General features: G+C 68.2%; 46 protein-coding genes and 2 pseudogenes (1 of these 48 only partly in view). 34 read left to right on the top strand and 14 right to left on the bottom strand.

The genetic code is table 11. The features are described 5' to 3' along the window. Window positions 1-2,068: pseudogene (locus ACG01O_RS06385) on the top strand (heme utilization protein); the annotation flags it as partial. 182 nt (window positions 2,069-2,250) lie between these two features. Here the strand turns inward: ACG01O_RS06385 and ACG01O_RS06380 are convergent. From ACG01O_RS06380 to ACG01O_RS06370, 3 genes are all read right to left on the bottom strand, one after another. Then, window positions 2,251-2,991, bottom strand: coding sequence for a class I SAM-dependent methyltransferase (locus tag ACG01O_RS06380; protein WP_394382444.1), 741 nt, complete (start codon window positions 2,989-2,991; stop codon window positions 2,251-2,253). A 32-nt stretch (window positions 2,992-3,023) separates the two neighbouring features. Then, a complete protein-coding gene (locus tag ACG01O_RS06375; protein WP_394382441.1) occupies window positions 3,024-3,788 on the bottom strand; it encodes an FkbM family methyltransferase in 765 nt (254 codons plus the stop codon). Between the two features lie 71 nt (window positions 3,789-3,859). Next, window positions 3,860-4,582: a hypothetical protein gene (locus tag ACG01O_RS06370; RefSeq protein ID WP_394382440.1), complete on the bottom strand. Its 723-nt coding sequence runs from the start codon at window positions 4,580-4,582 to the stop codon at window positions 3,860-3,862. A 106-nt stretch (window positions 4,583-4,688) separates the two neighbouring features. On the opposite strand from ACG01O_RS06370, the gene ACG01O_RS06365 reads away from it, so the two are divergent. Beyond that, the gene (locus ACG01O_RS06365; RefSeq protein ID WP_394382437.1) at window positions 4,689-5,492 is read left to right on the top strand and encodes a glycosyltransferase family 2 protein; all 804 of its coding nucleotides are present in this window, start codon (window positions 4,689-4,691) and stop codon (window positions 5,490-5,492) included. 53 nt (window positions 5,493-5,545) lie between these two features. Next, window positions 5,546-6,445, top strand: a complete 900-nt coding sequence (locus ACG01O_RS06360) for a LysR family transcriptional regulator (RefSeq protein ID WP_394382435.1) — start codon at window positions 5,546-5,548, stop codon at window positions 6,443-6,445. 34 nt (window positions 6,446-6,479) lie between these two features. Here the strand turns inward: ACG01O_RS06360 and ACG01O_RS06355 are convergent, their stop codons facing one another. Beyond that, window positions 6,480-7,463 carry a pyridoxamine 5'-phosphate oxidase family protein gene (locus ACG01O_RS06355; RefSeq protein ID WP_394382432.1) on the bottom strand — a complete coding sequence of 328 codons (984 nt, stop codon included), beginning with the start codon at window positions 7,461-7,463 and terminating at the stop codon, window positions 6,480-6,482. Continuing rightward, the gene (locus ACG01O_RS06350) at window positions 7,460-8,077 is read right to left on the bottom strand and encodes a glutathione S-transferase family protein (protein WP_394382543.1); all 618 of its coding nucleotides are present in this window, start codon (window positions 8,075-8,077) and stop codon (window positions 7,460-7,462) included. The genes ACG01O_RS06355 and ACG01O_RS06350 overlap by 4 nt, the downstream gene beginning before the upstream one ends. 360 nt (window positions 8,078-8,437) lie before the next feature. Between ACG01O_RS06350 and ACG01O_RS06345 the strand changes: the two genes are divergently transcribed. Further along, window positions 8,438-8,986 (top strand): hypothetical protein, encoded by a 549-nt coding sequence (locus ACG01O_RS06345; protein WP_394382429.1) that lies wholly within the window; start codon window positions 8,438-8,440, stop codon window positions 8,984-8,986. Between the two features lie 579 nt (window positions 8,987-9,565). On the opposite strand, the gene ACG01O_RS06340 is transcribed toward ACG01O_RS06345, so the two are convergent. The 3 genes from ACG01O_RS06340 to ACG01O_RS06330 are packed head-to-tail and all read right to left on the bottom strand — an operon-like array spanning window position 9,566 to window position 10,819. Then, window positions 9,566-10,102, bottom strand: coding sequence for a ferritin-like domain-containing protein (locus ACG01O_RS06340; protein WP_394382427.1), 537 nt, complete (start codon window positions 10,100-10,102; stop codon window positions 9,566-9,568). Continuing rightward, window positions 10,095-10,550, bottom strand: coding sequence for a BON domain-containing protein (locus ACG01O_RS06335; protein WP_394382425.1), 456 nt, complete (start codon window positions 10,548-10,550; stop codon window positions 10,095-10,097). The genes ACG01O_RS06340 and ACG01O_RS06335 overlap by 8 nt, the downstream gene beginning before the upstream one ends. A gap of 14 nt (window positions 10,551-10,564) precedes the next feature. After that, entirely contained in the window at window positions 10,565-10,819 is a 255-nt protein-coding gene (locus ACG01O_RS06330; protein WP_394382422.1) for a hypothetical protein, read from the bottom strand. Window positions 10,820-11,013: 194 nt separating this feature from the next. Between ACG01O_RS06330 and ACG01O_RS06325 the strand changes: the two genes are divergently transcribed. Continuing rightward, entirely contained in the window at window positions 11,014-11,649 is a 636-nt protein-coding gene (locus ACG01O_RS06325; protein WP_394382419.1) for a response regulator, read from the top strand. Between the two features lie 97 nt (window positions 11,650-11,746). On the opposite strand, the gene ACG01O_RS06320 is transcribed toward ACG01O_RS06325, so the two are convergent. Then, window positions 11,747-11,923 carry a hypothetical protein gene (locus ACG01O_RS06320; protein ID WP_394382416.1) on the bottom strand — a complete coding sequence of 59 codons (177 nt, stop codon included), beginning with the start codon at window positions 11,921-11,923 and terminating at the stop codon, window positions 11,747-11,749. Between the two features lie 167 nt (window positions 11,924-12,090). Here ACG01O_RS06320 and modB point away from each other — a divergent pair, with 167 nt between their 5' ends. From modB to ACG01O_RS06270, 10 genes are all read left to right on the top strand, one after another. Next, window positions 12,091-12,774, top strand: coding sequence for a molybdate ABC transporter permease subunit (gene modB / locus ACG01O_RS06315; RefSeq protein ID WP_394382413.1), 684 nt, complete (start codon window positions 12,091-12,093; stop codon window positions 12,772-12,774). Then, window positions 12,771-13,505, top strand: a complete 735-nt coding sequence (modA, locus tag ACG01O_RS06310; protein ID WP_394382411.1) for a molybdate ABC transporter substrate-binding protein — start codon at window positions 12,771-12,773, stop codon at window positions 13,503-13,505. The genes modB and modA overlap by 4 nt, the downstream gene beginning before the upstream one ends. A 235-nt stretch (window positions 13,506-13,740) precedes the next feature. Further along, window positions 13,741-14,451, top strand: coding sequence for an ABC transporter ATP-binding protein (locus ACG01O_RS06305; RefSeq protein WP_394382409.1), 711 nt, complete (start codon window positions 13,741-13,743; stop codon window positions 14,449-14,451). Further along, a complete protein-coding gene (locus tag ACG01O_RS06300; RefSeq protein WP_394382407.1) occupies window positions 14,448-15,248 on the top strand; it encodes a TOBE domain-containing protein in 801 nt (266 codons plus the stop codon). Before ACG01O_RS06305 ends, ACG01O_RS06300 begins: the two co-directional genes overlap by 4 nt. A gap of 95 nt (window positions 15,249-15,343) precedes the next feature. Further along, on the top strand, window positions 15,344-16,354 hold the full coding sequence (locus tag ACG01O_RS06295) for a sulfate ABC transporter substrate-binding protein (RefSeq protein ID WP_394382406.1): 1,011 nt from the start codon (window positions 15,344-15,346) through the stop codon (window positions 16,352-16,354). A gap of 179 nt (window positions 16,355-16,533) precedes the next feature. Continuing rightward, entirely contained in the window at window positions 16,534-17,403 is an 870-nt protein-coding gene (cysT, locus tag ACG01O_RS06290) for a sulfate ABC transporter permease subunit CysT (protein WP_394382404.1), read from the top strand. Next, entirely contained in the window at window positions 17,400-18,281 is an 882-nt protein-coding gene (cysW, locus tag ACG01O_RS06285; protein WP_394382401.1) for a sulfate ABC transporter permease subunit CysW, read from the top strand. Before cysT ends, cysW begins: the two co-directional genes overlap by 4 nt. Continuing rightward, on the top strand, window positions 18,281-19,339 hold the full coding sequence (locus tag ACG01O_RS06280; protein ID WP_394382398.1) for a sulfate/molybdate ABC transporter ATP-binding protein: 1,059 nt from the start codon (window positions 18,281-18,283) through the stop codon (window positions 19,337-19,339). Before cysW ends, ACG01O_RS06280 begins: the two co-directional genes overlap by 1 nt. Before the next feature lie 203 nt (window positions 19,340-19,542). Next, window positions 19,543-19,761 (top strand): TOBE domain-containing protein, encoded by a 219-nt coding sequence (locus ACG01O_RS06275; RefSeq protein ID WP_394382396.1) that lies wholly within the window; start codon window positions 19,543-19,545, stop codon window positions 19,759-19,761. 10 nt (window positions 19,762-19,771) lie between these two features. Next, entirely contained in the window at window positions 19,772-20,359 is a 588-nt protein-coding gene (locus ACG01O_RS06270; protein ID WP_394382394.1) for an RBBP9/YdeN family alpha/beta hydrolase, read from the top strand. A gap of 6 nt (window positions 20,360-20,365) precedes the next feature. Here the strand turns inward: ACG01O_RS06270 and ACG01O_RS06265 are convergent, their stop codons facing one another. Further along, window positions 20,366-21,250 (bottom strand): dienelactone hydrolase family protein, encoded by an 885-nt coding sequence (locus ACG01O_RS06265; protein WP_394382391.1) that lies wholly within the window; start codon window positions 21,248-21,250, stop codon window positions 20,366-20,368. A 117-nt stretch (window positions 21,251-21,367) separates the two neighbouring features. Here ACG01O_RS06265 and ACG01O_RS06260 point away from each other — a divergent pair, with 117 nt between their 5' ends. The 4 genes from ACG01O_RS06260 to ACG01O_RS06245 all read left to right on the top strand — a co-directional run bounded on the left by ACG01O_RS06260 (window position 21,368) and on the right by ACG01O_RS06245 (window position 26,308). Further along, complete coding sequence (locus tag ACG01O_RS06260; RefSeq protein WP_394382389.1) at window positions 21,368-22,357, top strand: CysB family HTH-type transcriptional regulator; 990 nt, start codon at window positions 21,368-21,370, stop codon at window positions 22,355-22,357. A gap of 10 nt (window positions 22,358-22,367) precedes the next feature. Next, entirely contained in the window at window positions 22,368-23,351 is a 984-nt protein-coding gene (locus ACG01O_RS06255; protein ID WP_394382386.1) for a sulfate ABC transporter substrate-binding protein, read from the top strand. Window positions 23,352-23,429: 78 nt separating this feature from the next. Next, on the top strand, window positions 23,430-24,971 hold the full coding sequence (locus ACG01O_RS06250) for a DUF1800 domain-containing protein (RefSeq protein WP_394382385.1): 1,542 nt from the start codon (window positions 23,430-23,432) through the stop codon (window positions 24,969-24,971). Between the two features lie 155 nt (window positions 24,972-25,126). After that, a complete protein-coding gene (locus ACG01O_RS06245) occupies window positions 25,127-26,308 on the top strand; it encodes a DUF1501 domain-containing protein (protein ID WP_394382383.1) in 1,182 nt (393 codons plus the stop codon). 24 nt (window positions 26,309-26,332) lie between these two features. On the opposite strand, the gene ACG01O_RS06240 is transcribed toward ACG01O_RS06245, so the two are convergent. Together ACG01O_RS06240 and ACG01O_RS06235 are read right to left on the bottom strand one after the other, a co-directional pair. Continuing rightward, window positions 26,333-26,887: a flavodoxin family protein gene (locus ACG01O_RS06240; RefSeq protein ID WP_394382381.1), complete on the bottom strand. Its 555-nt coding sequence runs from the start codon at window positions 26,885-26,887 to the stop codon at window positions 26,333-26,335. 32 nt (window positions 26,888-26,919) lie between these two features. Next, window positions 26,920-27,648 (bottom strand): pirin family protein, encoded by a 729-nt coding sequence (locus ACG01O_RS06235; RefSeq protein ID WP_394382379.1) that lies wholly within the window; start codon window positions 27,646-27,648, stop codon window positions 26,920-26,922. A gap of 97 nt (window positions 27,649-27,745) precedes the next feature. Here ACG01O_RS06235 and ACG01O_RS06230 point away from each other — a divergent pair, with 97 nt between their 5' ends. After that, on the top strand, window positions 27,746-28,726 hold the full coding sequence (locus ACG01O_RS06230) for a LysR family transcriptional regulator (RefSeq protein ID WP_394382377.1): 981 nt from the start codon (window positions 27,746-27,748) through the stop codon (window positions 28,724-28,726). Then, window positions 28,726-29,652 carry a tRNA glutamyl-Q(34) synthetase GluQRS gene (gluQRS, locus tag ACG01O_RS06225; protein ID WP_394382374.1) on the top strand — a complete coding sequence of 309 codons (927 nt, stop codon included), beginning with the start codon at window positions 28,726-28,728 and terminating at the stop codon, window positions 29,650-29,652. Before ACG01O_RS06230 ends, gluQRS begins: the two co-directional genes overlap by 1 nt. A 28-nt stretch (window positions 29,653-29,680) precedes the next feature. Here gluQRS and ACG01O_RS06220 read toward each other — a convergent pair whose 3' ends face one another. Continuing rightward, on the bottom strand, window positions 29,681-31,474 hold the full coding sequence (locus tag ACG01O_RS06220; RefSeq protein ID WP_394382372.1) for a carbohydrate-binding protein: 1,794 nt from the start codon (window positions 31,472-31,474) through the stop codon (window positions 29,681-29,683). A gap of 317 nt (window positions 31,475-31,791) precedes the next feature. Between ACG01O_RS06220 and ACG01O_RS06215 the strand changes: the two are divergent. Both ACG01O_RS06215 and ACG01O_RS06210 read left to right on the top strand, forming a co-directional pair. Then, a pseudogene (locus ACG01O_RS06215) lies at window positions 31,792-32,136 on the top strand (FKBP-type peptidyl-prolyl cis-trans isomerase); the annotation flags it as partial. Window positions 32,137-32,160: 24 nt separating this feature from the next. Further along, window positions 32,161-32,514, top strand: a complete 354-nt coding sequence (locus tag ACG01O_RS06210) for an FKBP-type peptidyl-prolyl cis-trans isomerase (RefSeq protein WP_394382540.1) — start codon at window positions 32,161-32,163, stop codon at window positions 32,512-32,514. A 41-nt stretch (window positions 32,515-32,555) separates the two neighbouring features. On the opposite strand, the gene ACG01O_RS06205 is transcribed toward ACG01O_RS06210, so the two are convergent. After that, the gene (locus ACG01O_RS06205; protein ID WP_394382370.1) at window positions 32,556-34,910 is read right to left on the bottom strand and encodes a putative bifunctional diguanylate cyclase/phosphodiesterase; all 2,355 of its coding nucleotides are present in this window, start codon (window positions 34,908-34,910) and stop codon (window positions 32,556-32,558) included. 161 nt (window positions 34,911-35,071) lie between these two features. On the opposite strand from ACG01O_RS06205, the gene ACG01O_RS06200 reads away from it, so the two are divergent. From ACG01O_RS06200 to ACG01O_RS06145, 11 genes are all read left to right on the top strand, one after another. Then, the gene (locus ACG01O_RS06200) at window positions 35,072-35,491 is read left to right on the top strand and encodes a PilZ domain-containing protein (RefSeq protein ID WP_394382367.1); all 420 of its coding nucleotides are present in this window, start codon (window positions 35,072-35,074) and stop codon (window positions 35,489-35,491) included. 322 nt (window positions 35,492-35,813) lie between these two features. Continuing rightward, on the top strand, window positions 35,814-36,947 hold the full coding sequence (locus tag ACG01O_RS06195; protein WP_394382366.1) for a methyl-accepting chemotaxis protein: 1,134 nt from the start codon (window positions 35,814-35,816) through the stop codon (window positions 36,945-36,947). Between the two features lie 9 nt (window positions 36,948-36,956). Further along, window positions 36,957-37,328, top strand: coding sequence for a response regulator (locus ACG01O_RS06190; protein ID WP_394382364.1), 372 nt, complete (start codon window positions 36,957-36,959; stop codon window positions 37,326-37,328). A 14-nt stretch (window positions 37,329-37,342) separates the two neighbouring features. Then, entirely contained in the window at window positions 37,343-37,645 is a 303-nt protein-coding gene (locus ACG01O_RS06185; RefSeq protein ID WP_394382361.1) for an STAS domain-containing protein, read from the top strand. Next, window positions 37,642-39,864 carry a chemotaxis protein CheA gene (locus tag ACG01O_RS06180; protein ID WP_394382358.1) on the top strand — a complete coding sequence of 741 codons (2,223 nt, stop codon included), beginning with the start codon at window positions 37,642-37,644 and terminating at the stop codon, window positions 39,862-39,864. The genes ACG01O_RS06185 and ACG01O_RS06180 overlap by 4 nt, the downstream gene beginning before the upstream one ends. A 33-nt stretch (window positions 39,865-39,897) precedes the next feature. Further along, window positions 39,898-41,901 (top strand): methyl-accepting chemotaxis protein, encoded by a 2,004-nt coding sequence (locus tag ACG01O_RS06175; RefSeq protein WP_394382355.1) that lies wholly within the window; start codon window positions 39,898-39,900, stop codon window positions 41,899-41,901. Between the two features lie 23 nt (window positions 41,902-41,924). Continuing rightward, entirely contained in the window at window positions 41,925-44,123 is a 2,199-nt protein-coding gene (locus tag ACG01O_RS22295) for a methyl-accepting chemotaxis protein (protein WP_419964627.1), read from the top strand. A gap of 15 nt (window positions 44,124-44,138) precedes the next feature. Further along, window positions 44,139-44,645 carry a chemotaxis protein CheW gene (locus ACG01O_RS06160; RefSeq protein ID WP_394382352.1) on the top strand — a complete coding sequence of 169 codons (507 nt, stop codon included), beginning with the start codon at window positions 44,139-44,141 and terminating at the stop codon, window positions 44,643-44,645. Between the two features lie 10 nt (window positions 44,646-44,655). Beyond that, on the top strand, window positions 44,656-45,468 hold the full coding sequence (locus ACG01O_RS06155; RefSeq protein WP_394382350.1) for a CheR family methyltransferase: 813 nt from the start codon (window positions 44,656-44,658) through the stop codon (window positions 45,466-45,468). A 5-nt stretch (window positions 45,469-45,473) separates the two neighbouring features. Further along, window positions 45,474-45,980 (top strand): chemotaxis protein CheD, encoded by a 507-nt coding sequence (locus ACG01O_RS06150; protein WP_394382348.1) that lies wholly within the window; start codon window positions 45,474-45,476, stop codon window positions 45,978-45,980. Next, window positions 45,977-46,965, top strand: partial view of a protein-glutamate methylesterase/protein-glutamine glutaminase gene (locus ACG01O_RS06145; protein ID WP_394382346.1) — the 5' portion only. It continues 115 nt past the right edge of the window; the window shows 989 of its 1,104 coding nt (coding positions 1-989); it begins with the start codon at window positions 45,977-45,979; its stop codon lies off the right edge, out of view. The genes ACG01O_RS06150 and ACG01O_RS06145 overlap by 4 nt, the downstream gene beginning before the upstream one ends.

Genomic DNA, 46,965 nt, shown 5'->3' with positions numbered 1-46,965 from the left:
GGCGGACGTGCGCTCGATCACCACCGCCGCGCTGGCCGGTCTGACCTCCACGCAAGTGGGCGCCCTCACCACCGACGGCGTGCAGGCCCTGACCACCGGCCAGATCGGTGCGCTCAACACCGACCAGTTCAAGGGCATGAGCACCGCCGACATGGTGGCCCTGACCTCCACCCAGGTCGCCGCGCTCACCTCGGTGCAGGCCGCTTCGCTCAACACCGACCAGCTGCGTGCCATCGAGGTGGCTGACATCAAGTCGTTCACCACCGGTGCTATTCGCGCACTGGACACAGCCCAGGTTAATGCACTGACCAACGGTCAGCTCCAAGCCCTGTCGTCGTCGCAGGTCACCGCACTCACGACGGACCAGGTGCAGAACCTGACCACCGCCAACCTGAACGCGCTGACCACCGAGGAACTGGCTCGTTTCACCACAGCACAAGTTCGCGTACTGACCACTGAGCAGATCAACAACCTTTCCACGGCCAATCTGGTAGCCATGGGTACGGCACAGTACGCCGCCCTGACGTCGGATCAAGTCCATGCCTTCACCACCGGGCAGATGCGCAGCCTGGAGACAGCAGACGTTCGGACCATCTCGACCGCCGCGATTGCCGGGCTGACCTCGGCGCAAATCAACGCGCTGACCACCGACGGCGTACAGGCCATGACCACCGGCCAAATCAGTGTGTTGAACACCGATCAAGTGGCCGGCCTGTCGACGGCAGACATGGTGGCCATGACGTCCTCACAAGTGGCGGCGCTGGCCACTGCAGACATCCTCGTTCTCTCGACGGCGCAGGTCCAGGCCATCGAGTCGGACGACCTGCGGGCCATGAGCGCCAGCCAGTTGCAGTCGCTGACCGACTCGCACCTGGCGTCGCTGACCACAGGGCAACTGACCGGTCTGTTGGCCAAGGTGTCTGTGCTGACGACGGACCAGATTCACAACTTGTCCACGAGCCAGCTGAACGCCTTCACCACGTCGCAGTTCTCGCTGATGACCACGGCGCAGGTCGCCGCACTCACATCGGCGCAGACCAGCAAGCTGGAGACGGACGACCTGCGGGCCCTTGGAACGGGTCAGATCGCATCGCTGGGCACAGACCAGTGGCAAGCGCTGACCACCGCGCAGATCACCGCACTGAAAGACACCCAGATCGGCGCCATGACGACTGCGCAAGCGGCGGCCATGACCACCGACCAGATCCACGCGATCACGAGCACGCAGATCCACAACCTGTCCACCCAGGACATCAGTGCGATGTCGATGGCTCAGCTCGATGCCCTGTCAACGGCGGCCGTCAACGAGATGAGCAACGCCCAGTACAACGCGTACTTCGCGGTGACGCCGATCGTTCTGGACCTGGATGGCCACGGCGTGAACACCTTGGCCGCAGCACAAGGGGTCATCTTCGACCTGATGGGCACCGGCCAGGTGAACAAGGTCGGGTGGGTGGCTGGAGGCGATGGCCTGCTGGTGATGGACCGCAACCACGACGGGGTTATCAACAACGGCAGTGAACTGTTCGGTGCTGGCACGATCTTGGCCAACGGCAAACATGCGAAGGACGGCTACGTCGCAATGACGGAGCAGGACACCAACCACGACGGCAAGCTGGATGCACACGACGCCAACTGGAAGGAACTCAAGGTCTGGGTGGATGCCAACCACGACGGCAAGACGGACGCCGGCGAGTTGAAGTCCCTGGACGAGTTGGGCGTCGCATCGCTCGACCTCAATGCCACCAAGGGCAGCGGGGCCGACAATGGCAACCTGATGGGATTGGTGTCGAGCTACACCACCACGGACGGCACCAAGCACGACATGGCCGACGTCTGGTTCACCAAGGATGTGCAACCGCAGAAGCCAGAAGACGGGAAGGACGCCACCGTGGGCTTGCATGATGTGCTGGCACCGCCCACCACACCGCTGCTCGGATCTGAGCACGTGGAGTTGGCCAAGGCAGCAGAAGCTGGCTCACAAGCCGACATTCACCTCGCGGCGCTGGATCGCAAACTGGCCGAGGAAGAGGAACAGCGACGCAACAACGGCGGCGGCTGGTTCTGAGTTCCCTGACCGGACGGGCTGCGGTTCTCACAACCGCAACCCGCTCCGCACAAGGCCCGCGCAGCTTCGGCTCGCGGGCCTTGTTCTTCATGACTTGCCCCGAAAGCTGACGAGCGCCTTGAAATCAGCAAGAAAAAACGGCCCCGAAGGGCCGTTGCGTGCTGCGGCGAAGCTGCGCTGGTTCAGCCGCCCGGCGGCTTTCGAGCGAACGACGGGAACACCACCGTCTTGCCCGCAATGACGAGGGCGTTGTGCGTGTACGTGTAGCCCTGCGGGTAGTCGGCGAGTTCCACCGTAAACGCCGAGTGGAACAGCACATTGGCCACCAGCAGTTGTGCAGCGGCTGAATTGCGATCGCGCACCAGCACATAGGTGGGGTAGTTCTCCTGCGTGAGCAGCAGGAAGTGCCAGCCTTCCCGCTCACAGAACGCGTTCACCGCCTCCACCACCCCGAAGCCCGAGGTGCGGGCCGGCGAGTGGTTGGTGTAGTCGTGCCCAAGCAGGAAGCCGTCGCCCGCCACCTTGGGCGCGTAATCGGCCAGATCGGCCGCAACGCCAGCCTCGCTGTGCAGGCCGTCCAGGTACACCCAGTCCAGCTGCCCGGGGTGGAACCGGGGGGCGGCCTGGCCGGAGTAGTCGCGAACCAATTCCACTTGGCCCTGGGCGACCTCGGCCGCGAAAGCGGCGGACACCTGCTGAAAGCGCGTTTCCTGCACATCGGCGGCCACGTTGCCGTAGACGTCGGTCTGGTAATCCTCGCGGGCCTGGTGCTCCCACGGGTCGATAAGGTGCAGTCGCCGGGGCTGCGCTTCCCGGAGGATGTGGCGCGAGAACACGCCTTCGGCCACCCCGATCTCAGCCACTTCGCCGCCCTTGGGCAGCAGCTTGATCAGGTCGTTGCGCGGGAGTTGAGTCAGAAACACGGTGTCCCCTCAGGAGGTTGTGCGTTCAGGCGTCAGCGCGCCTGCAGCATGGGTCCGAAGGCCGGGTGCTGGGCCACGAAGTTCTCGCTGCCGTCGAAGTTCATCAGCACATAGCCCAGGCTTTGCAGAAATTGCTCCAGCGCCGCCTTGCGCTCGGCATACCAGTCGAACGCCCAGGCTTCGTAAAGGATGGGCGGGAAGCCGCTGCGCACGAGCGTGCCGGCGGCGCCGCGCAGCACATCCAGCTCCAGGCCTTCCACATCGATCTTCACCAGCCGCACGCGCTCCAGGAACAGACTGTCCAGGTTGACAACCTTCACCCGGACGGATTCGCCCCGAAACTCACCGCCGCGCACACCTTGGCGCATGGCCGGGTCCAGGCTGAAGGAGCCGATGTTGATTTCATCCGCGTAGTTCGGCAACGCCACGTCCACCTCGCAGGCGGATGCGCCCAACCCGTAGGGATGGGCCGTCACATGGCCCAAGCCGTTGAGCAACAAGTTCGCGCACAGCTGGTAGTACACCGGCGGCTGCACCTCCCAGCAATGGAAGCGCAGATGCCCGAAGGCCTTGGCCATGGGCACGGTGAAGCTGCCCAGGTTGGCGCCAATGTCCAGCACCAAGCCCTCTGCCGGGTTTGCGTTGAGCAGCGCAGTGGCCAGCACCTGCAAGTTCGGCTCGTACACACCCCGCGACCGCAGGCTTTGTGACACCCCATGCGTATCCGGCCCCTGCAGCAACAGGTAGCGCAGGCCCTGCGGGGTTTGCAGCAGTTCGACGTCAGGCAGGGTGGCCATGAGGACTCCAGGAAAAAGCAAGCGGCACCAAACGGAACGCCGAAGGCTTACCGCGCATTGCCAACCAGCCCTCAGCGGTAATGCGTGAAGCTCGGCGCAATCTCATCGTGCAGCACGCGGTCGCGCAGGGCGAGCACCAGCGGATGGAACACGTTCCCCAGCAACTCGGTCCAGGCCAGCGGGTAGGTGCTGATGCGACCGTCCGGCAGTTGCACCCCGGTCTGGTCTTGCGGATGTTGGGCAGGGCTGGCCTGCAAGGCGGCCAACTTGGCGTCCAGCAGCGCATGCGTCTGCGCCATCCAGGCCGTGGTGAATGGCGAATACCGCCGCCCAACGAACGCGCACAAACCGACCAGATGCTGGTAGTTCGCGCGAAGCAAATCGCCGATGGGCGGAGGTACCGGCGCCACCCCCTGCGGGCCAATCTCGGTGTAGCCCAGCAGGTCATGACCAGGGTTTGCGCGCAGCCGCGCGAAGAACGGCGCCCAGGCGCGGGAGGTGTGCTTGATGTCGGTGTAGCCGCCGCCGTAGTGGTGCATCAGGTACACGCGCAAGTAGTCCGCCTGGTGGACGGAACTCAGGAACGGAAACGCGGGGTGGAAGGGGTGCTCGGGGTGTTGCCAGTCGGCAATCGTGGCGGGTGTCAGCAACATCACCGGGCAGCCGATCTGCACCTGGATGGACAGCAACGCCTGCACCCGCTGGCCTGACATCGGGTTCATGCCCGTCCAGGCGCAAAAGACCACGCCCTGGCGCAGCCCGTCAAAAGCCCTCAAGTCATCCACCGCATGCATGGGGGGCATCCTAAGGTGGCACGGCCGCGCGCCATGGGCAGGAAATCAGCGGTGAAACAGCGGCTAATCAGCGGCTTGCGCACGCGCCGCCCTCTAGCATCACACCATGCCGCCAAACACCCTTCCGTTCTTCTCCATCGTGATGGCCACCCACGCTCGGGCGCAAACGCTGCGCCGCGCGTTGCTGAGCCTGCGTCAGCAAACCTGCACCGACTATGAGGTGCTGCTGGTGGCCGACGTGCTGGATGCCGACACGGCCCAGGTCACCGCGGATTTGCTTGGGGCGAATGACATCTTCATCAAGCGCAACGGAGCGCCCGGCCCAGCCGAGAGCCGCAACCTCGGCTTGCAGCACGCGCGGGGTGAGTGGGTGATTTTTCTGGACGACGACGACACCCTGCTGCCCCACCACCTGCAAACGCTGCAGGCCCACTGCGAAGCCCCGGGCGCCCAGGCGCTGTTCACCGACGTGACCATCGTCACCGAAGATCGGCGCCAACCGGGCATGCCCGAACTCAGCCGGCAGGTGGTGCCGCTAGGCGGCGTGGATGTGAACACGTTGTGGGTCAAGAACTTCATTCCCCTGCACTGCCTGGCCTACCGGCGCACCCTGCTACAGGGCTTGCGGTTCGACACCCACCTCGCCTCGCAGGAGGACTGGGACTGGCTGCTGGCCGTGTGCAGCCGCGCCATGCCGGTGTATGTGCCCGGTGGCGGTGCCGTGATGCACAAGGATTTTGTGAACCCCGGCATGCGGCGCGGCCAGCAGGAAAGCTCGAACAACACGACCGTGGTGCAAGACTTCCTGCACGTGTACCGCCGCTGGCCCGCGCCGACGCCCGAACTGAAGGCCGCGCGGGGCGGTTTGATCCAGAGCGTGGGCCTGGCGCTGCCGGTGGACTGGTTCTGAACTCACGCCCGCGGCCCCACCGAGAATGGGCGCAGAGGCTCTGAGGAACGAGGGTGGATCGACTGCACGCAATGGCCGTGTTCGTGGCGGTGGTGGACGGGGGCAGCTTCGCCAGCGCGGCACGCAAGCTGGAACTCTCCCCGCCCGTGGTGACCCGCGCGGTGGCGGAGTTGGAATCCCGGCTGGGCCTGCGGCTGCTCACGCGCACCACGCGCCATGTACGCGTCACCGAAGCCGGCGCACGGTATGCCGACGATTGCCGTCGCATCCTGGCCGATGTGCAAACCGCCGAAGAAGCCGCAGCCGGCCAACACACCGCCGCCCGCGGCACCTTGGCGGTGACGGCACCGGTGCTGTTCGGCCAGAAGTACGTGATGCCCGTGCTGGTGGAGTACCTCCAGCGCTGCCCGGATGTGGACGCCCAGTGCTTGTTCCTCGACCGCGTGGTGAACCTGGATGAAGAAGGCATGGATGTGGCCGTGCGCATCGGCCCGTTGCCGGATTCCTCGCTGCAAGCCATCCCAGTCGGCCGCGTTCGCCAGGTGCTGATTGCCGCACCGGGCTATTTGGCGGAGCACGGTGTGCCCCAGTCGCCGGCGGACCTGCGACACCACACCTTGGTGTCGCGCGGCGGCGTGGCGCCCGAGGTGGAATGGCGGTTCCACGACCAAAGCGCTGAGCATGTGGAGCGCCTGCAGCCACGCATCCGCACCAGCAGCAACGACGCGGCGTTGTCCGCCGCCGTGGCCGGGTTCGGCATCACGCGGTTGTTGAGCTACCAAGTGGCGGAGGCGGTGCAGCGTGGCGACGTGCAGGTGCTGCTGGACGGCTACGAGCGCCCGGCGCTGCCCATCCACGTGGTGCACCGCGAGGGACGGCACGCCACGCAAAAGGTGCGGGGCTTCATCGACCTGGCTGTGGAGCGCCTGCGCGCCCACCCGGCCCTGCGCTGAAGCGCGAACCGGGGGCTGCGCCCCCCCACCGACATCAAGCGCCTGCCGCCGCGGGCCAGACGCCCGTGGCCAGGGCATGCGGGGAGGCCGCGCCGCCTTGCCACTGCCCGGCCAACTCGCTGCGCGCCCAACGCCAGCCGGCTTCGGGGTGAAAGCGCCACGCCCGCTCCGCGCCCGCTACTTCGGCCAACGCCGGCCAGTCTTGCGGCCCCCACAGCAACTCCACGCGCCCCGTCAGGCTGAGCAGCCCGCCGTGCTCGAAGTCCGGGAACAGCAAGCCTGCCCGCGGGTGCAGCAGCAAGTTGCCCCAGGTCATGAACATCGCGTTGCCGTTGAAGTCCGGCATCAAGAGGCTGCCGTCGTCCAGCAACTGCACAAAGCCGGGCCGCCCGCCGCGGTGCGACACATCGCTGCCCACGCCCGGCGCGTGCGTCGCGACGAAGCAGGTTTCGGCACCAGCAATCCACCGGCGGTCCGCCGCGGTCCAACCCTCCATGGGTTCCGGCATGGCGTGCTGGAGCCCCAGCCCGTCAGCGGCCGTACCGCCCGGCACCCAGTCCCGGCTGCGGATGTAGCGCGGGCAGTTGCCCACGCTTTGCGTGACGGTCACGTGCAGCCCTTGTGCATCGCGCCGCCCCAGCACGCCGTTCACGCGGTTGCGGCGACGTGTGTGCAGCTCGATGCCCAGAAACCCCAGCGCCGCCCCTGGCTGCAATGCGTCCGCCAACGGGTCACCCCCGCGCGGCTGTGCCTGCAGCCACAGCTGGCGCTCGTCCGGCGTGCGGATGAAACCCGGCGGCCCGCTCAGCACCGACGCCCAGGGGCGCAACTGCGCGTCCACCGAGCCCACCAGCAGCCAGGGCAGTTGCTCGAAGAACAGGCGGTGCTGCTCGGGCATGTGGTCGCGCACCACGCGCGCGCCCACCTCCTGCATGCGCTCGGCCACACCCAGCCGCTGCTGCACGGCCACCTCGCCCGCATGGAACGGCCCGCCCTGGCCCAGCGCCGGCGCCATCATGCGGCCGCCAAACCCACCGGCGAACGGGGGAAGGCCACGAAGCCCGGCAGAGCTTCCATGCGCGCCAGCCAGGCCCGAACCTGCGGGTAGGCCGACAGGTCCACATTGCCCTCCGGTGCAGCGGCCACATAGCTGTACACCGCCACATCGGCCAAGGTTGGCGTGGCGGCAGCCAGGAAGGCGCGCTGCGACAACACACCTTCCATCACCTGCAACAGGTGGTGTGCGCGCTGAATAGCCTCGCCCGCATTCAGGGTGGCACCGAACAGCGTCACCAGTCGTGCGGCAGCGGGACCGTAAGCCACCAGGCCAGCGGCGACCGAAAACCAGGCCTGCACCGCCGCTTGCGCCGCGGGCGCCTCAGGCCACCACCGGCGCTCGGTATCGAACCGCTGCGCGAGGTACAGCAGGATGGCGTTCGAGTCGTGCACCACCGTGTCGCCCTCCACCAGCACGGGCACTTGCCCGAAGGGATTCATGCGCAAGAACTCGGGCGTCTTGTGCTCGCCGCGCCGCAGGTCCACCGGCACGCATTCGTACGGCTGGTTCAACAGAGACAGCATCAGCCGCACGCGGTGGGCATGGCCCGACAAGGCCACGTCGTACAACTTCAAAGAGGCAGCTTCACGCATCGATCAACTCCGGTTGCTTGAGAGAAAGGTCCGCCCCCCCGGGCGCGAACTCGTCAACCCGGCGGCGGTGCCGCGGGCATCGCGGCATGGGCGCTCAATGTCGCCAAACGCCGCCCGGCACAGAAGCCTCACGCCGCCCAATTCACTCTTGCAGGATCCGAAACGCCGACCGGGACGCAGCGCGGTTCCCCACCGCGCCGAACGGCACGGGGTGTTGTCTGACGCGCGCCGCCTCTGAACACCGACACGGCCGGCCTAACGGACTTTCTAAGCTGACTTCCGTGGCCTCTTCTTCACCGCCCTTCGGTGCAGGAACCACCCATCAACCCCACAGGAGATCCCATGAAACTGCAGCTTCGCTCCACCCACCTGCTTTGCGCCCTGACCCTGTTCGGCCTGGCCGGCGTTGCGTCCGCCAACCTGGCCCAGCCGGCCTACGGCATGGCCAAGGATGAGGTCAAGGCCATGTACAAGATCGAGCGCGACAAGTGCGACAGCCTCTCCGGCAACGCCAAGGACGTGTGCGTGGAACGCGCCAAGGGTCAAGAGAAGGTGGCGCTGGCCAACCTGGAATACCAGCACACCGGCCGCACCAAGGATCGCAACGACTACCTCGAAGCGCGTTACGAAGCTCGCTACCAAGTCGCCAAGGAAATGTGCGACGACAAGGCCGGCAACGCCAAGGACGTGTGCGTGACCGAAGCCAAGGCGGCGCACGACAAGGCCAAGGCCGACCTGAAGGCCAACAAGAAGATCGCCGAGGCCGAGAACGACGCGATGGAAGCCAAGCTGAAGGCCGACTACAAGGTGGCCAACGAGCGCTGCGACAGCCTGGGCGGCTATGCCAAGGACAGCTGCCAAGCCAGCGCCAAGGCCCGCTACTTCCAGTAAGCACCGAACGGTCGGCCCGCGCTGCCAGCGCGGGGCCGCCCCCACCTGAAACGCCGACCCCACGGGTCGGCGTTCTGCATGGGGCGCCGCGCGCGGACCTCACTGCACATTGCTGGCAAGCCGCTCGCCCACAGGCGCTGCGGCGTGAGGTCACTGCGCGTGCTGCAGGCCACGCATGGGCCCCGTGGCACCTCGGGTCACGTCTTGGCGATCTCTGGGGCAGACCGGCTCCGCATTTCGTCAGCATGGACCGTCCAGTCCCTGCCGGCTCAACGCCTCTGCACACCTGAGCTTCAAGCACCGACCGCTGGATTCGCTTCCAGCGGTCTCGAGCAGCCACGCACGCGACGCGTCCCTTGCCCTGGCCCGCAGCCTCCCGCGCGGCCCATCCCCTGGGGTGACGTGGAATGAACAGCGCAGCACAAGGCTCAGCCGCGCGTTCAGCCGCCGCTTCTCCCACTCGCCCCAACGCCACGTTGCTGCGCAGGGCTCCGAGGCCTGGCGCGCCTTCACCAAAGAAAACGCCGCACCGGGTCACCGGTGCGGCGTTCAGTGGGCGACAAGCGTATGCGCCCGGCGTCAGGCGCGCTCCATCCAGTCGCTCAGTTCGTCCGCATGCTCTTCTTCATCCGCCAGGATGTCTTCCAGCAAACGGCGCGTGGTGGAGTCCTTGTCGCCGATCAGCGCAATCATCTGGCGGTAGCTCTCCACCGCCACACGCTCGGCCACCAGGTTGGCCTTGATCATGGCCTTCAGGTCCGTCACCTCGTCATAGTCCGCATGGCTGCGGTCTTGCAGGCTGGCCGGGTTGAAGTCGGGGTCGCCCCCCAACTGCACGATGCGCTGCGCCAGCCGGTCGGCATGGGCCAATTCCGCATTGGCGTGCACGAGGAACTCCTCGGCAATGCGCGGCGACTCCAGCCCGTCAGCCATGAAGTGGTGGCGCCGGTAGCGCAGGGTGCACACCAGCTCGGTGGCCAGCGCGTCGTTCAGCAACTGCACGATGTCGTCGCGCCACGGGCCGTAGGCCGGCGTCACGGCGCCTTCGCTCAGGTGCTTGCGCGCCGCATCCAGGGCGGCGGTGTCCAGCTTCAGGTGCAGTTGCCGCTCAGCCATGGCGCGCCACCACGAGTTGGTTGTCCACCGAGCGCACGCCCTGCACGGCTTGCGCCAGCGTGGTGGCCCGCGCTTGCGAGCCCGCGTCGGGCGCAGTGCCCGTCAGCGTGACGCGGCCGTCTTCCGCACGCACCTCGATGCGCGTGGCCTTCAGGCGGTCGTCGGCCACCAGCGCGGCGTTGATCTTGGTCACGATGGCGGCGTCGCTCATGGCCTCGGAGGCCGTTTCACGGGCGTTTTTCAGGCCGGTCTCCGCGCGGTCCACCGCGCGGGCGGCTTCCACCTTGGCGTCGGCACCGGCTTGCTTGGCGTCGGCAATCGCGCCGTCGAGCTTTTGGCCGGCGGTGCGCTCGTTGTCATGGCGGCCGCAGGCGGTCAGTGCGGCGGCCAGAGCCACGGCGCCGACCAGGGCGAACCGGGCCTGCAGGGACGAAGTGATGCGGTTCATGGGATGTCCTTTCTTCAGCGAACGAAGTTCGGGGACATCGATGTCCCCATGGTTGGGGTTGAGCCGGTCGCAACCGCTTGGCGCAGGGCCGCGGCCTGAACCGACTGGGCACGCTGGCCTTGGCGAAAGGCTTCGCCGTGGCGAACGTTCTCGTGCAGCGTGTCGATGAAGGCCCACATCAAGGCCGCCCCCAGCACGGCACCGGTCAGCACGCACAGCCACAAGGGCGGGGGTGAAAACAGGTCGGTCGTGTCGTCCAGGGGCTTCATCGCTCACTCCACCGCGGCAACTTGCCGCTTGCCCTGCACTGTGCAAAGCGCGGCCTCCACGCCGTGCCGGCCGGCCGCTGACACCGGCGTAGGACAAGCCGCCAACACGCTCCGCGTGTAGGACACCGCTGATCGCGCCCGCTCGAACGTTTGGCTAGGCTTCCTGCATTCCTACCCCAGCATTGGAGATTCCCATGATCCGCATCGGCATCGTCGACGACCACGTCATCGTTCGCTCCGGGTTGCGCCAGTTCCTCAGTGAGAACGTGGACCTGCGCGTCACCGGCGAGGCGGCCAACGGCCGCGATGCGCTGGAACTGGCCCGCGGCGGCGATGTGGACGTGCTGCTGATGGACATCTCCATGCCCGCCCAGAGCGGCGTGGACGCGCTCGCCGCCATCAAATCGCGCTTTCCGGAACTGCCGGTGCTCATCCTGAGCGGCTTCCCGGAGACGCACTACGCCACCACACTGCTGCGCCAAGGCGCCAGCGGCTACCTCAACAAGGAGTGCGACCCGGAGGAGATTGCCAACGCCATCCGCACGGTGGCGCGAGGCCGGCGCTACATCAGCCCGACGGTGGCCGAGTTGCTGGCCGACGGCGTGGCGGGCGGCGGCGTGGACCGGCCGCTGCACGAGTCGCTGTCAGAGCGGGAACTGCAGGTGTTCCTGCGCCTGGCCAAGGGCGAGACGGTGGGCGACATGGCCAAGTCCATGTTCCTCAGCGTCAAGACGGTCAGCACCTACCGCACCCGCGTGCTGGAAAAGATCAAGCTAGAAACTAACAGCGACCTGACCTACTACGCGCTCAAGAACGGCTTGATTCAATGAGCGCAACTCCTTCGCCGCACCGCGTGAGCAAACCGCTGCAGCGCCCATGAAAAAACGGCCCCGAGTGGGGCCGTTTTTGTGTCCGCGTGTCGAGCGATCAGCGGCCGATGTTCAGCGGCACCATGCTGCCGGCGGCGCGCGACTGGCTGGCAATGCGACGCTCCAGATCCGCGTGATCGATGGCGTTGGACAGGTAACGCTCCTCAACTTCCACCTGGGTGTCGACGCTCAGGGCGTTGCGCAGGGAATGGATCAGGTTCTGGATCAGGCTCATGGTGCGATTCGGCTCGTGGCCATTGGTGTTTTCAGGGTAAACCCGATTATAGGGTTAACACGCACTCTTCGCCAAGGCCGAAGACACGGTTCGCCGATCAGCCTGCGCAGTCCGTCACACAACTCCATGCCGAGGCAATTCTTGATGTACCTAGCTACATTACGTGAATGCCCATGACCCTGTGGACCGAGTTCGACGCCGCGCCGCTCACGCTCACCTTGCGTGTCGCCGGCTTGGCCACGCTGCTGGCCCTGGTACTGGGCGTGGCGCTGGGCTGGGTGTTTGCCCGCACGCGCCTGCCCGGCCGGGGCGTGCTGGAGGCCATTTGCATGCTGCCCCTGGTGCTGCCGCCCACGGTGCTGGGCTACGGCATCCTGGTGGTGATGGGCCGGCACGGGGCCCTGGGCGCCTGGCTGCGCGCGCACTTCGACTACACCGTCATCTTTCACTGGCACGGCGCAGTCCTTGCGTCCACGCTGGTGGCGCTGCCCCTGGTGCTCAAGGGCGCCAGCAGCGCCTTCGCCCAGGTGGACCGCAACCTTGAAGCTGCCGCCCGCACGCTGCGCCAATCGCCCTGGCGCACCTTCCTGCGCGTGACCTTGCCGCTGGCATGGCCGGGCATCTTGTCCGGCACGCTGTTGGCGTTCGCACGCGCCATGGGCGAATTCGGCGCCTCGCTCATGGTGGCCGGCTCCATTCCGGGCCAGACCCAAACCGCCTCCATGGCCATATACGACGCCGTTCAGGCCGGGCGCGATGACCTGGCGCTGATGCTCGCCGCCGTCGTGTCGGTCATCTCGGTGACGGTGCTGGTGCTGTCCAACCGCTTTCTGCAACGCCCCACGCCATGAAACGACTGCTGCTGGCCCTGGCCACTGCCCTGCCGCTGCTGGCATCCGCCCAGCAACTCACCATCTCGGCCGCCGCCAGCTTGAGTGACGCCTTCAAGGAGATGGCGCCGCGCTTCGAGGCCGCGCACCCCGGCGTCACGCTGCGCTTGAACTTCGCCGCGTCCGGCGTGTTGTTGCAGCAGATCGCCCAAGGGGCGCCGGTGGACGTGTTCGCGAGCGCCGACCAAGACACCATGAACCGTGCGGCCGAGCAAAAGCTCATCGCGCCCGACACGCGCCGTGACTTCGCCGCCAACACTCTGGTGCTGATCACGCCGCCAGGCGGCACCGTCAAAGCCGTGGCCGACCTGGCTCGGCCCGAGGTGAAGCGCATCGCCGTCGGCAAGGTGGCCTCCGTGCCCGTAGGCCGGTACACGCAGCAGGCGCTGGGCGCGGCGCAGCTGTGGTCGGCCGTCACGCCCAAGCTGGTGTTTGCAGACCATGTTCGCCAGGCGCTGGACTACGTGGCCCGCGGCGAGGTGGACGCCGGCTTCGTCTACCGCACCGACGCGGCCATGGCCGGCACCAAGGTGCGCATGGCCACCCCGGTGGGCGGCCACACCCCCATCACCTACCCGGCCGCCGTGGTGGCCGACAGCCGGCAAGCGGCGCTGGCACGGGACTTCGTCGCCTTCCTCAGCAGCGCCGAGGCCCAAGCCACCTTGGCCAAGTACGGTTTCGGCAAGCCGTGACCCTGAACGCGACAGTCGGCCGCTCGCAATTCCTCTCCGTCATGCCACCTCGCCCCCATCGTCTTTCCGCAACATCCGGCACGCCGGTGTGCATCGCTGCACGCCCGCTGGTCAGCCGCTGCGGGCCGCAGGCAGCGTTGCTCACGCTGGCGGGCGGCGAGCCCGCTGCGCGATCGCGCCTTGCCTGCAGCTCTCCTCGTCTGCCCCTCGGGCGTGCCCAACTGCCGCATTCAGGGTGATCGACGTCCGCCTCCAACTCTCGGTCCGCGACGCCCGCCGCCGCTTCGACCTGGACCTCGCCTTCGCCACCGACGCGCCCTTCGTCGCGCTGTACGGGCCGTCCGGCGCGGGCAAGTCACTCACGCTGCAAGCGCTGGCCGGGCTGCTGCCGGTGCGCGCCGGCCATGTGCGCTTGAATGGCCGCACGCTGCTGGACACCGCCGCGGGCATCAACCTCCCGCCCGAGCAGCGCGGCGTGGGCTACCTGTTCCAGCACTACGCGCTGTTCCCGCACCTCAGCGCGCGCGACAACATCGCGTTCGGCCTGCGCAGCCCGTGGGGGCGGCTGAGCCCGGCCGACGCCGCGCGGGTGGACGCCCTGATCGACAACTTCGGGCTGCGCGCCATGGCACACAGCAAGCCGGCCCACCTGTCGGGCGGCCAGCAGCAGCGCGTGGCGCTGGCCCGCGCGCTGGCCTGCCAACCCCAGGTGCTGCTGCTGGACGAGCCCTTCGCCGCGTTGCACACCACCCTGCGCCGGCAACTGCGCAGCGAGTTGCGGGCCCTGCGTGAGCAACTGGGCATTCCGGCCCTCCTGGTCAGCCACGACCCCGAAGACGTGCTGGCGCTGGCCGACGAGGTGCTGGTGCTGGACGGCGGCGGGCTGCAGCACCGCCTGCTGGCCACCGACCCCGATCTGCGCCGCGCGCTGGACCACGCCTTGTGAACCCCGCCGACCACCCCCTGCTGCAAGGCGACCTGCGTCTGGCCGGCCGGCTGGACGCGCGCTTCTTTGACCTGCTGGCCGCGCTGGCCCTCACCGGCTCGCTGCAAAAAGCCGCCCGCGCGGCGGGCTACAGCTACAAGGGCGCCTGGCTGGTGCTGGAGGCGGCCGAGACGCTGGTGCACGCGCCGCTGCTCACCCGCGCCACCGGCGGCGCAGGGGGCGGTGGCTCGCGCCTGACTGCCGAGGGCGAGGCCCTGTGGGCCGCCTGGCGCACGCTGCACGCCCGCCATCAAGCCTTTCTGCACGAACAGGAAGCCTGGCTTGCCACCCAACCCGCGCTCCACACGCTGCTCAAACGCATGGCCATGAAAACCACCGCACGCAACCAGTTCACCGGCACCATCACCGCCGTGCAAGCCGGCCCGGCCACCACCTTGGTGCGCATGGCACTGGCCGGCGGTGACCCCGACCTCAGCATTTCCCTCACCACCCCTGCCGCGCAAGAACTGGGCGTGGCCGTGGGGCAGGAGGCGCTGGCCCTGGTGAAAGCGTCCGAGATCGTGCTGGTGGCCGACTTCGCTGGCTACCGCCTCTCGGCGCGCAACCAGTTGGCGGGCACCGTGTCGCGGGTGGAGCGGGGCGCGGTGTCGTCCCTCGTGGGTGTCACGCTGCCCGGCGGCACCACGGTCACGGCCAGCGTCACCAACGACGCGGTAGACGGCCTGGGCCTGGCCGTGGGCCAACCCGCCACCGCCTGCTTCAAGGCGTATGCGGTGATGCTGGCCGTGCGCGGCTGAAGCCGCAAATTGCATAAGGAAATAAGAAAACTGTCCTTCCGCGAATAAGGGAGTTTGGGCACCCTCTCGGCTTTCGATTCAACGAAGCCACCGCCATGTCCACGTTTCTGCCCGTTCGCCGCGCCCTGCTGGCCCTGATCGCCTCCGGCGCCGCCGTGCCCGCACTGGCCGCCGACCCGACGCTGCTCAACGTCTCCTACGACGTGGCCCGCGAGCTCTACAAGCAGTTCAACCCGGCCTTTGTCGCAGCACAAAAAGCCAAGGGCGTGACGGTGGCGGTGAACCAGAGCCACGGCGGCTCCAGCAAGCAGATCGGTGCGGTCATCGGCGGCCTGGAGGCCGACGTGGTGACCATGAACCAGGCCACCGACGTGGACCAACTCGCCAGCGCCGGCCTCACCCCGGCCGACTGGCGCGGCCGCTTCGCCAACGGCGCGGCGCCCTACTCCTCGACCATGCTGTTCCTGGTGCGCAAGGGCAACCCCAAGGGCATCAAGGACTGGGCCGACCTCGCCCGCCCCGGCGTGCAGGTCATCATTCCCAATCCCAAGGTCACCGGCAACGGCCGTTACGGCTTCCTCGCGGCCTGGGGCAGCGTGGTGGCCAACGGCGGCAGCGACGCGCAGGCCAAAGACTTCGTCACCAAGGTGTTCACCAACGTGCCGGTGCTGGACGGCGGCGGCCGCGGCGCCACCACCACCTTCACCCAACGCGGCATCGGCGACGTGCTGGTCACGTTCGAGGCCGAGGTGGAACTGATCGAGAACGAGTTCGGCAAGGGCCAGTTCGAGCAGGTGAACCCGAGCATTTCCATCGAGACCGATGCGCCGGTGGCGCTGGTGGACAAGGTCGCCGCCAAGAAAGGCACCACCGCGCTGGCCAAGGCTTACCTTGACTTCCACTGGAGCCCCGAGGGCCAGGAAATCATTGCCAAGAACAACTTCCGCCCGCGCGACCCGGCCACCTTCAAGAAGCACGCCCAGCGCTTCGCCAACATCAAGCTGTTCACGGTGGATCAAACCTTGGGCGGCTGGGCCAAGGTCAGCAAAACCCACTTTGCCGATGGCGGCACGTTCGACCAGGTGATGGCCTCCATCAAACGCTGACCGCGAGCCCCCGCCCTCCGCGCAGTCGCGCCACGCTGAACGCGGGCGGGCCTGATCGGCCTCCCAAGGGGGCTGCGATGCGTGGCGGATTCACCGCCCCGCACATCGCCCGCGCGGGCCGGCTCAGGCGCAGCCCGGCCCTCGGCGCTCGGCCCGAAATCCAACTCCAACAAACATCCATGGCTTTGCTCTCATTGGGTCGCCGCCGCGTGCTGCCCGGCTTCGCGCCGACGCTGGGCTTCACGCTGTTCTACCTGTCGCTGATCGTGCTGGTGCCTCTGGCGGCGGTGTTCCTGAAATCGTCCGGCCATGGCTGGGATGCCTTCTGGGCCGCCGCCACCTCGCCGCGCGTGCTGGCTTCGTACCGGCTGAGCTTTGGGGCCTCGCTGATTGCGGCGGCCATCAATCTCGTGTTCGGGCTCATCCTGGCCTGGTGCATCGTGCGCTACGAGTTCCCGGGCAAGAAGTTGGTGGACGCGCTCATCGATCTCCCCTTCGCCCTGCCCACCGCCGTGGCCGGCATCGCGCTCACCGCGCTGTACGCGCCCAACGGCTGGGTGGGCTCGCTGTTCGCCCCAGGGGGCGCACTGGCGCCGCTGTTCGGCGAGGCCGGGCTCAAGATCGCCTTCACGCCGCTGGGCGTGCTGCTGGCGCTGATCTTCATTGGCCTGCCCTTCATCGTGCGCACGGTGCAGCCGGTGTTGGAAGACATGGAAACCGAGTTGGAGGAAGCCGCCGCATCGCTGGGCGCGCACCGCTGGACGACCTTTCGCTACGTGGTGCTGCCCACGCTGATGCCCGCCCTGCTCACTGGCTTTGCACTGGCGTTTGCGCGCGCCGTGGGCGAGTACGGCTCGGTGATCTTCATCGCCGGCAACATCCCGATGGTCAGCGAAATCACGCCGCTGATGATCATTGCCAAGCTGGAGCAGTACGACTACGTGGGCGCCACCGCCATCGCCACCGTCATGCTCGCCTTCAGCTTCGTGCTGCTGCTGGCCATCAACGGCCTGCAGGCCTGGAGTTCGCAGCGAGGACAACGCAAATGAGCACCGCCCTGCACCTCGCACCGGCCCGCGCCCGGGCCAAATACCAAGACAACCCCGCCACCCGCGAGGCGCCCTGGGTGCGCGCCCTGCTGCTCACGCTGGGCCTCGGGTTCTTCGCCATCTTCTTGCTGCTGCCGCTGGTGGCCGTGTTCACCGAAGCGCTGCGCAAGGGCTGGGAGGTCTACTTCGCCTCGCTGGCGGACGAGGAGACGCTTTCGGCCATCAAGCTCACGCTGACCGCGGCCGCCATCGCCGTGCCCTTCAACCTCGCGTTTGGCCTGGCGGCGTCGTGGCTGATCGCCAAGCATGAGTTCCGCGGCAAGCAGTTGCTCATCACGCTCATCGACCTGCCGTTCTCGGTGTCGCCCGTGGTGGCGGGGCTGATGTACGTGCTGATCTTCGGCGCGCAAGGCTGGCTGGGCCCATGGCTGCAAGAACACGATGTGAAGATCATCTTTGCGGTACCGGGCATCGTGCTGGCCACCGTGTTCGTGACCTTCCCGTTCGTCGCCCGCGAGCTGATCCCGTTGATGCAGGCCCAAGGCAAAGACGAAGAAGAAGCCGCCACGGTGTTGGGCGCCAGCGGCTGGCAGACCTTCCGCCGCGTGACGCTGCCCAACATCAAATGGGGCCTGCTGTACGGCGTGATTCTGTGCAACGCCCGGGCCATGGGCGAGTTCGGCGCGGTGTCGGTGGTGTCAGGCCATGTGCGTGGCCTCACCAACACGCTGCCGCTGCAGGTCGAGATCCTCTACAACGAATACCAGTTCGCGGCGGCCTTCGCCGTGGCCTCGTTGCTGGCGCTGCTGGCGCTGGTGACGCTGGTGATCAAGCAATTCATCGAGTGGCGTGCCAGCCAGTCGGCCAAGGAAGAATGATGGGAATTCAAGTCCAAAACATCCACAAGAGTTTCGGCAACTTCACCGCGTTGGGTGATGTGTCGCTGGACTTCCCGCGCGGCGAACTGGTCGCCCTCCTCGGCCCGTCGGGCTGCGGCAAAACCACGCTGCTGCGCATCATTGCCGGGCTGGAGCAGGCCGACCGCGGCCGCGTGTTGCTGGACGGGCAGGATGCGTCCGACACCCATGTGCGCGAGCGCCAGGTGGGCTTCGTGTTCCAGCACTACGCGCTGTTCCGCCACATGACGGTGTTTGACAACGTCGCCTTCGGCCTGCGGGTGAAGCCCAAGAAGCAGCGCCTGCCCGAAGCCGAAATCAAGAAGCGCGTGACCGAGCTGCTGCAACTGGTGCAACTGGACTGGCTGGGCGACCGCTTCCCACCCCAGCTGTCCGGCGGCCAACGCCAGCGCATCGCGTTGGCCCGCGCGCTGGCCGTGGAACCCCGCGTGCTGCTCTTGGACGAGCCCTTCGGCGCACTGGACGCCAAGGTGCGCAAAGAGCTGCGCCGCTGGCTGCGCCGCCTGCACGACGAGCTGCACATCACCAGCATCTTCGTCACCCACGACCAGGACGAAGCCCTGGAAGTGGCCGACCGCATCGTGCTGATGGACCACGGCCGCGTGGAGCAGGTCGGCACGCCGCAAGAGGTGTACGAGCGCCCGGCCACGCCCTTCGTCTATGGATTCCTGGGTGCGGTGAACCGCTTTGTGGGCCAGGCGCGCGGCGGGGTGCTGCACATGGGCGAGCACCAACTGCCGCATGCGGGCGCGCATGGCGACGGCGAAGTGCAGGCCTACGCCCGGCCGCACGAGTTGCAGATCCTGACGGACGAATCGGCAGCCGGCTTGTCGGCGACCGTGCAACGCGTGCTGGCGTTTGGCGCCAGCGCCCGGGTGGAATTGATCGGCCCCGACGGTCAGCCGCTGGAAGCGGAACTGACGCGCGACCAGGCCGAGGCCCTGAGGCTGCAGGGCGGCCAGCGGGTGAAGCTGGCGGCGAATCGATTGAGTTTGTTCGAGGCTGGCGCCGGGATTTGAGGTCGTTCAAGACCTGCTACCTGACTTCGCTGCAGTGGTTGCCGGGAATCCCGCCCGGCACGGCACTCGCCACCAGCCTGAAGCAACGAGGGGCAAGCACCACGCGATAGTCACCCCCCGCATGCCCACCCTCACTTTCATTCGTTCCCTAACGAACCCGCGATGCGCACACTGGCTCCACGTCAACCCCATCAGGAGCCACCATGAGCATCACCGCCATCAACGTCCGCAACCAGTTCCGCGGCACCGTCAAGGAAATCATCGAAGGCCCGGTGGTGTCCGAAGTTGACGTCATCACCCGCAGCGGTGATGTGGTCACCTCCGTCATCACCACCCGTTCGGTCAAAGACCTCGGCCTGGAGGTGGGCCGCGAGGTGGTGGCGTTCGTCAAGAGCACCGAAGTCTCGATTGCCACGCTTTGAGGCGGCCGCCATGAGCCCCCGCTCCCCGCGCATCCTCATCATCCCGGGCCTGCACGACAGCGGCCCGGCCCACTGGCAAACCTGGCTCCAGGCGCAATACCGCGACGCGCGACGCGTCACCCAGCGTGACCCGAGCCGGCCCGAACTCGAGCGCTGGGCCGAGCGCATCACCCGCACGCTGGAGGTGGCCGGCCCCGGCGAATGGCTGGCCGTGGCGCACAGCTTCGGCTGCCTGGCGCTGGCCCGGCACCTGGCCGATCAGCCCGACTCGCCCATCCGCGAGGCCCTGTTCGTGGCCCCCGCAGAGCCCGGCAAATTCGGCCTGGCCGAGGCCCTGCCCCACCACCCGCTGCCGCGCCGCTCACGCCTGATCGCCAGCAGCACCGACCCGTGGATGAGCGCGGCCAGCGCCGCCCGCTGGGCGCACCGCTGGGGTGCGAGCTACAGCAACCTGGGCAGCGTGGGCCACATCAATGCCGAGGCCGGCTTTGGGCCATTGCCCGTGGCCAAGCACTGGGTCGAGGCAGCGCGGGCACGGCATGCGGCAGAGCAGCGTCCCCGCCACGCCGAGTTCCACGAATGGGCCGTCGCGGTTTGAGCCTCGTCAGCCCAGGGTGGCCTTGAAGGCCGCCAACGTGCGCTCCCAGGCCAGTTGAGCCGCCGCCGCGTCGTAGCGCGGCGTCGTGTCGTTGTTGAAGCCGTGCTGGGTGCCTGCGTAGCTGTGCTGCTCGTAGCGCACGCCCGCGGCCTTCAGTGCGGCCTCGTAGGCCGGCCAGGCGGCGTTGATGCGTTCGTCGTTCGCCGCGTGGTGAACGAGCACGCGCGCCTTGATGCGTGGCACGTCCTCAGCGGCCGGGGCCCCCCCGTAAAAGGGCACGGCCACCGCCAGTTCGGGCACTTGCGTGGCCACGTGGTTGGCCAGGCTGCCGCCCCAGCAAAAGCCCACCACGCCCAGCTTGCCGTTGGCATCGGCCACGGTGAGCAGGCCGCGCGCGCCCGCCACGATGTCGGCCCGGGCCTTGGCGGGGTCCAGCTTGGCGAAGAGCGCACGGGCGTCGTCTTCGTTGCCCGGGTAGCCACCCAGCGGGGCGAGCGCATCGGGTGCGTACGCCACATAACCGGCCAACGCCACGCGGCGGGCGATGTCCTCGATGTGCGGGTTCAGGCCCCGGTTCTCGTGCACTACCAGCACCGCCGGCAGCTTGCCTGACGCACCTGCGGGTTTGACCAGATAGCCCTGCACTTGCCCGTTGCCGTCGGGTGACGGGAACGCCTGGCGCCGCGTGACCAGCCGGGCGTCGTCCGGCTTCACCTGCTGAGCGGCCGCGAAGTTGGGGCTCAGCGCGGCCAGCAAGGCGGCCGCACCGGCCGGACCACCCGTGAACGTGGCGGCCTGCTCCAAAAAGCCGCGCCGGCTCAAATCGCCGTGCACGTAGCGGTCGAACAAGGGCCAAGCCTGGGCGGGAATCTCGGGGCGTGTCGTCGTCATGCGGGTGTCCTCATGCGGTGAAGGGGCCACTGTAGGTTGCAACCCCTCAAGAACCGCATATCGATATCGCGAATGGTTCGACGACAGATTCAAGCCCTGTTCCCAGAATCCGGCCGCATGAACTTTCAGCAGCTCCGTTCCGTTCGCGAAGCCCAACGCCGCGGCTTCAACCTGACCGAGGTGGCGCACGCTTTGCACACCTCGCAGCCGGGTGTCAGCCGCCAGATCCGTGAGTTGGAAGAAGAGCTGGGCATCGAGCTGTTTGTGCGCGTGGGCAAGCGGCTGACCGGGCTGACCGAGCCCGGCGAGCATGTGTTGCCGGTCATCGAGCGGCTGCTGCAGGAGGCCGACAACCTCAAACGTGCGGCCGACGATTTCGCGCAGGCCGGCAGTGGGCGCCTGCGCATTGCCGCCACGCACAGCCAGGCCCGCTACGCGCTGCCGCCCGCCGTGCGGGACTTTCGTGCCCATCACCCGGATGTGAGCCTGCACCTGCAGCAAGGCTCGCCGCAACAAATCGCCCGGCTGCTGCTGGACGGCGAGGCCGACGTGGGCATCGCGACCGAAGCACTGGCGCAGTACCCCGAACTGGTCGCCCTGCCCTGCTACCGCTGGACGCACTCGGTGGTGGTGCCACCAGGCCACCCGCTGCTGGACGGGCCACTCACACTGGCGCGCCTGGCGCAGTTCCCCATCGTGACGTACGAGCCCGGCTACACCGGCCGTTCGCACATCGACGACGCCTTCGCTGCCGCGCAGCTTTCGCCCCACATCGTGCTCAGCGCGATGGACGCGGACGTCATCAAAACCTATGTGGAACTGGGCCTGGGCGTGGGCATCGTGGCGGCCATCGCCTTCGACGAGGAGCGCGACCGTCACCTGCGCGCGCTCGACGCCCGGCACCTGTTCGCCGACAACATGACCCGGCTGGCCGTGCGCCGCAGCGCCTACCTGCGTGACTACGTGTACGCATTCATCCAGACCTTCGCCTCACCACTGAACCGCGAGGTGGTGGACGCTGCCCGGCATGAGCTGCCCAGCGCCGAGCCGGTGTTGGCGTGGTCGCGCGCGGCCCGAACGTTCGCCTTCCCTCTTTCCTGCTTTTGATCTGAAAACCATGCGCCGCCTCATCACTGCTCTCTCCCTCGCACTCGCCGCCACCGGCACCTGGGCGCAAACCACGCTGCTCAACGTGTCCTACGACCCGACGCGTGAGCTCTACCAAGACTTCAACAAAGCCTTCGCAGCGCAGTGGAAGGCCAAGACCGGCGAGGCCGTGAGCCTCAAGACCTCGCACGGCGGCTCGGGCAAGCAGGCCCGCTCGGTCATCGACGGCCTGGAAGCCGACGTCGTGACGCTGGCCCTGGCCTACGACATCGACGCCCTGGCCGACCGCAAGCTGCTGCCGCTGGACTGGCAGAAGAAGCTGCCCAACAACGCCAGCCCCTACACCTCCACCATCGTGTTCTTGGTGCGCAAGGGCAACCCCAAGCGCATCAACAACTGGCCGGACCTGGCCCGCAGCGGGGTGGACGTCATCACGCCCAACCCCAAGACCAGTGGCGGCGCCCGCTGGAATTACCTGGCGGCCTGGGGCTACGCACTCAAGAACGGCGGCACGCCGGCTTCGGCGCAGGACTTTGTCAAGCGCATATACGCCAACACCAAGGTGCTGGACTCGGGCGCACGCGGCGCCACCTCCACGTTTGTTGAACGCGGCATCGGTGACGTGTTGATCGCCTGGGAGAACGAGGCCTACCTGGCGGTGAAGGAACTGGGGCCGGAGAAGTTCGAGATCGTCACGCCCAGTGTGTCCATCTTGGCCGAGCCGCCAGTGGCCATCGTGGACAAGGTGGTGGACAAGCGCGGCACCCGCAAGCAAGCCCAGGCCTACCTCGACTATCTCTACTCGCCGGAAGGCCAGGAGATTGCCGCCCGCAACTACTACCGCCCGCGCGACGCCAAGGTGGCGGCCAAGTACGCCAAGCAATTCGCGCCGGTGAAGCTCTTCACCATCGACGAGTTGTTCGGCAGCTGGCGCGAGGCGCAAAAAACGCACTTCGATGACGGTGGGGTGTTCGACAAGATCTCGGTGCGATGACCGGGTTGTGAAGCTTTGTTGCGGCGGTCATCGGGCCGTCGACAGCCGCCGTTGAACGGCCTCATCATCGGGGCCGCCATGAGAAACACCCTCGCGCTCAGCGCCGCCTTGCTGGCTGGCCTGGTGGGTTGCACCACCCCCGGGTCAGCGCCTCCATCACCCGCCGCAAGCGCGCGAGCGGCATCGAACTCCACGGTGCAAGATGCCCTGTGGTTGGACCGCCTCACCTGGGGCGCCACCAGCGCCGACCTTGCCGCGGTGCGCCGCGACGGCCGTGCCGCCTGGCTGGACGCGCAACTCCAAGCGCGCACCGCCCCGCTGCCAGAAGCCGCCCAAGCGCAAATCAGTGCCCTGAGCATCCAGCAGCCGTTACCCGCGCTGGTGCAAAAAATGGAGGCCCAGCGCAAGGCCGCCGACGCACTGACCGACGACACCGCCAAGGCCGAGGCACAAAAGGCCTACCAGCAGGCGCTGACGCAACTGGCACGCGAAGCCAGCACGCGCGCGCTGCTGCAGGCGCTGTACTCGCCGCAGCAGGTGCAGGAGCAACTCACTTGGTTCTGGTTCAACCACTTCAACGTGCACCAGTACAAGGCCAACCTGCGGGCCATGGTGGGCGACTATGAGCAAGGCCTGCGCGAGCGATCGCTCGGCCGCTTCCGCGACCTGCTGGGCTACACGGCCCACCACCCGGCCATGCTGCGCTACCTGGACAACGACCAGAACGCCGCCAACCGCATCAACGAAAACTACGCCCGCGAGTTGCTGGAGCTGCACACGCTGGGCATCGGCGGCGGCTACAGCCAGCGCGACGTGCAAGAGCTGGCCCGGGTCCTGACCGGCCTGGGCGTGAACCTCACGGGCGACAAGCCCAAGCTCAAGCCCGCCCAGGACGCCCAGTACCGGCGTGACGGCTTGACCGAGTTCAACCCCGCGCGGCACGACTTTGGCGACAAGACGCTGCTGGGCCTCAACGTCAAGGGCGAGGGCTATGCGGAACTGGACCGCGTGCTGGACCTGCTGGCCCGCCACCCCAGCACCGCCCGCTTCGTGTGCAGCAAGCTGGCCCAATCCTTCGTGGCCGATGAGCCGCCGCCCGCGCTGGTGGCGCGCATGGCCGAACGCTGGAAGCAGACCGACGGGCGCATCGCCGAGGTGCTGCGCGCCATGGTGGCTGCGCCGGAGTTCGAGGCGTCGCTCGGCCGCAAGTTCAAAGACCCATCGCACTACGTGGTGTCTGCAGTGCGGCTGGCTTACGCCGACAAGGTGGTGCTGAACACCGCCCCCATGATCGGCTGGCTCTACCGCCTGGGCCAGGCGCCCTACAACCGCCAGACGCCCGACGGCTACCCGCTGGACGAGAACGCCTGGGCCGGCCCGGGCCAGATGACCACGCGCTTTGAGATTGCCCGCGCCATCGGCAGCGGCAGCGCCGGGCTGTTCAAGGTGGAGGGCGAGCGCAAGGACCGGCCCGCCTTCCCGCAACTCACCCACCCGCTGTACTACGAGGCGATCGCGCCGCGCCTGGCGCCGGCCACGCAGCAAGCCCTCGGCCAAGCCACCTCCCCGCAGGAATGGAACACCTACCTGCTGGCCTCCCCCGATTTCATGCACCGGTAGGCCCCAAGCCCGACAGTCGACCGCTCACCACTGCTGGAGACACCCATGCCTGCATCCACTGAGGCCCACGACCACCCGCTCCGTTCGGGCAAGAACGCTTCATGCCCGCTCGATCCGCGCTCGGGCACGCTCCACTGCCGGACTTGAGGCTTGCCATGCAACGACGCCATCTCTTGCAACTCGGCCTGGGTACCGCGCTGCCGACCCGTCTGTGGGCGGCCACGCCGGACACGCCCCGCTTGCTGCTTGTCTTCCTGCGCGGCGCGTACGACGCGGCCAACCTGCTCGTGCCGGTGGCCTCGCCGTTCTATTACGAATCGCGCCCGAACATCGCCATCGCCAAAGACGCCGCCCTGCCGCTGGACGGCGCCTGGGGCCTGGCCCCAGCGCTGGCCGACAGCGTGCACCCGCTGTGGCTCAAGCAGCAGGCAGCGTTCGTGCCCTTTGCCGGCACGCATGACACCACGCGCAGCCATTTCGAAACGCAGGACCACATCGAACTGGGCCAGCCCGACAACGACGCACGCGACTTCCGCAGCGGTTTCATGAACCGCTTGGCGGGCGTGCTGGGTGCCGGCGCCGCGGGCGGCTCGCGCCTGGAGGCCATGGCTTTCACCGACCAAGTGCCGCTCATCCTGCGCGGTGGCCTGCCGGTGGCCAACCAGGCCCTGCGCGAGTTGGGCAAACCCGCCATCAACGCCGCGCAGGCGCAGGTGATTGCTGGCATGTATGCCGGCACGCGCATGGCGGGCACGGTGAGCGGCGGCTTCGAGGTGCGCGATGAGGTGAGCCGTGAAATGGCAGGCGAGATGGAAGCCGCCAGCCGCGGCGCCATTGCCGCCAAGGGCTTCGCGCTGGAAGCCCGGCGCGTGGCACGCCTGATGCGCGAGCGCGTGGCGCTGGGCTTCATTGACGTGGGCGGTTGGGACACGCACGTGGCACAAGGCGGCGCCACTGGCGCGCTGGCCACCAAGTTGGGCGAACTGGGCCGGGGCCTGGCGCTGTTTGCCGATGAAATGGGCCCGCAGTGGAAGAACACCGTGGTGGTGGTGGTCAGCGAGTTCGGCCGCACCTTCCGCGAGAACGGCAACCGCGGCACCGACCACGGGCACGGCAGCGCCTACTGGGTGCTGGGCGGCGGCGTGCGCGGCGGGCGCATCGCGGGGGAACAGGTGGAGGTGAAAGCCGACACCCTGTTCCAGAACCGCGACTACCCGGTGCTCAACGAGTACCGCGCGCTGCTGGGGGGGTTGTTCAAGCGCATGTACGGCCTGAATGACGCGCAACTGGCCACCGTGTTCCCGGGGGCCAGGGCGCGCGACGCGGGGCTGGTGTAAGCCCCGCGGTTTTCACCAGCCGGATCAGCCGGCGATGCGGTCGGCGGCCGCTTTGACGCGGGCGCCGAAGGCCTTGGCCGTGGCCAGGTCACCGTCCACCATTTCGGCGGTGGACGCATCGGCCGGCGTGGCTGCCAGCAGGCCGCCCGAGCCGCCCAGGTTGTTGATGTCGGCGCGCGTGGCGGCCTTGCTGTTGGCCGGCGGCATACCCAAGCTCACCCACAGCATGCCGTGCTGATTGGCCAGCGTCTGCAGGTACGACAGCGTGCCGGCCTTGTCGCCATTAAGCGAAGCCGAGTTGGTGAAGCCGGCGGCCAGCTTGTCTTGCCAAGCGCGGGTGAACCAGGCCTTGGACGACGCATCCGCAAAGCGCTTGAACTGCCAGCTCACGGTGCCCATGTAGGTGGGCGAACCGAACACGATGGCATCGGCCGCATTCAGCGCGGCCCAGTCTTCGTCACTCACCAGGCCTTCAGCGCTGATGGCGGCCAGCTGCGCGCCCGCGCCTTCGGCCACGGCCTCGGCGATCTTCTGGGTGTGGCCGTAGCCGGAGTGGTAGACGACAACGATCTTGCTCATGGGGAAATTCCTCAAGGGGTGGGGGAAGAGATTCAGGCCGCCAGGTCGAACACCAACACTTCGGCGTCTTGCCCGGCGGAAAAAACGAGGCGCGATGTTTCGCGAACTTGCAAGGCATCACCCGATGCCAGGTTTTGCCCATTCACGGTAAGCGCGCCGCGCACGAGGTGCACGTAGGCCAAGCGGCCGGGTGCCAGTGCGAGTTCGGCGGCTTCGCTGCCGTTGAACAAGCCCGCGTAAAGGCGCGCATCGGCGTGGATGGTCACGGCACCCTCGGCACCGTCGCTGGCGGCCACCAGCCGCAGCGTGCCGCGCTTGGTGTCCGCTGCGAAATGCTTTTGCTCGTAGCTGGGCGCAATGCCGCGCTTGTCGGCGTCCGGCTGAATCCAGATCTGCAGGAAGTGCGTGGTCTGGTCTTTCGCGTGGTTGAACTCGCTGTGCAGCACGCCGCTGCCCGCGCTCATGCGCTGCACATCGCCGGGGCGGATGACGCCTGCGTTCGCGCCCCCGGCCTGGCCGTTGCCCATGCTGTCCTTGTGGGCCAACTCGCCGGAGAGCACGTAGCTGATGATTTCCATGTCGCGGTGGCCGTGCGTGCCGAATCCGGTGCCCGGGGCGATCTGGTCTTCGTTGATCACGCGCAGCGCGCCGAAGCCCATGCGGGCGGGGTCGTAGTAGTCGGCAAACGAGAAGCTGTGGAACGATTTCAGCCAGCCGTGATCGGCATAGCCGCGGTCACAGGACTTGATTCGTTGCAGCATCTCGGACTCCTTCGTGGTGGGGTGCAGCCAATGTAGGAGCGGCGGCTTTCGCGATCGGTGAGGCGCCTCCGAGGCACCATTCAAATAGACTGAACGCATGTCCACACCCCAAGAAAAACGCCGCGCGCTGACGCCTGAAGCCCTGGCCATGATGGACACCATCGCCCGCACCGGCAGCTTTGCCGCCGCCGCGCGCGAGATGGGCCGCGTGCCTTCGGCGCTGACCTACTCCGTGCGCCAACTCGAGGACGCGCTGGACGTGCTGCTGTTCGACCGCAGCTCCCGCCAGGCCGTGCTCACCTCCGCGGGGCAGGAGTTGCTGGTGGAAGGCCGCCGCCTGCTGCAAGACCTGGACGCCGTGGCCAACCGCGTGCGCCGCATTGCCACCGGCTGGGAGACCGAGCTGACCCTGGCGGTGGACGACGCGCTGGCCCGCCGGGCGGTGTTTGACCTGATGGAAGCGTTCTACGCCGAGCGCATCGACGGCGGCGGACCGCCTCCCACCCGGCTCAAGCTGCGCGTGGAGGTGCTGGCCGGCACCTGGGAAGCGCTGCTGAGCGGGCAGGCGGACATCGCCATCGGCGCCGGCACCCGCGTGCCCAGCGCTGCGGTGGACTGCGAACCCCTGGGGCCACTGGAATTCGTGTTCTGCGTGGCGCCCCACCACCCGCTGGCCCAGGCGCCGGAGCCGCTGACGGCGGCGCAGATTGCCGAGCACCGCATCATCACCGTGGCCGACAGCGCCCGGCAGATGCAGCCCATCACCGTGGGCGTGCTGCCCGGGCAAGACGTGCTGACCCTGCCCACCCTGGCCGCCAAGGTGGAAGGCCTGCTGCGCGGCCTGGGCTGCGGCTCGGTGCCCGCGCCCATGGTGAAGCGCCACATCGAAGCCGGCCGACTGGTGCGCAAAACCACCTATGAAGGCCACCGCGGCGGCACCATGCACTACGCCTGGCGCAAAAGCCCCAGCGGCAGCAGCCAACCCACGGGCAAGGCCCTGGCTTGGTGGCTGGCCCGCCTGAGCAGCGATGCCACCCGCAAGGCCCTGCTGGAACAGCACGAAGGCTTGCTGATCTGATGGCGGCTGACGTTCGCCCCACCGCTGAAACGGCGGCCACGCGCAGCGGCGGCCTCGGCAGCTACCGCGGCCGCTTCGCGCCCTCGCCCACCGGCCCGCTGCACGCGGGTTCGTTGGTGGCGGCACTGGCCAGTTGGCTGGACGCCCGGGCGCATGGCGGCCAGTGGCTGGTGCGCATCGAAGATGTGGACGGCCCGCGCTGCCCGCCCGGCACGGGCGAATTCATCCTCAGCCAACTTGCCGCGCTGGGCCTGCAGCCCGATGAAGCGCCCGAGTGGCAGTCCCGGCGCAGCGGGCTGTACCAAGCGGCGCTGGACCGCCTTGTGGCTGCGGGCCAGGCCTACGGCTGCGCCTGCACCCGGGCCGAGATCGCAGCCGCTGCCGGGCCGCGCGCCAAGCATGGCGAGTTGGTCTACCCCGGCACCTGCCGACCCGAACGGGGCGGCACCCACGGCCGGCCTGCACGCGCCTGGCGCTTTCCGGTGCAGGGCCGCATCACGTGGCATGACCGGCGCCTCGGCGCGCAGACGCAAGACCTGGCCACCGAGGTGGGCGACTTCGTGCTGAAGCGCGCCGACGGGCTGTGGGCTTACCAGCTCGCCGTGGTGGTGGACGACGCTGCGCAAGGCATCTCCGACGTTGTTCGGGGCGAGGACCTGGCCGACAACACGCCCCGCCAAATCGCCTTGCAAAACGCCCTCGGCCTGCCCAACCCGCGCTACCTGCACACGCCGCTGGTGCTGGCGCCCGACGGGCACAAGCTCTCCAAGCAAAACGGTGCGGCAGCGATCGACTTGGCAGACCCGGCCGCTCGCTTGCGCGAGGCCGCCGAACGGCTCGGGCTGGAGATGCCACCCGGCGCCATGACGACGCCCGAGGTGCTGGCCGCCGCCACGCGGCAATGGCCGCACGGGGAGGCGGGCTGATCCTGCAGAGTCGCCACGCAACTTGGCTTCAAGGGGTCTTGGTCACCCGAAACCAGTTCAGGTTCCAGCCGCCGTTGCGCACCGCGATGCCGAACTTGCGGCTGCCCGCGGGCAGCGTGACCGTGTGGGAGATGGTCGTCCAGTTCTGCCAGCCGCCGGTGGACGGCACATTCAGCGCGCCGTACACCACGCTGCCCCCGGCCTCTTCGAGCTGCAGGTTGCCGCCGCCGTTCAGGCTGGCCACGCGGTACTCGATCAGGTAGGTGCCGCCTGCGGTCAGGTTGATGGCGGGGTAAGACAGCCAGTCGCCGGCGTCCAGGTAGCCCACGTTCAGGCCGCCGCCGGTGTCGGTGGTGCCCTCGGTCTGCACGCCGCTCTGGGCATCGAAGCTCTCGGCCTGGATGGTGATGCCGGTGGGCACGGGGCTGCCGGCGGGGCTGAGGTCCAGCCAGTTCACGTTGAACCCGCCCGCCTTGGCCAGGAGGGCCAGCGTCTGGGCGCCGGCGGGCAGGTTGACGGTGTGCTGCACCGTCGTCCACCTCTGCCAGCCCCCGGTGGCCGGCACGTTCACTGTGCCGAACACGGTGCCGCCGCCGGCCCGCTCCAGCTGAATGACGCCGCCACCCGGGGCGCTGGCCACGCGGTACTTCACCACGTAGCTGCCGGCCGTGGGCACGTTCACGTCGTAGGTCATCCAGTCGCCGGCGTCGATGTAGCCGACGTTGCCGCCGCCGTCGACATCGGTGGTGGGCTCGACCTGGATGCCGGCCATGTTGCAGTAGGCCTCGGCCTGCACGCGGGCGGGCAAGGTGGCGCGGGTGCAGCCCGGCGTGGGCGTGGGGCCACCGCCCCAGCCGCTGATGATTTGCTTGGCCAGCGTGCCTGAGCGGGTCAACTGCCCGGCGCTCCAGCCGCCTTGGGGCGACGCCCCCGGCACCAGGGCCGACGCGCCCTCGGCCTTGTCGTTCAGCGACCAGTTGGCGTGGCTGATGCCGCGGGTCTTCAGGAAGTCCATCCACGCGGCCGTTTCGGCCTCGGCCACGGCGCCGTCACCACTGGCGTTGACCGATCCCCATTCCGTGACGAACAGGGGGATGCCGTTGTTCAAGGCCGTCTGCGCCTTGTCCCGCAGCCACTGACCGTGGGAGCCCGCGTAGAAATGCAGCGTGTACGCGATGTTGGTGCCACGGATCGGGTCGCGCGACGCGGCGTCCACGTCCTGCGACCAGTTGGGCGTGCCGACGATGATGAGGTTGTCCGGGTCGATCGCCCGGATGGCGTTGATCACGGCCTGCGCGTAGGGCTTGATCGTGCCGCTCCAGGACACGTTCAGCGGCTCGTTGTAAACCTCGTAGATGACGTGATTGCTCTTGCCGTAGGTGCGGGCCATCTCCTCGAAGAAGGCCACGGCCTGGGTGCGGTAGTCCTCGGCGTGGTGGCTGTGCCAGTCGATGATGACGTACAGGTCGTTGGCGATGGCCGCGTCCACCACCGCCTTGACGCGGGCCTTGTTGCCGGCCGGGTCTTGCAGGTAGCCGCTGCCCTCATCCACGCCCATGGCCACGCGCACGACGCGCGATTTCCAGTCGTTCTTCAGCCAGCTCACCACGCTGGCGTTGTAGTACTTCTCGCCGCCCCAGCCGGTGTTGCTCCAGAACAGGCTGTTGCCGGCGAAGCTGGCGGGCTGGCCGCCGGCCAGGATCTTGTTGCCGCTGACGGACAGCGGGCTCACGTCCGCCAGCGCCGCGCCGGCCTGGGCCAGCAGCGCGCCGCCCAACAGCGCCGCGAGGGCGCGGCGAATGGTGTGTGTGAAGGGGTGCATGGTGTGTCTCCTCGGGTCATGGGCCGGCAGCCCGTGCGCTGCTCGGGCCGCGAGTAGAGACGCGAAAGTGGTTGATGTACAGCGCTGTCATTTTTGGTTTCATTCCGCGTGTCCGGCACTGCATCGCCCGCAGAGCCGCGCGTTCACAGCGGGGAGCGGCGGATGGTCAGCCTGTCAATGCGAGCTTGCGCGTCAGACGAGTGAGCGACGAACGAGCCGCGCACGACAACCCCCACCCTCGACCCGCACGGTGTGCAACGCACGGGCGAACGGCCAGCGACAATCCGACATCCCTTTTCGATCGCAAGGATTTCTCCATGAACACCACGCCCAGCGGCCTGCAGTTTGAAGACACCGTCGTCGGCGACGGCAAACAGGCGGCAGCCGGCCATGACGTGACCGTGCACTACACCGGCTGGCTGTGGGTCGACGGCGCCAAGACCACCAAGTTCGACTCCAGCCTGGACCGCCGCGACCCGTTCGAGTTCGAACTGGGCGCCGGCATGGTCATCCGCGGCTGGGACGAAGGCGTGCAGGGCATGAAGATTGGCGGCAAGCGCACGCTGATCATTCCCGCCAGCCTCGGCTACGGGGCCCGTGGCGCCGGTGGCGTGATTCCGCCGAACGCGACGCTGTGTTTTGAAGTGGAACTGCTCGGCCTGGCCGGCGGCTCGGAGCCGGTGGAGCTGACCCTGCAAACCACGGCCACCGGCCTGCAGTTTGAAGACCGCGTGGTGGGCGAAGGCGCCACCGCCGCCAAGGGCCAGCGCGTGTCGGTGCACTACACCGGCTGGCTGTTCAAGGACGGCATGAAGGGCAAGAAGTTCGACTCCAGCAAGGACCGCGGCCAGCCCTTCAAGTTCCGCCTGGGTGGCGGCGAAGTGATTGCCGGCTGGGACGAAGGCGTGCAAGGCATGCAGGTGGGTGGCACCCGCATGCTGGTGCTGCCGCCCGAGCTGGGCTACGGCGCCTACGGCGCGGGCGGCGTGATTCCGCCCAATGCCACGCTGCTGTTTGAAGTGGAATTGCTGGCGGTCTGATCACCTGCCCCAGCCGCCCGGTCCAGGCGACGGGGCGGCGTTCAGAGGTCGTTGCCGAACATCGTGGTCGGCGGCGACATCTGCGTGAGGCGCCACGGCATGATGCGCGAGTCCACGTCGTCTTGCGGGCCGGTGATGGGCCGACCGGCCAGCCAGTCTTGCAACTTGCCCAGCGGCATGGGGCGCGCCACGAGGTAGCCCTGCACCTCGTCGCAGCGGATGGCGCGAATCACGGCCAACTCGCGGTCGGTTTCCACGCCCTCGGCCACCGTCCGCATGCCCAGCACCCCGGCCATCTGCACGATGGTGTTCACGATGGCTCGGGCGTCGGCGTGCTCGGTGAGCGAACGCACGAACGAGCGGTCGATCTTGAGCGTGTGGAACGGGAACGCCCGCAGGTAGGCCAGCGACGAGAAGCCGGTGCCGAAGTCGTCCAGCGCCACCTGCAGGCCCAGTTCCCGCAACGCGTGCAGCCGCTTCAGCGCCGATTGCGCGTCTTCCAGCATCAGAGATTCCGTCACCTCCAGGTGCAGCAGCGACGGCGCGACGCTGGTCTGGACCAGCACGTGCTCCACGCTGGCCACAAAGCCCGGCTCCATCAGCTGCAGGGGCGACACATTCACCGCCACGCTCAGGCCCGGCAGCTGGCGCACCGCCAGGCAGGCTTGCTGCAAGGCCAGCGCCCCCAGCTCGTGGATGAGCCCGCAGCGCTCGGCCGCCGGAATGAATTCACCCGGCGAAATGGAGCCCAGCTGCGGGTGCTCCCAGCGCATCAGCGCCTCCACACCCAGCGGCAGCAGAGTGCGCGCATCCACCTTGGGCTGGAAGTGCAGCTCGAACTGCCCCTGCCCGAGCCCCTCGCGCAGCGCCTGCTCCACGGTGTGCATACGGCGGCTCGCTGCCCCTAAGGCATTGGCATAGACCACGCTGCGGGCCCGGCCCGAGCGCTTGGCGTCGTAGAGCGCCAGGTCGGCGTTCACCATCAGGTCTTCCACGTTCGCGACCGAACCGTCCAACCGGGCGAGGCCCACGCTGGCGCCCACGTGCAGCCGCTTCACGCCAATGACGATGGGCTCGCTGAGCCGATCAATGATCAAGGCCGCCATGGCCTGAGGCGCGCGTCGCGGCGAGTCGCCCAAGCGCAGCATCGCGAACTCGTCGCCACCGAGCCGTCCCACCAGATCGCCTTCCTCCACCAGCGCCTGCAGGCGCCCCGCCACCACGCGCAGCACTTCGTCGCCGGTGGAGTGGCCGGAGCTGTCGTTGATGACCTTGAAGTGGTCGAGGTCGATGGACAGCAACCAGCCCGCGCGTCCCAGCGACATCGCTGCCTGGGCCGCGTTCATCAGGCTGCGGCGGTTGGCCAAGCCTGTCAGCGCATCTTGCTCCGCCTGCAAGCGGAGCTGGTTCTCGAAGCGCTGCGCCTCGGTCACGTCGGCGATCACGCCCCGCCAGCCGCCCGTCGTGCTGCCATCCGTCGGGGTGATCGGCTTGGCACTGAGTGACCACCAGCGCGAGGATTCCCCTCGGCCAATCTGCAGCTTCAAGTCGCGAAACGGACGGCCCAGGGCCCAGGCCGCCAGCAAGGGGCCGGCGTCGTGCGAGCGCGAGCCGAACCATTGCGGCAGGCGCACCTCGCGCAGCTTGTCAATCGACAAGCCCAGCATCGCGGCCAGGCGGGGGGAGCGGTGCATCAGCCGCCCCTCGGCGTCGGTTTCCCAGAGCGCGTCGCTGGAGTTTTCTTCGAAGTCGCGCAGCAGCAGCGACACCACCTGCTGCTGGCGCGCCTGGCTGTAGCGCGCCCGGCGCAAGGCCGTGGCCTGCCGGGCCAGCGCCATGGACGCCAGCGACACCACCGCGCCGTAGGCCAGCAGCATCACCGCCACCGCCAGGTACAGCGGCTCGGCCGCGCGGATCAGGGCCACCAAGCCCCCCACCACGATCAGCCCCACATAGGCCAGGCTGGCCCACGGCAGCATGGCCAGCGCAAAGGCGCCCGCCCCCAGCATGCCCGCCACCATCGTGGCCAGCAAAACGCGCTCGGCCTCGTGAACCGCCGGAAACCACTGCGCCGCCACCCAGCCCCAGCACAGCCCGAGCAGCGCCGCATGCAGCGTGCCCCGGTGCAGGCCCCGAACCGACGCCTTGCGCACCGTGCGGCCGCGCCCGTGCCACCAGCGCACCAGCCCGAGCAGCACCACGCTGCCCAGCAACGCCAGCCACACGGCCAGCGCCACGCCGCCCGCAGGCCCCACGGCCAGCCATACAAATCCACCGGCCACCACATTGGCGACCATCAGCAGCGGCGTCAGGCGGGCGAGTTGGTTCAGGTGCTCGGCGCGGATGCGCGCGGACTCACCGTCGCCCTCGGCATACAACTCGAACGTGCGTCGCAACCGTTCCCGGATTCCTTCCGGCTGCGTCATGAAAGCGCTTTCTGTGGCACTGCAAACTCCTCGCGCGGATGCTAACGACCGGCTTCACCACCCTGTCACGCCCAAATGGTCTTCTCCGTGTCGTTTGCATCAACAACTGCGTTTTGCACGGAGCCCTCACCATGACCGGAATCGACCAACGCCGTTCTCCCCGGGTGGAGTTCTTTCTGGTGCCCGACGCCCAGGAGCAGTTGCCCGTCTGGGTGATCAAGCCGGCCGACCTCGCTGGCGCGCGGGCCGGCGTGGTGGTGAACCTGAGCGAAGGCGGCCTGCAAATCCTCACTGCGGCCGAGCCGGAGCTGGACGCCACGCACTACGAAATGCGCCTGCTGCTGGGCGAAGACGACGGCGTGCCCCTGTTCAGTGCCGACGTGCGCCGGGTGTGGACGCGCGCGCTGAACCACCGCGTGCAGCTGTGCGGGTTTGAATTCAGCACCGCCCACTCGCAGGCTGAAGAGTTCCTGCGTGCCCAGACCGCCCAGATCACCGCACGGCGCGGCGTGCGCTGTGTGCTGATGGAGCGCATGACCGCCCTCGCCTGACGGCGCTTCGGCGCCCTCCGCCCGGCGCCCGCGGCCAACGCCCCCCCAGCGCACCTCAAGCACACCCCAAGCACGCCCCAACGCCGGCGCGCACGGAGGCACCCGCAGCCGGCACGGAACCTTCCCCCGCGCTTTCGCCAAATAGTTCCGCAAACCTTGCGCCCGCGCTCGTGCATCGAGCCGCGGGCGCTTTGCTTTGTCGCACCCAATTTGGCAGAATTGATATCAACGAAAGAAACAAGGCGTCGAAAGCAAGCTTTGCAATCGACACCACCCGAAACAACCCACCAACCCGCGGCAACAAATGATGAATACAGCATTTTTGCCAAGCGCCACGAAGCCCAGCGGCCTCAACCGCTGGACAGCCTTGGTGGTGTGGGGCCTGGCCGCCCCGGTGCTGGTTCTGGCGCACACGCTGGGCGGTCTCTGGGCCTGGGGCGCATGGGGGCTGGGCGCCGTGATCGCCGCGGTGTGGAGCTGGCGGCAGCCGGCGGCTACCTCCCGCGCGGCCACGGCCGAACTGGAACAGGCCCTGGCGGCCCGCCTGGGCGACGCCGGCGCCACCTGGGCCACCCACCTCACCACCGCACAAACCCAGCTGCGCGAAGCCATCGACCAGATGCTCGCCGCGTTCACCGACATCCTGCAGCAACTCGACGCCCTGGTCGGCACCTCGACCCAGGGCGGCGCCCACGTGTCGGAGCAGGACCGGGTGGCCGTGCTGGCCGACTGCGACACCCAGCTGCGCGGCCTGCTGCGCAGCCTCGACGGCTTCGTGCAGTCCCGCGATCAAGTGCTGGGCACGGTGCAGACCTTGGGCGAGGCGTCCGGCCGGCTGCACACCATGGCGGAAGACGTGTCGAGCCTGGCTCGGCAAACCAACCTGCTGTCGCTGAACGCCGCCATCGAAGCGGCCCGTGCGGGTCAAGCCGGCCGGGGGTTCGCCGTGGTGGCCAACGAAGTGCGGCGACTGTCCGCCGAGTCGGGCGACACCGGCCGGCGCATCAGCGTGCAAGTGGCGGAGTTCAACGACCGCATGCAGCAGGCCCTGCGCCAAGCCACAGACAACGCAGCCCAAGACACCGCGGCCATTCACGCGTCCGAAGAGACGGTGAACCAGGTCGTGCAGCAGGTCAACGCAGCGGTGTCAGACCTGCACCAACGCGCCGCCGAACAAAGTGCGCAGGCGGAAACCGTGAAGGCGCGGGTCGAGCAGTTGCTGATGTCCTTCCAGTTCCAGGACCGGGTGCAGCAGATCCTCGACCAACTGCGCGACTCCATCCAGCAAGCCACCCAGACCCTGCAAGCCGCCGCCGAGGCCGGCGAGCCGCCGGACCTGGGCGAGTGGCAAGCCCTGCTGGCGGCGGGCTACACCACGGCCGAACAGCGTGCCGTGTCCCGTGGCACGCCGGTGCAGGCCACCCCCGAGCGAAACATCGAAACGACCTTCTTCTGAGGACCCACCATGGCCAAGACCATCCTCATCGTGGACGACTCCAGCTCCCTGCGCACCGTGGTGCGGCTGGCCCTGAATCGATCCGGCTACGACGTCGTGGAAGCCGGTGACGGCGTGGCGGGCCTGGCGGCGCTGGACAAAGCGGCCAAGGTGCACCTGATCGTGTGCGACGTGAACATGCCCAACATGGACGGCATCACCTTCGTGACGCACGTCAAGCAGCACCCGCGCCACCGCTTCGTGCCCGTGATCATGCTGACCACCGAGGGCGAGGAAGACGCCAAAGCCCGCGGACGCCAGGCCGGCGCCAAGGCCTGGATCGTCAAGCCGTTCAACCCGCCGCAGCTGCTGGACGCCGTGTCCAAGCTGGTGCTGCCCTGAGCCGGAGGCCCGCCATGAACGCGCTGAGCCTGCCCGCGGAACTCACCATTTACACGGTGGCGGAACTGCACCCGCAATGGCTGAACTGGGCCGCAGCCCAGGCCGAGCCTGAAGCGGCCGTGGACGCCCATGCCGTGCAAGACGTGGACGGCGCCGGCCTGCAATTGCTGCTGGCCCTGCACCGGCAACTCGGCACCCAAGGCCGCACGCTGCGGCTGCAGGCACCCAGCCCCAGCCTGAGCGATGCCTGCACCGCGCTGGGCTTGGGCGCCTGGCTGGCGGACATCACCTCCCCCAGCGCCACGGAGGCCGCATGAGCCACGACGCCGACTTCATTGCCGAAGCCCTGCCCGCCTTCCTCAGCGAGGCGCGCGAGCAGATCGAAAACCTGGAAGCCCTGCTGCTGCAGCTGGAAGACCAGCCCGGCGACACCGAGCTGCTGAACGCCCTCTTCCGCTGCGCGCACACCGTCAAGGGCTCCGCCGGTGTGTTCGGGCTGGACGCGGTGGTGGCGTTCACCCACCACGTCGAAACCCTGCTGCAGCGCTTGCGGGAGGGTCAGGTGGAACTGACGCCCGCGCTGAGCACGCTGCTGCTGCGCTGCAACGACCAGGTGCGGGTGCTGGTGGATGAAGCCGGAGGCGCCGCGGAAGACGCGCAAGGTGCGGCCCTGCGCGAGGCGCTGGTGGCCGAGCTGCAGACCGCCGCCGGTGTGGCCGCCCCGAGCGCCCCCAGCGGCTCCACGGCCGCCGCGGCGGACGAACCCGCCCGGCCGCGCCGCCTGTGGCACGTGTCGGTCGCGTTCGGGCCGGAGGTGTTCCGCAACGGCATGGACCCCCTGGCCGTGCTGAACTACGTGCGCGGCCTGGGCGACGTGGTGCACATCGTGTGCGATGCGGCCGGCGTGCCCACGCTGGAAGCGTTGCACCCGGAGAGCTGCCACCTCAGCTTCGTGTTCAGCCTGGACACCGAGGCCAGCCGCGAGCAGATCGAAGACGCCTTCAGCTTCGTGCGCGAGGACTGCCAGCTGCACGTCATCAACCCCGGCGCCTCGCCCGCGCAGTTCGCCGACCTGATCGACGCGATGCCCGACAACCCGCGCCTGGGTGAAATCCTGGTGGCCGCCGGCGCCATCAGCCAGGCCCAGTTGCAACAAGGCCTGCGCAGCCAGCAAGCCGCCGCGGCGCAAGGCGTGCCCGCGCTGCTGGGCGAGCTGCTGACCGAACAGACCGGCCTGGCCCCGCAGGTGGTGGACGCCGCCCTGCGCAAGCAACGCCAGCGCGCCGAACCCGGTGCCACCGGCGCGGCCCCGGGGGCGGCTGGCCCGGCGGAAGACCAGCGCTTCATCCGCGTGCAGGCCAACCGGCTGGACGCCGTGATCAACCTGCTCGGTGAGCTGGTGATTGCCGGCGCCGGGGCCGCCCTGCTGGCCCGTGAGACCCAGCAACGCCAGCTGATGGAAGCCAATGAGCAGATCAGCCGGCTGATCGAGGAGATCCGCAACGGCACGCTGCAGCTGCGCATGGTGCCGATCGGCGAAACCTTTTCACGGTTTCGCCGCGTGGTGCGCGACACGGCGGCCGAACTCGGCAAAGACGTGCAGCTGGACATCGTGGGCGGTGAGACCGAGCTGGACAAGAGCGTGGTCGAGCGCATCGCCGACCCGCTGATGCACCTGGTGCGCAACGCGCTGGATCACGGCCTGGAGCGCGCCGCCGACCGCGAGGCCGCCGGCAAGCCCGGCCAGGGGCGGCTGACGCTCTCGGCCCGGCACGAGGCGGGCAGCGTGGTCATCTGCATCACCGACGACGGCCGTGGCATCCAGCGCCGCAAGGTGTTGGAGCGCGCCTGGGCCCGCGGCCTGGTGGAGCCCGGCGTGGTGCCGGACGACGCAGCCATCCTGCGGCTGATCTTCGAGCCCGGTTTCTCCACTGCCGAGCAAGTCACCAACCTCAGCGGCCGCGGCGTGGGCATGGACGTGGTGCGCAGCAACATCGAAGCCCTGCGCGGCACCGTGCTGCTGACCAGCACCGAGGGCGAAGGCGCCACCATCGAGATTCGCCTGCCGCTGACGCTGGCCATCATCGACGGCTTCCTGGTGGCTGTGGGCAGCTCCAAGTTCATCCTGCCGCTGGACGCGGTGGTGGAAGTGATCGAAGGCCGGGCGGGCGACGCCTGCCTGGACGACCGCGGCCGCGGCGTGGTGGAGCTGCGCCAGCAAGTGCTGCCCGTGGTGAGCCTGCGCACGCTCTACGCCATCGAAGGCAACGCCGCGCCGCGCGGCAGCATCGTGGTGCTGAAGTCCGGCCACACCCGCTTCGGGGTGCTGGTGGACACGCTGATGGGCCAGCACCAGACCGTCATCAAGCCGCTGGGCCGGCTGTTCCGCAGCCTGCGCGGCATGTCGGGCTCCTCCATCCTCGGCAACGGCGAGGTGGCGCTGATCTTCGACGTGCCGGCCCTGGCGCATCTGGCGGCCGAGCCGCCCCAATCCCGGGCCACGCCGGAATTGCCTGTCGAACGCAGTCTCAGCTGACTGCCCCACAGACCGCCTCCAAGGATTCGCGCCATGACCACCCCCTCCTGGATCACCCGACTGCTGGCCGGCAAGGCCCTCCAAGCCGCTGAAGACGGACGCCGCGCTGCCGAAGCCGCGCTGGCCGATGCCGAGAGTCGCCTCAAGGCGGCGCAGGCCGAACTTCAAGTTCGCACGGACATCATGAACGTCACCAGCATCGTGTCGGAGGCCGACAAGAAGGGCGACATCCTGAGCATCAACGAGAAGTTTCTGGAGGTCTCGAAGTACAGCCGCGAGGAACTCATCGGCCACGGCCACAACACCACGCGGCACCCCGACATGTCCAAGGAGGTGTTCAAGCAGATGTGGTCCACCATCGGGCGGGGCGAGATCTTTCGCGGCATGGTGAAGAACCGCGCCAAAGACGGCACGCCCTACTACGTGGACGCCGTCATCGCGCCCATCCTGGGCGACAACGGCAAGCCCATGAAGTACCTGGGTGTGCGCTACGACATCACCGAACAGGAGATCGAGCGGCAAAACGCCCGAGGCATCCTCGCGGCCATCAACCAGAGCTACGCGTACATCGAGTTCGACCTCACCGGCCACGTGCTGCACGCGAACGAGAACTTCCTGAAGACGCTGGGCTACACCCTGGACGAAATCAAGGGGCGCCACCACCGCATGTTCTGCGACACGCAGCTGTCCGCCAGCACGGCCTACGCCAAGTTCTGGCACGACCTGAACGCCGGCCTGCCGCAAAACGACGTGTTCCGCCGGCTGGGCAAGTCGGGCCAGGAGGTGTGGATTCAGGCCGTGTACGCCCCGGTGAAGGACGAAATGGGGCGCGTGGTGAAGGTGGTCAAGATCGCCACCGACGTGACCGCCCAGGTCAGCGCCAACCGCATGCTGACCGACGCCGTCGTGCAGGCCGAGCAGGTCACCAGTGCCGCACGCACGGGCGATTTGTCGCAGCGCATCCCGATGGAGGGCAAAACCGGCCCCATCGCCACGCTGTGCGAGGGCGTGAACGGGCTGATGGAAACCACGGCCGTGATCTTTGAAGACGTGGGCCGCGTGTTCGCCGGGTTGGCGGCGGGTGACCTGTCGCAACGCATCACGCGGGAGTACACCGGCGTGTTCGCGCAGCTGCGCGACGACGCCAACAGCACGGGCGACAAGCTCACCAACATCATCGACGAGGTTCGCAGCGCGGCAGATGCCCTCACCGGCGCGGCCAACCAGGTCAGCGCCACCGCGCAAAGCCTCTCACAGGCCGCTGCCGAGCAGGCCGCCTCGGTGGAGCAGACCACCGCGTCCATCGACATGATCTCGGCCAGCATCAGCCAGAACAGCGACAACGCCAAGGTCACCGATGGCATGGCCAGCAAGGCCAGCAAGGAGGCGGCGGACGGCGGTGTGGCGGTCACGCAGACCGTGACGGCCATGAAGAAGATCGCGCAAAAAATCAGCATCGTCGACGACATCGCCTACCAAACCAACCTGCTGGCGCTGAACGCCGCCATCGAGGCGGCGCGAGCCGGCGAGCACGGCAAGGGCTTTGCGGTGGTTGCAGCCGAGGTGCGCAAGCTGGCCGAACGCAGCCAGGAAGCCGCCAAGGAAATTGGCGACCTGGCCGGCAACAGCGTCAGCACCGCCGAGCGCGCCGGGAAGCTGCTGGACGAGATCGTGCCCAGCATCCAGAAGACCAGCGAGCTGGTGCAGGAAATTGCAGCGGCCTCGCAAGAGCAAAGCCAACAGGTGGGCCAGATCGGCGGCGCCATGGGGCAGCTCAGCAAGGCCACCCAGCAAAACGCCAGCGCCTCGGAAGAGCTGGCCGCCACGTCCGAAGAGCTGTCGGGCCAGGCCGGGCAGCTGCAGCAGTCCATGGCCTTCTTCGTGAGCGCTTCGCGCACCGAGGCGGCCTACACGCATGAACGGCGCGCCGCCAACTCGCCGCCGCGCGCCGCCCGCCCCGTTCCCAACGCGCTCACGCCACTGCCCGGCGCGGCCCGCCCGCTGGCCACCGGCACCGGCAACTTCCGCCCCTTCTGATTTCTCACCCCGAGGCACACACCATGAACTCCGATTCCACCCCCTGGCTGACCCGTTGGATTGCCGGCACGCGAATCGACGCGGCCGATCAGGCCCGCGCCTTGGCCGAGCAGTCGCTCAAGAACGCTGAGCAAACCTGCGACGCGCTGCGCACCGAACGCGAAGAGCTGCACGCCCGCCTCAAGTCGGTGGAGGCCGAGCTGAAGGTGCGCACCGACATCATGAACCTCACCAGCATCGTGTCGGAGGCGGACAAGAAGGGCGACATCCTGACCGTGAACGACAAGTTCCTGCAGGTGTCGAAGTACCCGAAGGGCGAGTTGATTGGCCACGGCCACAACACCACCCGGCACCCCGACATGCCCAAGGAGGTGTTCAAGCAGATGTGGGCGACCATCGGGCGCGGGGACATCTTCCGCGGCATGGTGAAGAACCGCGCCAAGGACGGCACGCCCTACTACGTGGACGCGGTCATCGCCCCGATCCTGGGCGACAACGGCAAGCCCATGAAGTACCTCGGCGTGCGCTACGACATCACCGAGCAGGAGCTGGAGCGCCAAAACTCGCGCGGCATCCTCGCGGCCATCGACCGCAGCTACGCCTACATCGAGTTCGACCTGGACGGCCAGGTGCTGACCGCCAACGACAACTTCCTGACGGTGATGGGCTACGCCCTGGACGAGGTGAAGGGCCGCCACCACCGCATGTTCTGCGACGCGGTGCTGGCCGCCAGCCCGGCGTACGCGCAGTTCTGGCGCGACCTCAGCGCCGGCAAGCCGCAAAACGACGTCTTCCACCGCATCAACAAGGCGGGTGGCGACGTGTGGATCCAGGCCGTGTACGCCCCGGTCAAGGACGAAATGGGCAGGGTGGTGAAGGTGGTCAAGATCGCCACCGACGTGACCGCCCAAGTGCGCGCCGCGCGCATGCTCGACGAAGCGGTGGCCCAGGCCCAGCAGGTCACCACCGCCGCCCGCAACGGCGACCTGACGCAACGCATCCCGATGGAGGGCAAGACCGGCCCGGTGGCCGTGCTGTGCGAGAGCACCAACGCACTCATCGAAACCACCTCGGTCATCTTCAACGACGTGGGCCGCGTGTTCGCCGCCCTCGCCGTGGGCGACCTGTCGCAGCGCATCGATGAAACCTACGCCGGGGTGTTCGGCCGCCTCAAGGACGACGCGAACGCCACCTCCGAAAAGCTCTCGGCCGTGATGGACGACGTGGTGCGCGTGTTCAGCAGCATGGCCGCTGGCGACCTCACCCAGCGCATGACGGCCGAGGTGCAAGGCGTGTTCGACCAGGTCAAGAACGACGCCAACAGCACCTGCGAGAAGCTGGCCACGGTCATGGACGAGGTGCGCAGCGCGGCCGACGCGCTGAGCGGCGCCGCAGGCCAGGTCAGCGCCACGGCGCAGAGCCTGTCGCAGGCCGCGAGCGAGCAAGCCTCGTCGGTGGAGCAGACGACGGCGTCCATCGACATGATGTCGGCCAGCATCAGCCAGAACAGCGACAACGCCAAGGTCACCGACGGCATGGCCACCAAGGCCAGCAAGGAGGCGGCAGATGGCGGCGTGGCCGTGACGCAGACCGTCGCTGCCATGAAGAAGATCGCGCAAAAGATCAGCATCGTCGACGACATCGCCTACCAAACCAACCTGCTGGCCCTGAACGCCGCCATCGAAGCCGCGCGAGCCGGCGAGCACGGCAAGGGCTTCGCGGTGGTGGCGGCGGAGGTGCGCAAGCTGGCCGAACGCAGCCAGGAGGCCGCCAAGGAAATTGGCGACCTGGCCGGCAACAGCGTCAGCACCGCCGAGCGCGCCGGCAAGCTGCTGGACGAGATCGTGCCCAGCATCCAGAAGACCAGCGAGTTGGTGCAGGAGATTGCGGCGGCCTCGCAGGAGCAGAGCCAGTCGGTCACGCAGATCGGCGGTGCGATGGGGCAACTCAGCAAGGCCACCCAGCAAAACGCCAGCGCCTCGGAAGAACTGGCCGCCACCTCCGAAGAGCTGTCGGGCCAGGCCGAGCAACTGCAGCAATCGGTGGCCTTCTTCAACACCCGGGGCGATGCCGCCGCCAGCAGCGCCGGCCGCTTCGACGCCCAGCCCTTCGTGGAACGCCGCGCGCCGAACTCGCCCATGCGTGGCAACCCGCCGGCCCGGTCGGGCACGCAGCCACGGCTGCAGGCCACCGGCACGCACGGCAACTTCCGCCCGTTCTGAGCCCGCGAGGTCGTCATGAGCAGCGCCCCTGATCCTCTCGACATGCCCCGGCAGTTCCTGAGCTTCGCACTCGGGCAGGAGTCGTTCGGCCTGGACATCCGCACCGTGCGGGAAATCATCCAGCACGGCGCCATGACCACCGTGCCGCTGATGCCCGACTTCGTGCGCGGCGTCATCAACCTGCGCGGCGCCGTGGTGCCGGTCATCGACCTGAAGGCCCGCTTCGGCCGGGGCATGGCCACCGTGGGCAAGAAGACCTGCATCGTGATCGTGGATTCGGTACGCGACGGCGAGCGCACCGAGCTGGGCCTGATGGTGGACGCCGTCAGCGAAGTCATCACGCTGGAGCCGGGCCAGGTCGAACCGCCCCCCACCTTCGGCGGCAGCACCCGGCGCGACTTCATCGCCGGCATGGGCCGCTGCGCCGACCGCTTCCTCGTGCTGCTGGACCCCGACCGCGCACTGGACATCGCCGAAATGGCCAGCCTGTGCGAAGCCAGCCAGCTCGCCCTGGCCGCCTGAAGCCCCGACCATGGCCACCATCCCGCTCTCCGACCGCAGCTTCAGCCGCATAGCCCGGCTGATGCACAGCAGCGTGGGGCTGTCCTTCACGCCGCAGAAGAAGTCACTGGTGCACGCCCGGCTGTGGGGCCGCGTGCAGCGCCTGGGTTTGGGCACGTTTGAAGACTACGTGCGCCTGATCGAGAGCCACGACGACGGGGGCGAGTTCCAGATGGCGGTGGACCTGCTCACCACCAACGAGACCTATTTCTTCCGCGAGCGGGCGCACTTCGACCTCCTGCAGGCCGAGTTGCAACGCACCCGCCCTCAGCGCCTGGCCGTGTGGAGCGCCGCGTCGTCGTTCGGCGACGAGGCCTACAGCGTGGCCATGATGCTGGCTGACCTGGAAATGATGGGCACCGTGGGCCCCGATTGGTCGGTACTGGCCACCGACATCAGCGAACGGGTGCTGCAAAGCGCGGTGCAGGGCATCTACCCGGCCGACCGGCTGCGCGAGGTGTCGGCCCAGCAACTCAAGCGCCACTGCCTCAAGGGCGAAGAAGAAAGCGCCGGGCTGGTGCAGGTGCGCGAGACGCTGCGCGAGCGGGTGCGCTTCGGGCAGCTGAACCTGTGCCAACCGATCGAAACCATCGGCCCGTTCGACGTGATCTTCCTGCGCAACGTGCTGCTGTATTTCGATGCCAAGACCAAATCGGCCGTGGTGGATCGGGTGCTGATGCAGCTCCGTCCGGGCGGACTGTTCTTCCTGGGCACGGCCGAGGGACGGGTGCCTTGCCGCACCCCGCTCAAGGCCCTGGCGCCCGGCGCCTTCCGCAAGGAATGACTGCCATGCAACCTCTCACCGTCACCTTGCACCCTGGCGACGTGGCCTGCGTGGGCCGGGGTGACCGCATGGAGACCCTGCTGGGCTCCTGTGTCGCCATCCTGCTGACCGACCCGCGCCGCACCGTGGGCGCCATGTGCCACGTGGTGCATGCCGGCGCCCCGAACGGCGCCCCAGCCCGCGAAACCGCCTACGGCGACGTGGCGCTGGCCACCATGGGCCAGTACCTGCGCGAACGCGGCATCGACCCCCACCAATGCCTGGCCTGGGTGTACGGCGGCGGCAACATGTTTCCGGGCCAGATTGGCGACACCGCCGCCGAGGGCAACGTGGGTGCCGCCAACTTCGAATGGGCGCTCGGCGCGCTGCACCGCGCCGGCATTCGCGTGCTGGGCGTGGCCCTGGGGGGCCATGCCTACCGCAAGCTGCGCTGGACGGTGGGCCCCGACGCGCCCGAGGTGGAGACCGTGCTGATGGCCCGCCCGCCCCTGCCCCAAGTGAGCACGCCATGATCAAAGTGTTCGTCATCGACGACTCGGCCGTGGTGCGCCAAACGATGGCCGCCTTGTTGCAAGGCGATCCGGAGATCGAGACGGTGGGCAGCGCGCCGAACCCGCTGATCGCCGCGCCGCTGATTCGCAAGAACCGCCCAGACGTCTTGCTGCTGGACATCGAGATGCCGGGCATGGATGGCCTGACCTTCCTGCGCCAGCAGATGGCGGAAAGCCCCATCCCCACGGTCATTTGCTCCTCGCTCAGCACCGAGGGCAGCCGCGTGGCGCTGGACGCCCTGGCCGCCGGCGCGGTGGCCGTGGTGGCCAAGCCGCGCCTGGGCTTGCGTCAGTTCCTGGAAGACTCCCGGCGCGAGCTGATCACCACGCTGAAAACCGCCGCGCGCTCCAAGCCCCGGCTCAGCCGCCCGCCCAGCGGCGCGGGCGCGATGGCAAGCGCAAGTGCCGGTGCAGGTGTGGGTGCGTCCACCCAGGCGCGGATGCCGTCCGCCCGTCAGACCTCGGTCGCCGGGCTGCATGCGCTGTCGGTCAACAAGCCCATCGTCATCGGCAGCTCCACCGGCGGCACGCAGGCGATCGAGCAGATCCTGCGCGCGCTGCCGGCAGACGCTCCAGGCATCGCCATCGTGCAACACATGCCCGAGCGCTTCACCGCGATGTACGCCCAGCGCCTGGACGGCCTGTGTGCCATGCAGGTGCGCGAGGCCCGCGACGGCGACCGCCTGGAGCGTGGCGTGGTGCTGATTGCCCCCGGCGGCAAGCACATGAAGCTGCGCAAAAGCGCCGGCCAGTACTACGCCGTGGTGCTGGACGGCCCGCCGGTGAACCGCCACAAGCCCTCGGTGGACGTGCTGTTCCGCAGCCTGGCCGAGGCCACCAACGGCGATGCGCTGGCGCTGATGCTCACCGGCATGGGCGACGACGGCGCCCGCGGCATGAAGCAACTCCACGACCTGGGCGTGCGCACCGTGGCGCAAGACGAAGC

This window comes from Pelomonas baiyunensis, from assembly GCF_043555935.1.
Lineage (GTDB): Bacteria > Pseudomonadota > Gammaproteobacteria > Burkholderiales > Burkholderiaceae_C > Pelomonas > Pelomonas baiyunensis.
This window is presented reverse-complemented; position numbering and strand designations above follow the sequence as displayed.

What these genes read in the sequence shown, in the direction of transcription:
- ACG01O_RS06155 (WP_394382350.1), top strand. Translation starts at nt 44,656, where the DNA reads ATGGCCACCATCCCGCTCTCCGACCGCAGCTTCAGCCGCATAGCCCGG.
- ACG01O_RS06255 (WP_394382386.1), top strand. Translation starts at nt 22,368, where the DNA reads ATGCGCCGCCTCATCACTGCTCTCTCCCTCGCACTCGCCGCCACCGGC.
- cysT (WP_394382404.1), top strand. Translation starts at nt 16,534, where the DNA reads ATGGCTTTGCTCTCATTGGGTCGCCGCCGCGTGCTGCCCGGCTTCGCG.
- ACG01O_RS06325 (WP_394382419.1), top strand. Translation starts at nt 11,014, where the DNA reads ATGATCCGCATCGGCATCGTCGACGACCACGTCATCGTTCGCTCCGGG.
- ACG01O_RS06230 (WP_394382377.1), top strand. Translation starts at nt 27,746, where the DNA reads ATGTCCACACCCCAAGAAAAACGCCGCGCGCTGACGCCTGAAGCCCTG.
- ACG01O_RS06250 (WP_394382385.1), top strand. Translation starts at nt 23,430, where the DNA reads ATGAGAAACACCCTCGCGCTCAGCGCCGCCTTGCTGGCTGGCCTGGTG.
- ACG01O_RS06370 (WP_394382440.1), bottom strand. Translation starts at nt 4,582, where the DNA reads ATGCATGCGGTGGATGACTTGAGGGCTTTTGACGGGCTGCGCCAGGGC.
- ACG01O_RS06375 (WP_394382441.1), bottom strand. Translation starts at nt 3,788, where the DNA reads ATGGCCACCCTGCCTGACGTCGAACTGCTGCAAACCCCGCAGGGCCTG.
- ACG01O_RS06365 (WP_394382437.1), top strand. Translation starts at nt 4,689, where the DNA reads ATGCCGCCAAACACCCTTCCGTTCTTCTCCATCGTGATGGCCACCCAC.
- ACG01O_RS06220 (WP_394382372.1), bottom strand. Translation starts at nt 31,474, where the DNA reads ATGCACCCCTTCACACACACCATTCGCCGCGCCCTCGCGGCGCTGTTG.
- ACG01O_RS06235 (WP_394382379.1), bottom strand. Translation starts at nt 27,648, where the DNA reads ATGCTGCAACGAATCAAGTCCTGTGACCGCGGCTATGCCGATCACGGC.
- ACG01O_RS06355 (WP_394382432.1), bottom strand. Translation starts at nt 7,463, where the DNA reads ATGATGGCGCCGGCGCTGGGCCAGGGCGGGCCGTTCCATGCGGGCGAG.
- ACG01O_RS06150 (WP_394382348.1), top strand. Translation starts at nt 45,474, where the DNA reads ATGCAACCTCTCACCGTCACCTTGCACCCTGGCGACGTGGCCTGCGTG.
- ACG01O_RS06160 (WP_394382352.1), top strand. Translation starts at nt 44,139, where the DNA reads ATGAGCAGCGCCCCTGATCCTCTCGACATGCCCCGGCAGTTCCTGAGC.
- ACG01O_RS06340 (WP_394382427.1), bottom strand. Translation starts at nt 10,102, where the DNA reads ATGGCTGAGCGGCAACTGCACCTGAAGCTGGACACCGCCGCCCTGGAT.
- ACG01O_RS06185 (WP_394382361.1), top strand. Translation starts at nt 37,343, where the DNA reads ATGAACGCGCTGAGCCTGCCCGCGGAACTCACCATTTACACGGTGGCG.
- modB (WP_394382413.1), top strand. Translation starts at nt 12,091, where the DNA reads ATGCCCATGACCCTGTGGACCGAGTTCGACGCCGCGCCGCTCACGCTC.
- ACG01O_RS06335 (WP_394382425.1), bottom strand. Translation starts at nt 10,550, where the DNA reads ATGAACCGCATCACTTCGTCCCTGCAGGCCCGGTTCGCCCTGGTCGGC.
- modA (WP_394382411.1), top strand. Translation starts at nt 12,771, where the DNA reads ATGAAACGACTGCTGCTGGCCCTGGCCACTGCCCTGCCGCTGCTGGCA.
- ACG01O_RS22295 (WP_419964627.1), top strand. Translation starts at nt 41,925, where the DNA reads ATGAACTCCGATTCCACCCCCTGGCTGACCCGTTGGATTGCCGGCACG.
- ACG01O_RS06175 (WP_394382355.1), top strand. Translation starts at nt 39,898, where the DNA reads ATGACCACCCCCTCCTGGATCACCCGACTGCTGGCCGGCAAGGCCCTC.
- ACG01O_RS06240 (WP_394382381.1), bottom strand. Translation starts at nt 26,887, where the DNA reads ATGAGCAAGATCGTTGTCGTCTACCACTCCGGCTACGGCCACACCCAG.
- cysW (WP_394382401.1), top strand. Translation starts at nt 17,400, where the DNA reads ATGAGCACCGCCCTGCACCTCGCACCGGCCCGCGCCCGGGCCAAATAC.
- ACG01O_RS06265 (WP_394382391.1), bottom strand. Translation starts at nt 21,250, where the DNA reads ATGACGACGACACGCCCCGAGATTCCCGCCCAGGCTTGGCCCTTGTTC.
- ACG01O_RS06345 (WP_394382429.1), top strand. Translation starts at nt 8,438, where the DNA reads ATGAAACTGCAGCTTCGCTCCACCCACCTGCTTTGCGCCCTGACCCTG.
- ACG01O_RS06270 (WP_394382394.1), top strand. Translation starts at nt 19,772, where the DNA reads ATGAGCCCCCGCTCCCCGCGCATCCTCATCATCCCGGGCCTGCACGAC.
- ACG01O_RS06280 (WP_394382398.1), top strand. Translation starts at nt 18,281, where the DNA reads ATGGGAATTCAAGTCCAAAACATCCACAAGAGTTTCGGCAACTTCACC.
- ACG01O_RS06245 (WP_394382383.1), top strand. Translation starts at nt 25,127, where the DNA reads ATGCAACGACGCCATCTCTTGCAACTCGGCCTGGGTACCGCGCTGCCG.
- ACG01O_RS06330 (WP_394382422.1), bottom strand. Translation starts at nt 10,819, where the DNA reads ATGAAGCCCCTGGACGACACGACCGACCTGTTTTCACCCCCGCCCTTG.
- ACG01O_RS06260 (WP_394382389.1), top strand. Translation starts at nt 21,368, where the DNA reads ATGAACTTTCAGCAGCTCCGTTCCGTTCGCGAAGCCCAACGCCGCGGC.
- ACG01O_RS06295 (WP_394382406.1), top strand. Translation starts at nt 15,344, where the DNA reads ATGTCCACGTTTCTGCCCGTTCGCCGCGCCCTGCTGGCCCTGATCGCC.
- ACG01O_RS06275 (WP_394382396.1), top strand. Translation starts at nt 19,543, where the DNA reads ATGAGCATCACCGCCATCAACGTCCGCAACCAGTTCCGCGGCACCGTC.
- gluQRS (WP_394382374.1), top strand. Translation starts at nt 28,726, where the DNA reads ATGGCGGCTGACGTTCGCCCCACCGCTGAAACGGCGGCCACGCGCAGC.
- ACG01O_RS06200 (WP_394382367.1), top strand. Translation starts at nt 35,072, where the DNA reads ATGACCGGAATCGACCAACGCCGTTCTCCCCGGGTGGAGTTCTTTCTG.
- ACG01O_RS06180 (WP_394382358.1), top strand. Translation starts at nt 37,642, where the DNA reads ATGAGCCACGACGCCGACTTCATTGCCGAAGCCCTGCCCGCCTTCCTC.
- ACG01O_RS06190 (WP_394382364.1), top strand. Translation starts at nt 36,957, where the DNA reads ATGGCCAAGACCATCCTCATCGTGGACGACTCCAGCTCCCTGCGCACC.
- ACG01O_RS06320 (WP_394382416.1), bottom strand. Translation starts at nt 11,923, where the DNA reads ATGAGCCTGATCCAGAACCTGATCCATTCCCTGCGCAACGCCCTGAGC.